62 protein-coding genes and 2 riboswitches (2 of these 64 only partly in view) are annotated in these 55,786 nt (G+C 45.7%); of the genes, 22 read left to right on the plus strand and 40 right to left on the minus strand.

Annotation, left to right across the window (positions count from 1 at the left end; all coding sequences use genetic code 11):
- The 8 genes from AOC20_RS09240 to AOC20_RS09275 all read right to left on the minus strand — a co-directional run.
- Positions 1 to 123, minus strand: partial view of an efflux RND transporter permease subunit gene (locus tag AOC20_RS09240; protein WP_215360508.1) — the 5' portion only. The gene continues 2,913 nt to the left of window position 1, outside the view; the window shows 123 of its 3,036 coding nt (coding positions 1–123); it begins with the start codon at positions 121 to 123; the stop codon falls past the left edge of the window.
- Positions 124 to 130: 7 nt separating this feature from the next.
- Complete coding sequence (locus tag AOC20_RS09245) at positions 131 to 1,270, minus strand: efflux RND transporter periplasmic adaptor subunit (RefSeq protein WP_251373195.1); 1,140 nt, start codon at positions 1,268 to 1,270, stop codon at positions 131 to 133.
- A gap of 142 nt (positions 1,271 to 1,412) precedes the next feature.
- Entirely contained in the window at positions 1,413 to 2,963 is a 1,551-nt protein-coding gene (locus AOC20_RS09250) for an efflux transporter outer membrane subunit (RefSeq protein ID WP_251373095.1), read from the minus strand.
- 116 nt (positions 2,964 to 3,079) lie between these two features.
- Positions 3,080 to 4,912, minus strand: a complete 1,833-nt coding sequence (gene glmS, locus AOC20_RS09255; protein WP_215360509.1) for a glutamine--fructose-6-phosphate transaminase (isomerizing) — start codon at positions 4,910 to 4,912, stop codon at positions 3,080 to 3,082.
- Positions 4,912 to 6,456, minus strand: coding sequence for a bifunctional UDP-N-acetylglucosamine diphosphorylase/glucosamine-1-phosphate N-acetyltransferase GlmU (glmU, locus tag AOC20_RS09260; RefSeq protein ID WP_215360510.1), 1,545 nt, complete (start codon positions 6,454 to 6,456; stop codon positions 4,912 to 4,914). Before glmU ends, glmS begins: the two co-directional genes overlap by 1 nt.
- A complete protein-coding gene (gene ttcA, locus AOC20_RS09265) occupies positions 6,453 to 7,361 on the minus strand; it encodes a tRNA 2-thiocytidine(32) synthetase TtcA (protein WP_215360511.1) in 909 nt (302 codons plus the stop codon). Before ttcA ends, glmU begins: the two co-directional genes overlap by 4 nt.
- 23 nt (positions 7,362 to 7,384) lie before the next feature.
- Entirely contained in the window at positions 7,385 to 7,780 is a 396-nt protein-coding gene (locus tag AOC20_RS09270; protein WP_215360512.1) for a dihydroneopterin aldolase, read from the minus strand.
- A gap of 23 nt (positions 7,781 to 7,803) precedes the next feature.
- Positions 7,804 to 8,625, minus strand: a complete 822-nt coding sequence (locus AOC20_RS09275; protein ID WP_215360513.1) for an SDR family oxidoreductase — start codon at positions 8,623 to 8,625, stop codon at positions 7,804 to 7,806.
- A 25-nt stretch (positions 8,626 to 8,650) separates the two neighbouring features.
- On the opposite strand from AOC20_RS09275, the gene AOC20_RS09280 reads away from it, so the two are divergent.
- Positions 8,651 to 9,838, plus strand: coding sequence for a class I SAM-dependent methyltransferase (locus tag AOC20_RS09280; protein ID WP_215360514.1), 1,188 nt, complete (start codon positions 8,651 to 8,653; stop codon positions 9,836 to 9,838).
- Here the strand turns inward: AOC20_RS09280 and AOC20_RS09810 are convergent.
- From AOC20_RS09810 to AOC20_RS09295, 3 genes are read right to left on the minus strand one after another with little or no spacing between them, the layout of a single operon-like run.
- Entirely contained in the window at positions 9,835 to 10,971 is a 1,137-nt protein-coding gene (locus tag AOC20_RS09810; RefSeq protein WP_215360515.1) for a tRNA nucleotidyltransferase/poly(A) polymerase-related protein, read from the minus strand. The genes AOC20_RS09280 and AOC20_RS09810 overlap by 4 nt on opposite strands.
- Positions 10,971 to 11,879, minus strand: coding sequence for a complex I NDUFA9 subunit family protein (locus AOC20_RS09290; protein ID WP_215360516.1), 909 nt, complete (start codon positions 11,877 to 11,879; stop codon positions 10,971 to 10,973). Before AOC20_RS09290 ends, AOC20_RS09810 begins: the two co-directional genes overlap by 1 nt.
- Positions 11,880 to 11,915: 36 nt before the next feature.
- Complete coding sequence (locus tag AOC20_RS09295; RefSeq protein WP_215360517.1) at positions 11,916 to 13,874, minus strand: lytic transglycosylase domain-containing protein; 1,959 nt, start codon at positions 13,872 to 13,874, stop codon at positions 11,916 to 11,918.
- Between the two features lie 83 nt (positions 13,875 to 13,957).
- Between AOC20_RS09295 and AOC20_RS09300 the strand changes: the two genes are divergently transcribed.
- Entirely contained in the window at positions 13,958 to 14,584 is a 627-nt protein-coding gene (locus AOC20_RS09300) for a 5-formyltetrahydrofolate cyclo-ligase (RefSeq protein ID WP_215360518.1), read from the plus strand.
- A gap of 8 nt (positions 14,585 to 14,592) precedes the next feature.
- Here the strand turns inward: AOC20_RS09300 and metF are convergent, their stop codons facing one another.
- The 3 genes from metF to metK all read right to left on the minus strand — a co-directional run bounded on the left by metF (position 14,593) and on the right by metK (position 18,319).
- Positions 14,593 to 15,429: a methylenetetrahydrofolate reductase [NAD(P)H] gene (metF, locus tag AOC20_RS09305; RefSeq protein ID WP_215360519.1), complete on the minus strand. Its 837-nt coding sequence runs from the start codon at positions 15,427 to 15,429 to the stop codon at positions 14,593 to 14,595.
- A 37-nt stretch (positions 15,430 to 15,466) separates the two neighbouring features.
- Positions 15,467 to 16,912 (minus strand): adenosylhomocysteinase, encoded by a 1,446-nt coding sequence (gene ahcY, locus AOC20_RS09310; protein ID WP_215362304.1) that lies wholly within the window; start codon positions 16,910 to 16,912, stop codon positions 15,467 to 15,469.
- 61 nt (positions 16,913 to 16,973) lie between these two features.
- Positions 16,974 to 17,085: riboswitch (S-adenosyl-L-homocysteine riboswitch) on the minus strand.
- Between the two features lie 67 nt (positions 17,086 to 17,152).
- A complete protein-coding gene (gene metK, locus AOC20_RS09315) occupies positions 17,153 to 18,319 on the minus strand; it encodes a methionine adenosyltransferase (RefSeq protein ID WP_072582616.1) in 1,167 nt (388 codons plus the stop codon).
- 203 nt (positions 18,320 to 18,522) lie between these two features.
- Here metK and AOC20_RS09320 point away from each other — a divergent pair, with 203 nt between their 5' ends.
- Genes AOC20_RS09320 through dapF form a run of 3 tightly spaced genes read left to right on the plus strand, consistent with a single transcriptional unit; the run spans position 18,523 to position 21,220 of the window.
- Positions 18,523 to 19,383 carry a lysophospholipid acyltransferase family protein gene (locus AOC20_RS09320; RefSeq protein WP_251373096.1) on the plus strand — a complete coding sequence of 287 codons (861 nt, stop codon included), beginning with the start codon at positions 18,523 to 18,525 and terminating at the stop codon, positions 19,381 to 19,383.
- 23 nt (positions 19,384 to 19,406) lie between these two features.
- Positions 19,407 to 20,306: an LpxL/LpxP family acyltransferase gene (locus AOC20_RS09325; RefSeq protein ID WP_215360520.1), complete on the plus strand. Its 900-nt coding sequence runs from the start codon at positions 19,407 to 19,409 to the stop codon at positions 20,304 to 20,306.
- A gap of 59 nt (positions 20,307 to 20,365) precedes the next feature.
- A complete protein-coding gene (gene dapF, locus AOC20_RS09330; RefSeq protein WP_215362306.1) occupies positions 20,366 to 21,220 on the plus strand; it encodes a diaminopimelate epimerase in 855 nt (284 codons plus the stop codon).
- Between the two features lie 12 nt (positions 21,221 to 21,232).
- On the opposite strand, the gene pyrE is transcribed toward dapF, so the two are convergent.
- Positions 21,233 to 21,901 (minus strand): orotate phosphoribosyltransferase, encoded by a 669-nt coding sequence (gene pyrE / locus AOC20_RS09335; RefSeq protein ID WP_215360521.1) that lies wholly within the window; start codon positions 21,899 to 21,901, stop codon positions 21,233 to 21,235.
- A gap of 8 nt (positions 21,902 to 21,909) precedes the next feature.
- On the opposite strand from pyrE, the gene AOC20_RS09340 reads away from it, so the two are divergent.
- Entirely contained in the window at positions 21,910 to 22,692 is a 783-nt protein-coding gene (locus AOC20_RS09340; RefSeq protein WP_215360522.1) for an exodeoxyribonuclease III, read from the plus strand.
- A gap of 26 nt (positions 22,693 to 22,718) precedes the next feature.
- Here the strand turns inward: AOC20_RS09340 and AOC20_RS09345 are convergent, their stop codons facing one another.
- The 12 genes from AOC20_RS09345 to gatC form a co-directional block, all read right to left on the minus strand.
- A complete protein-coding gene (locus AOC20_RS09345; RefSeq protein WP_215360523.1) occupies positions 22,719 to 24,038 on the minus strand; it encodes an AmpG family muropeptide MFS transporter in 1,320 nt (439 codons plus the stop codon).
- A gap of 15 nt (positions 24,039 to 24,053) precedes the next feature.
- Positions 24,054 to 24,647: a methionine biosynthesis protein MetW gene (metW, locus tag AOC20_RS09350; RefSeq protein WP_215360524.1), complete on the minus strand. Its 594-nt coding sequence runs from the start codon at positions 24,645 to 24,647 to the stop codon at positions 24,054 to 24,056.
- 2 nt (positions 24,648 to 24,649) lie between these two features.
- Positions 24,650 to 25,783 (minus strand): homoserine O-succinyltransferase MetX, encoded by a 1,134-nt coding sequence (metX, locus tag AOC20_RS09355; protein ID WP_215360525.1) that lies wholly within the window; start codon positions 25,781 to 25,783, stop codon positions 24,650 to 24,652.
- On the minus strand, positions 25,780 to 26,430 hold the full coding sequence (slmA, locus tag AOC20_RS09360; protein ID WP_215360526.1) for a nucleoid occlusion factor SlmA: 651 nt from the start codon (positions 26,428 to 26,430) through the stop codon (positions 25,780 to 25,782). Before slmA ends, metX begins: the two co-directional genes overlap by 4 nt.
- Positions 26,431 to 26,440: 10 nt before the next feature.
- Positions 26,441 to 27,343, minus strand: a complete 903-nt coding sequence (gene argB / locus AOC20_RS09365; protein ID WP_215360527.1) for an acetylglutamate kinase — start codon at positions 27,341 to 27,343, stop codon at positions 26,441 to 26,443.
- A gap of 12 nt (positions 27,344 to 27,355) precedes the next feature.
- Positions 27,356 to 27,733, minus strand: a complete 378-nt coding sequence (gene dksA / locus AOC20_RS09370; RefSeq protein ID WP_088525877.1) for an RNA polymerase-binding protein DksA — start codon at positions 27,731 to 27,733, stop codon at positions 27,356 to 27,358.
- A 222-nt stretch (positions 27,734 to 27,955) separates the two neighbouring features.
- Positions 27,956 to 29,023, minus strand: a complete 1,068-nt coding sequence (locus AOC20_RS09375; RefSeq protein WP_215360528.1) for a CobW family GTP-binding protein — start codon at positions 29,021 to 29,023, stop codon at positions 27,956 to 27,958.
- Positions 29,024 to 29,092: 69 nt separating this feature from the next.
- The gene (locus tag AOC20_RS09380) at positions 29,093 to 30,094 is read right to left on the minus strand and encodes a tyrosine recombinase XerC (RefSeq protein ID WP_215360529.1); all 1,002 of its coding nucleotides are present in this window, start codon (positions 30,092 to 30,094) and stop codon (positions 29,093 to 29,095) included.
- Positions 30,075 to 30,749: a DUF484 family protein gene (locus AOC20_RS09385; RefSeq protein WP_215360530.1), complete on the minus strand. Its 675-nt coding sequence runs from the start codon at positions 30,747 to 30,749 to the stop codon at positions 30,075 to 30,077. Before AOC20_RS09385 ends, AOC20_RS09380 begins: the two co-directional genes overlap by 20 nt.
- Before the next feature lie 49 nt (positions 30,750 to 30,798).
- Positions 30,799 to 32,268 carry an Asp-tRNA(Asn)/Glu-tRNA(Gln) amidotransferase subunit GatB gene (gene gatB / locus AOC20_RS09390; protein WP_215362308.1) on the minus strand — a complete coding sequence of 490 codons (1,470 nt, stop codon included), beginning with the start codon at positions 32,266 to 32,268 and terminating at the stop codon, positions 30,799 to 30,801.
- Positions 32,268 to 33,785 carry an Asp-tRNA(Asn)/Glu-tRNA(Gln) amidotransferase subunit GatA gene (gene gatA, locus AOC20_RS09395; protein ID WP_215360531.1) on the minus strand — a complete coding sequence of 506 codons (1,518 nt, stop codon included), beginning with the start codon at positions 33,783 to 33,785 and terminating at the stop codon, positions 32,268 to 32,270. The genes gatB and gatA overlap by 1 nt, the downstream gene beginning before the upstream one ends.
- Positions 33,782 to 34,075, minus strand: coding sequence for an Asp-tRNA(Asn)/Glu-tRNA(Gln) amidotransferase subunit GatC (gatC, locus tag AOC20_RS09400; protein ID WP_215360532.1), 294 nt, complete (start codon positions 34,073 to 34,075; stop codon positions 33,782 to 33,784). The genes gatA and gatC overlap by 4 nt, the downstream gene beginning before the upstream one ends.
- 61 nt (positions 34,076 to 34,136) lie before the next feature.
- Here gatC and AOC20_RS09405 point away from each other — a divergent pair, with 61 nt between their 5' ends.
- From AOC20_RS09405 to rodA, 5 genes are read left to right on the plus strand one after another with little or no spacing between them, the layout of a single operon-like run.
- Positions 34,137 to 35,180: a rod shape-determining protein gene (locus AOC20_RS09405; RefSeq protein ID WP_068319852.1), complete on the plus strand. Its 1,044-nt coding sequence runs from the start codon at positions 34,137 to 34,139 to the stop codon at positions 35,178 to 35,180.
- A 24-nt stretch (positions 35,181 to 35,204) separates the two neighbouring features.
- Positions 35,205 to 36,140 (plus strand): rod shape-determining protein MreC, encoded by a 936-nt coding sequence (gene mreC, locus AOC20_RS09410; RefSeq protein ID WP_215360533.1) that lies wholly within the window; start codon positions 35,205 to 35,207, stop codon positions 36,138 to 36,140.
- Entirely contained in the window at positions 36,137 to 36,661 is a 525-nt protein-coding gene (mreD, locus tag AOC20_RS09415; RefSeq protein ID WP_215360534.1) for a rod shape-determining protein MreD, read from the plus strand. Before mreC ends, mreD begins: the two co-directional genes overlap by 4 nt.
- 8 nt (positions 36,662 to 36,669) lie before the next feature.
- Positions 36,670 to 38,577 carry a penicillin-binding protein 2 gene (gene mrdA, locus AOC20_RS09420; protein WP_215360535.1) on the plus strand — a complete coding sequence of 636 codons (1,908 nt, stop codon included), beginning with the start codon at positions 36,670 to 36,672 and terminating at the stop codon, positions 38,575 to 38,577.
- Positions 38,559 to 39,710 carry a rod shape-determining protein RodA gene (rodA, locus tag AOC20_RS09425; protein ID WP_215360536.1) on the plus strand — a complete coding sequence of 384 codons (1,152 nt, stop codon included), beginning with the start codon at positions 38,559 to 38,561 and terminating at the stop codon, positions 39,708 to 39,710. Before mrdA ends, rodA begins: the two co-directional genes overlap by 19 nt.
- An 86-nt stretch (positions 39,711 to 39,796) precedes the next feature.
- On the opposite strand, the gene AOC20_RS09430 is transcribed toward rodA, so the two are convergent.
- Together AOC20_RS09430 and AOC20_RS09435 are read right to left on the minus strand one after the other, a co-directional pair.
- Positions 39,797 to 40,081, minus strand: coding sequence for an HU family DNA-binding protein (locus tag AOC20_RS09430; protein WP_048812313.1), 285 nt, complete (start codon positions 40,079 to 40,081; stop codon positions 39,797 to 39,799).
- Between the two features lie 113 nt (positions 40,082 to 40,194).
- On the minus strand, positions 40,195 to 40,560 hold the full coding sequence (locus AOC20_RS09435; RefSeq protein WP_215360537.1) for a DUF8785 domain-containing protein: 366 nt from the start codon (positions 40,558 to 40,560) through the stop codon (positions 40,195 to 40,197).
- Positions 40,561 to 40,717: 157 nt separating this feature from the next.
- Between AOC20_RS09435 and AOC20_RS09440 the strand changes: the two genes are divergently transcribed.
- Entirely contained in the window at positions 40,718 to 41,614 is an 897-nt protein-coding gene (locus tag AOC20_RS09440; RefSeq protein WP_215362310.1) for an aspartyl/asparaginyl beta-hydroxylase domain-containing protein, read from the plus strand.
- A gap of 9 nt (positions 41,615 to 41,623) precedes the next feature.
- Here the strand turns inward: AOC20_RS09440 and AOC20_RS09805 are convergent, their stop codons facing one another.
- Positions 41,624 to 41,926 carry a DUF167 domain-containing protein gene (locus AOC20_RS09805; protein WP_215360538.1) on the minus strand — a complete coding sequence of 101 codons (303 nt, stop codon included), beginning with the start codon at positions 41,924 to 41,926 and terminating at the stop codon, positions 41,624 to 41,626.
- A 22-nt stretch (positions 41,927 to 41,948) separates the two neighbouring features.
- Here AOC20_RS09805 and can point away from each other — a divergent pair, with 22 nt between their 5' ends.
- The 6 genes from can to AOC20_RS09475 are packed head-to-tail and all read left to right on the plus strand — an operon-like array spanning position 41,949 to position 48,196.
- A complete protein-coding gene (gene can, locus AOC20_RS09450; protein WP_215360539.1) occupies positions 41,949 to 42,620 on the plus strand; it encodes a carbonate dehydratase in 672 nt (223 codons plus the stop codon).
- The gene (locus AOC20_RS09455) at positions 42,580 to 43,521 is read left to right on the plus strand and encodes an LpxL/LpxP family acyltransferase (protein ID WP_251373097.1); all 942 of its coding nucleotides are present in this window, start codon (positions 42,580 to 42,582) and stop codon (positions 43,519 to 43,521) included. Before can ends, AOC20_RS09455 begins: the two co-directional genes overlap by 41 nt.
- A gap of 25 nt (positions 43,522 to 43,546) precedes the next feature.
- On the plus strand, positions 43,547 to 44,299 hold the full coding sequence (locus tag AOC20_RS09460; protein WP_215360540.1) for a metallophosphoesterase family protein: 753 nt from the start codon (positions 43,547 to 43,549) through the stop codon (positions 44,297 to 44,299).
- A 5-nt stretch (positions 44,300 to 44,304) separates the two neighbouring features.
- Positions 44,305 to 45,723 carry a protein kinase domain-containing protein gene (locus AOC20_RS09465; RefSeq protein WP_215360541.1) on the plus strand — a complete coding sequence of 473 codons (1,419 nt, stop codon included), beginning with the start codon at positions 44,305 to 44,307 and terminating at the stop codon, positions 45,721 to 45,723.
- 49 nt (positions 45,724 to 45,772) lie between these two features.
- Positions 45,773 to 46,510 (plus strand): pseudouridine synthase, encoded by a 738-nt coding sequence (locus AOC20_RS09470; RefSeq protein WP_215360542.1) that lies wholly within the window; start codon positions 45,773 to 45,775, stop codon positions 46,508 to 46,510.
- Between the two features lie 57 nt (positions 46,511 to 46,567).
- The gene (locus AOC20_RS09475; RefSeq protein ID WP_215362314.1) at positions 46,568 to 48,196 is read left to right on the plus strand and encodes a peptide chain release factor 3; all 1,629 of its coding nucleotides are present in this window, start codon (positions 46,568 to 46,570) and stop codon (positions 48,194 to 48,196) included.
- 19 nt (positions 48,197 to 48,215) lie between these two features.
- On the opposite strand, the gene AOC20_RS09480 is transcribed toward AOC20_RS09475, so the two are convergent.
- Together AOC20_RS09480 and AOC20_RS09485 are read right to left on the minus strand one after the other, a co-directional pair.
- A complete protein-coding gene (locus tag AOC20_RS09480) occupies positions 48,216 to 48,461 on the minus strand; it encodes a hypothetical protein (protein WP_215360543.1) in 246 nt (81 codons plus the stop codon).
- 20 nt (positions 48,462 to 48,481) lie between these two features.
- Positions 48,482 to 48,718, minus strand: a complete 237-nt coding sequence (locus AOC20_RS09485) for a DUF2798 domain-containing protein (protein ID WP_215360544.1) — start codon at positions 48,716 to 48,718, stop codon at positions 48,482 to 48,484.
- Positions 48,719 to 48,845: 127 nt separating this feature from the next.
- Between AOC20_RS09485 and AOC20_RS09490 the strand changes: the two genes are divergently transcribed.
- Complete coding sequence (locus tag AOC20_RS09490; RefSeq protein WP_215360545.1) at positions 48,846 to 49,028, plus strand: hypothetical protein; 183 nt, start codon at positions 48,846 to 48,848, stop codon at positions 49,026 to 49,028.
- Positions 49,029 to 49,088: 60 nt separating this feature from the next.
- Here AOC20_RS09490 and AOC20_RS09495 read toward each other — a convergent pair whose 3' ends face one another.
- Positions 49,089 to 49,964, minus strand: coding sequence for a DMT family transporter (locus tag AOC20_RS09495; RefSeq protein ID WP_251373098.1), 876 nt, complete (start codon positions 49,962 to 49,964; stop codon positions 49,089 to 49,091).
- A gap of 59 nt (positions 49,965 to 50,023) precedes the next feature.
- Between AOC20_RS09495 and AOC20_RS09500 the strand changes: the two genes are divergently transcribed.
- From AOC20_RS09500 to AOC20_RS09510, 3 genes are read left to right on the plus strand one after another with little or no spacing between them, the layout of a single operon-like run.
- Entirely contained in the window at positions 50,024 to 50,545 is a 522-nt protein-coding gene (locus AOC20_RS09500) for an MOSC domain-containing protein (RefSeq protein ID WP_251373099.1), read from the plus strand.
- Positions 50,538 to 50,936, plus strand: coding sequence for a GNAT family N-acetyltransferase (locus tag AOC20_RS09505; RefSeq protein ID WP_215360546.1), 399 nt, complete (start codon positions 50,538 to 50,540; stop codon positions 50,934 to 50,936). Before AOC20_RS09500 ends, AOC20_RS09505 begins: the two co-directional genes overlap by 8 nt.
- 17 nt (positions 50,937 to 50,953) lie before the next feature.
- Entirely contained in the window at positions 50,954 to 51,598 is a 645-nt protein-coding gene (locus AOC20_RS09510; protein ID WP_215360547.1) for a histidine phosphatase family protein, read from the plus strand.
- Positions 51,599 to 51,681: 83 nt separating this feature from the next.
- Here the strand turns inward: AOC20_RS09510 and AOC20_RS09515 are convergent, their stop codons facing one another.
- The 7 genes from AOC20_RS09515 to AOC20_RS09545 all read right to left on the minus strand — a co-directional run.
- Complete coding sequence (locus AOC20_RS09515; RefSeq protein ID WP_215360548.1) at positions 51,682 to 51,858, minus strand: hypothetical protein; 177 nt, start codon at positions 51,856 to 51,858, stop codon at positions 51,682 to 51,684.
- A gap of 177 nt (positions 51,859 to 52,035) precedes the next feature.
- A riboswitch (glycine riboswitch) is annotated at positions 52,036 to 52,139 on the minus strand.
- 127 nt (positions 52,140 to 52,266) lie between these two features.
- Positions 52,267 to 53,370 (minus strand): patatin-like phospholipase family protein, encoded by a 1,104-nt coding sequence (locus tag AOC20_RS09520; protein ID WP_215362320.1) that lies wholly within the window; start codon positions 53,368 to 53,370, stop codon positions 52,267 to 52,269.
- 87 nt (positions 53,371 to 53,457) lie between these two features.
- On the minus strand, positions 53,458 to 54,096 hold the full coding sequence (locus tag AOC20_RS09525) for a cytochrome b/b6 domain-containing protein (RefSeq protein WP_215360549.1): 639 nt from the start codon (positions 54,094 to 54,096) through the stop codon (positions 53,458 to 53,460).
- Positions 54,093 to 54,551: a diheme cytochrome c gene (locus tag AOC20_RS09530; protein WP_251373100.1), complete on the minus strand. Its 459-nt coding sequence runs from the start codon at positions 54,549 to 54,551 to the stop codon at positions 54,093 to 54,095. The genes AOC20_RS09525 and AOC20_RS09530 overlap by 4 nt, the downstream gene beginning before the upstream one ends.
- A 7-nt stretch (positions 54,552 to 54,558) precedes the next feature.
- The gene (locus tag AOC20_RS09535; RefSeq protein WP_251373101.1) at positions 54,559 to 54,942 is read right to left on the minus strand and encodes a DUF1924 domain-containing protein; all 384 of its coding nucleotides are present in this window, start codon (positions 54,940 to 54,942) and stop codon (positions 54,559 to 54,561) included.
- Positions 54,943 to 55,152: 210 nt separating this feature from the next.
- Positions 55,153 to 55,551 (minus strand): MAPEG family protein, encoded by a 399-nt coding sequence (locus AOC20_RS09540; RefSeq protein ID WP_215360550.1) that lies wholly within the window; start codon positions 55,549 to 55,551, stop codon positions 55,153 to 55,155.
- 10 nt (positions 55,552 to 55,561) lie between these two features.
- Positions 55,562 to 55,786, minus strand: partial view of a haloacid dehalogenase type II gene (locus AOC20_RS09545; protein ID WP_215360551.1) — the 3' portion only. Its footprint extends 459 nt past the window's final position; 225 of the gene's 684 nt are visible here — the last part of the coding sequence; its start codon lies beyond the right edge, outside the window; the stop codon is at positions 55,562 to 55,564.

Here is a 55,786-nt window from a genome sequence, read left to right on the forward strand (position 1 = left end):
TTGCGTTTGTGGATATTGGTTTACTGGTAAAGAGCCAATTGCCTTCAAACCAAAAATCAACACGAGAGCGCTCACCACTATGGAGAGCACTGGCCTACGGATGAATATGTCAGTCCAATTCATCTGCTATTTATTCCTGCGGCTTTGGATCTGGTGAGTTAGCTGGCTGCACCTTGTTATTAATAATCAATGGTGTGCCATTCTTAAGCTTCAGCTGACCACTAGTCACAACTGTTGCACCTTCGTCCACACCCTTCAAAATGGCAACCTGATCACCACGAGTCAAACCAGTGGTGACAAATACTTGTTGCGCCTCAAGAGCTGGATTACCTTGCTTATCTTTCTTACCAGTAGGTTTAGCAATAAATACTGTTGAGCCATAGGGGTTGTATGTCACTGCGGTCTGAGGCAAGGTTAAGTATTTCACTTGATCGCCCAGCTTGATATTCACATTAGCAAACATACCCGGCAGAATTTTCTTATCCGGATTAGCAAGCTTGGCTTCTACTTGAATATTACGGGTGTTGGTATCTACCTTCGGGCTAACAGCGGTAATCTTGCCAGTAAAGCTGGCGTCCTTAAATGCATCAGTTGTCACAACCACTTCTTGCCCTACCTGGACTTGCTCAGCATTGTTTTGAGGCAAATTAAAATCAACAAAAATGGGGTCCAAGGTTTGTAATGTTAATAACTTATCACCAGGGTTTACATACTGCCCTGGATTAATCGACACAATGCCTACGCGCCCCGCAAATGGTGCCTTCAGATTCTTCTTTGCTACTAAAGCTGTTTGCTGCTCAACCTGCGCTTGTTTGGATTTCGCATCAGCAGCGCTGGTATCAAATACATTCTTACTAATCGCTTGAATTGCCAGCTGCTGCCTATCACGCTCGTTGATTACTTTAGCCAAATCTGCCATTGCTTTTAAAGAATTCAATTGGGCTACATCGGAAGCGTCATTCAACTTAATGAGAAGCTCGCCTTCCTTAACATCTTGACCCGACTTAATGGGTACTGTTTGCACCAGGCCGCCAAGCTCGGTGCTGAGTTCAACACCTCTAAATGCGCGTACATTACCAACGCTAGATAATTTTGGCTGCCATTCGGAAGTGGCGATGACTAAGGTAGATACTGTTGCTGGAGGCAAGCCCATACCTGCAATGAAATGCTTAATCATGAAAGTCTTCAACTGATTGAAAGCAAAAATCAGACCCAACAACAAGAACACGCCACACAGCATGACGGTCATACGACGCTGCAAAGGCTCCATAGCCATCAGCTTTTGGTGGGCTTTTGTACCGCGCCATTTTTGACCCATACGTACCCAAAAGGCTTTTGCTTTTTGCCAAAGCGCTATTGCCTTGGGTTGTGTCCATGCCCATAAGGCAAGCACTAAAGCGATGAGCTTGTTCTTAATTTGTTCCAGAAGTTTCATTTTGATCTTTGTTCGCTATGTCTTTTGGTTTAAAAGCCGGGCCTTCACGATTCCACCAGCCACCGCCAAGTGCAGCAAATAATGCGGCCGTATCTGAGAAGCGAGTAGCTTGCGCTGAAACGGATTTCACTTTTGCTTGTTGATACTGATTTTGGTAATACAGCACTGCTAAATAACTTGCTGTACCTAACTTGTATTGTTGTTGGACCAAGTCCAAGGTCTCATAGGCGTAGCGCTCAGCATCTGATGCTGCCTTTAAGGCTTGAGCACCAGTCTCTAACGCACGTAATGCATTGGCCACTTCTTGAAATGCATTTAAGACGGTTGCTTGATACTGAAAGGCTGCTTGCTCGTAGTTAGCAATTGCGCCACGGCGTTGCGCCAATAGCTGTCCACCCTGAAACAAAGGCTGCAAGATGCCACCGCCCAGAGTCCATAAGGCGGAGTTTGGTCCAAATAATCCATTGGAAGTTAGGGCAGCTGCACCAATGGATCCAGTGATATTAAATTGAGGCAACAGATTGGCTGTTGCTACACCTACGAATGCGTTCTGCGCTTTGAGTTGGGCTTCAGCAGCACGCACATCAGGACGCTGGCGCACCAAGCTAGATGGCACTGATAAAGGTAACTTCTCAGGTAAATGCAAGTTAGCCAGATCAAACTTTGCAATGCTTGCATTGCTTGGAATCTCTCCCACCAGAACTGCTAATTGATTGCGTGCAAATGCGAGGCTTCTCTCGTAATTAAAAAGATCTACCTGTGAATTAGAAACCAATGTGCGCTGCGAAGTAACGTCCACCTTAGAAACTGTACCGATCGTCAACTGCTTCTCAGTCACTTCAGCAAGGTTTGTTTGAGCCTTCAGAATTTCTTCTGTGGCTTGCATCTGCGCACGCAGTGCAGCCTCCTTAACAGCGCCAGTCACTACGTTAGCAGTGAGTGAAAGATAGGCACCCTCTAGCTGAAACTGCGCAACCTCTGCTTGTGCACGTGCACCCTCAACCGCTCTACGCGCCCCACCAAACACATCTAACTTATAAGTCACATTGACTGAAGTGTTGTAAAGGTTATAGGTATCTGATCCATAACTAATGCCATAAACGGCTGATGGCTGTTTCTGCCTTGTGGCATTTGCACCAACACCAATCGACGGAAAATATTGACCGCCAATTTGCGCATTGACATTTTCCTGGGCAGCACGCAATGCTGCATCTGCTGCACCAAGATTAGGATTTTGCTGAAGTGCTTTTTTAATCAGAATGTCTAGTTCTGGGGATTTATAAAGTTCCCACCACTGCGCTTCAATATCAGCGCCTTCAATAAACTCTTGATCGGTGCCTCCCGGAACTCCAGGAGCAGAAGCAAGTTTTTTGGCTAACGGAGTTTCTGTATAGGTAGAAGTCTTGGGCGCCTCTGGCTGCTTAAAGTCAGGCCCTACAGCACAAGCAGATAACGCACCTACGCAAATAAGCGAAAGCAAATTCAAACGTGAGAGCGCTGGCATCGACAGAAACATGGCTTGCAACAAATATCCTTTTTTACAAGAGTTATTTGAACACAGAAATACAATCAGGTCTGTGTAAAGCCCTGATTTATCTACTGAAATTTGTTCACAACTATCGATGGATGTCAAACAAGAAAAAATTATTCGACTGTGACGCTCTTTGCTAAGTTTCTTGGCTTGTCGACATCAGTACCGCGTGCGCAGGCTGTGTGATAGGCCAATAACTGCAGTGGAACAACGTGCAATATTGGCGAAAGGTAGCCATAATGCTCGGGCAGCTTGATTACATTGATGCCTTCACTACTTGCGATATGGGTATCTTGATCAGCAAAGACATAAAGCTTGCCACCGCGCGCTTTGACTTCCTGCATATTGGACTTTAGCTTTTCCAACAAAACATCGTTAGGCGCGACCGTAACTACTGGCATTTTGTCCGTAACCAATGCCAGCGGGCCGTGCTTTAGCTCACCAGCTGGATAGGCTTCGGCATGAATATAAGAAATCTCTTTAAGCTTTAATGCGCCCTCAAGTGCAATCGGGTAGTGCATTCCACGGCCAAGGAATAGAGCATTCTCACACTTAGCGAAAGCATCGCTCCAGGCAATGATTTGCGGCTCAAGCGCTAACACTGCATGGAGTGCTTTTGGTAGGTGACGCAATTCACGCAATAAATCTTTTTCTTTTTCCAGAGAAATTCTGCCATCGCGTTTAGCAATGGAAACTGCTAAAAGATAAAGCGCTAAAAGCTGAGTAGTAAATGCTTTGGTTGATGCAACACCAATTTCAGCGCCAGCTTTAGTCAAGAAATGCCAATCCGTTTCGCGAACCATAGCACTACTTGCCACGTTGCAGATGGCTAAGGTGAACTGATGGCCGAGGCTCTTGGCATGACGCAATGCCGCCAAGGTATCAGCCGTCTCACCTGATTGTGAAACAACCACAATCAGTGTTTTTGGATTAGGTACGGTAGTGCGATAGCGATACTCACTCGCAATTTCAACTTGCGTCGGAATACCAGCAATGTCTTCCAGCCAATATTTGGCAACACAGGCAGAGTAGTAACTGGTGCCACAGGCCAAGATCAATATTTGATCAAATGCTTTCCAGTCTTCTGGTTTGGCTTCAAATAACTCCGGACCAAATGCAGCAATATTGGCAAGCGTGTCACCAATGGCTCTAGGCTGCTCAAAAATTTCTTTTTGCATATAGTGCTGATAAGGGCCAAGATCCACCGAGTCAGCCTGTGCTGGCATCGGCTTAAGCTCTCTTTGAACAGTCTGACCTGCTTGATCAATCACCTCAAGCTTATCGGCTCTTAGAACGGCTATATCACCCTCTTCCAAGTACAACATGGAATGTGCGCGCCCAGCTAAAGCTAAGGCATCAGATGCTAAGAAGTGTTCGTGATCACCAATGGCAACCACTAAAGGAGATCCAACTCGAGCCCCTACTAAAGTAGTCGGATTATCCTGTGCAATAACGCCAATAGCGTAAGCACCATGCAATTTCGGTAACACCGCCCTCACTGACTGCGCAATATCTTTTTGGCCACCAGCCACATATTGCTGATGAATCAAATGCGCAATCACTTCGGTATCTGTTTCAGATGTAAATACATATCCAGCAGCTTTTAAATCTGAACGTAAAACTTCATAGTTCTCAATAATGCCGTTATGTACTACTGCAATTAAGTCATTTGAAGTATGTGGATGCGCGTTTTGCGTATCTGGCTTGCCATGAGTCGCCCAACGCGTATGAGCAATTCCTAATGTTCCAACAAAGTCTTTGCCTTGCTCGCCTAGCTCTGAAACACGTGCAGTTGTACGAGCTCTTTCAATAGGGTGTTTTACATCATCGCCGTTAATCACTGCAAAACCACAAGAGTCATACCCACGGTACTCCAAGCGGCGTAATCCCTCAACCAAAACATCGACAACGTTTTTATGGGAGGCTGCGCCAACAATACCGCACATTATTTTTTACCCTTTACAGTTTTTTTGACTGCCTTCTTAACAACTGTTTTAGTAATTGTTTTTTTAGGTGCCGCTTTTTTTGCGACTACCTTCTTGACTGGGGCCTTCTTTACCGGCATCTTTTTTGGGGCGCTCTTTTTTTCTTGCTTCACAGGGCGCTGCCATTGCAAAGATATTTGCTTTGCTCTTGATACGGTCAGTTGATTTGCTGGTGCATCCTTAGTAAGCGTTGTACCTGCACCTAAGGTAGCGCCTCGTCCAACGCGCACTGGCGCAACCAGTTGGGTATCAGAACCAATGAAGACATCATCTTCAATAATCGTTTGGTGTTTATTCACACCATCGTAGTTGCAAGTAATCGTGCCAGCGCCAATGTTGACGCGTGAACCCACAATCGAGTCTCCAACATAGGCCAGATGATTGGCTTTGCTGTTAGCAGCAATCTTGCTGTTCTTTACCTCTACGAAGTTGCCAATATGTACATCATTTGATAAGTCTGCGCCAGGACGTAAACGTGCGTAAGGGCCAATAACAGATTGATTGCCTACCTTTGCACCATCCACATGGCTGTATGCATGAATAGCAACACCTTTACCAATCACGCTATTGCGAATCACGCAATAAGGACCAATCTTGGTACCAGCGTCTAAGGTAATGCAACCCTCAAAGACGCATCCCACGTCAATTGATACATCTGTGCCGCACTCTAAAGTGCCCCGTACATCTATGCGTGCAGGGTCTGCAAGTGATACGCCAGCATCCATTAATTGATGGGCAACATTGAGTTGATGCAAACGCTCAAGCGCAGCCAGCTGATCCCGACTGTTCACACCAACAGTCTCAAACTCATCATCGGCATGGGTTGTACGAATGGGCACACCATCTTTGACAGCCATGGCAATCACGTCGGTCAAGTAATACTCACCCTGTGCATTGCTGGCACGTAAAGCCTTAAGCCATTTTTTCAATGAGTTAGTTGGCAATACCATGATACCGGTATTAATTTCTTGAATTGCTTTTTGTGCTGGGCTTGCGTCTTTCTCTTCAACAATCTCTTTTACGGAGCCATCAGCATCACGCACAATACGACCATAGCCAGTTGGGTTGCTGAGGTTCTGAGTTAACAATGCCAGCGCACAATCTTGGCCTCTGACGCCATCAGCCAATTTTGCTAATTTACTGAGTGTCTTTTTAGTGGTGAGAGGTACGTCGCCATACAAAACTAAAGTTGGTTCTTGAACATCTAATTTAGGTAGGGCTTGTAAAAGTGCGTGACCGGTACCCTTTTGCTCAGCCTGTAGTGCAGTCACTACTTTGCTAAAGCTAGCATCTTCTTTGCTGGCATTTGCCAAGAATATTTTTACGTCTGCCGCTCCATGACCAACGACAACTACAGGTCCATTTTTAGTCTGCTTACTCTGCAGTGAAAGCGCTGTACTGAGAACATGTTGAAGTAGGGGTTTGCCTGCTAAAGTTTGCAGGACCTTGGGCAGAGCGGATTTCATCCGCTTTCCTTGCCCAGCAGCCAAAATGACGATATTCATAAAGGGGGATTATAAGTCCCCTGAATGATGGTTCCACAGGCTAATTCGTCTAGTTCAGCCTCATCAATTGCCTTATCGCCTGAAGATCTAGCAGCAATGCCCGATAACTCGGTAGAAATCTCAAGATTTTTGAAATCAAAGGCTTCGCTATCCATCAAATGGGACGGAACAATGTGATGCATTGATCGGAAAAGGTTCTCTACGCGGCCTGGATGTTTTTTCTCCCAATCGCGCAGCATTTCTTTCATGACCTGACGCTGCAAATTAGGCTGACTGCCACACAAATGACATGGAATGATGGGGAAGTTCATATCTGCTGCATAACGCTCCAGCAACTTTTCAGGAACATAGGCCAAGGGGCGAATCACAATATGCTTGCCATCATCAGAGCGTAGCTTTGGAGGCATACCTTTGAGTTTTCCCGCATAAAACATATTGAGCATCAGCGTTTCTAGAATGTCGTCGCGGTGATGACCTAATGCAATTTTTGTCGCCCCTAATTCATCAGCCACACGATACAAAATTCCGCGACGCAAACGTGAGCACAATCCGCAGGTAGTTTTACCTTCCGGAATCACACGCTTCACAATGCTGTATGTATCTTGCTCTTCGATATGATATTGAACGCCTAAACTTTTCAAATAATTAGGCAATATTTCCGCAGGAAAATTAGGCTGCTTCTGGTCCAAGTTGACTGCGATGATTTCAAAATGAATGGGTGCACGTTCGCGCAACTTCATCAAGATATCGAGCATGGCATAACTATCTTTACCGCCTGATACACACACCATTACTTTGTCGCCATCTTCAATCATGCCAAAGTCACCAATAGCCTGACCTACCAAGCGGCAGAGTTTTTTCTCTAGCTTGTTTTCTTCGAAGACAACTTTACGAATATCGCCCATAAAAGTTCTTTTCTAAATTCTTTTTAAGAAGCCTTAATGCGAAATACTTCTACACCTACTGAATGACAATCTGGATAGACATCAGGCTTAGACGTACTGACACATGCAGCCAATACTTTAGGGTGCACTAACATTGCTGCCACGATGTCATCGCAGAAGGTTTCTTGCAAATGAATATGACCCTTAGAGGCTCTAGCCTTAATGGTCTCGCGCATGAAGTCGTAATCTACCACCTCATCTAATTGATCATTTGTTGGCGTATTCATAGCCATTGGAATATAGAGATCAACATTCAAAATAACGCGTTGCTCTGCTTTTTTCTCAAAGTCATGAACGCCGATGTTGATATAGATCTCATAGTCACGTAAAAATAAACGACGACAGTCAATAAGGGCTGGATGAGAAAGAATAGCGTGCATGAATAGGTGCTTTTTAAAAATGCTTAATTGGTTTTAAACATCACATCACGTGATGAAGGTAGTAGATGTTGCCCACCATCTACATATAAAGTGGTGCCAGTAATAGCGCCAGATTCTGCTAAAAATACTGCTGCTTTTGCAATATCAGCAGGCGTTGAGGATTTTCCTAAGGGCGTCATTTGATGTGCTTTAGAAAAACCATCAATCGTCTGGTCGCCTGATGGCAAAGAAATGCCAGGAGCCAATCCAACTACTCGCAAATAGGGTGCAAAATCCATCGCTAATAATTCCACAGAAGTGAGTAACGCAGCCTTAGATAATGTGTATGACAAATAATCTGGGTTGAGATTGATCAACTTTTGATCTAGCAATTGAATAACTGCTGGAATAACAGTCGACATTATTCCAGATGTGATTGCTTTATTTTTTTGATGCTCGAACATCAATTGAGATAACAAAATTGGCGCGGTCAAATTGACCTGCATATGTTCTTGCAAACTTTTTCCACTCAATGGAGTATTTGAGTTGGCGCGATCATATTCAAAAAGGGATGCACTGTTTACTAAACAATCTAGATTGGGGAAAGCATTACTAACAGCCAAGAAAAGGTCCTTGGTAGCGGCTTCACTGGTCAAGTCCGCCTGAAAGGCCCGCACTTTCACCCCGAATGCCCCAATTTCCTCAACAGTTGCAGTAGCCTCTTGAGCTGATCGCCCATAATGGACGGCAACATCCCAGCCTTGACGGGCAAACTGCAAGGCAATTTCTCGACCGAGACGCTTTGCGGCGCCAGTCACTAAAACTGCTTTTACTTGCTGGGATGGGGGCTTTGAACTAGGGTTCAATTAAATTCTCTTAGACTAGCGAGCTATGGATATTACCTTGACCAGCCTTGAAACGGAGCATAGTGCTCTTTTAAAGGCCAAAATAGCCTCTCAAATCGCCTCTAAAGGCGGCTGGCTCCCTTTCTCTCGCTATATGGAGATGGCCCTCTATGAGCCCGGCATGGGCTATTACAGCGCAGGTGCCCACAAACTGGGGGCTGGAGGTGATTTCACTACCGCCCCTGAACTGAGCCCGCTGTTTGGCGCTGCTATTTGCTCGACCCTCTTGCCGGTACTGGAGGCCTTACAGAAAAAAGGTTTGCCTACCCACATTCTGGAATTTGGTGCTGGCACAGGCAAGTTGGCAGTATCCATACTGACTCGACTCAATGATCTTGGTTTTACTCTGGATCATTACGACATCATTGAGATTTCACCAGACTTAGCGCAGCGTCAACAAGAAAGCATTAGTGATGCTGTTCAACAACTCAGTCTCAAGACACAATGCAGCTGGCTCACGCAATTGCCAGAAAATTTCAAGGGCATCATTCTTGCCAATGAAGTGATAGATGCCATTCCCTGTGATGTCATCATTTTTCAAAATGGATTTTGGTATTGGTATGGCGTTACTTTTGAGAGTGACAAACTGATCTGGAAGACAGGTTCTCCAGTAGAACAAAAATTGCTTCCTGAAAGTCTGCTGACTGGCAACTTCTCTGAAGGTTATGTCACCGAACTTCACTCGCCGGCAAATGCCTGGATGCAGCAAATTGCCAAGCATTTAGATGTCGGATTATTTCTCACGTTTGACTATGGCTTTCCTGAAAGTGAGTACTACCACCCCCAAAGACTTGAGGGTACACTCATGGCACACCATCGCCATCATGCCATTCAAGATCCATTTCATCTACCTGGTCTTTGCGACATAACTACACACGTTGAGTGGTCGCAAATTGCTCGCAGCGCATTGGCCGAAAATGTAGATGATGTATATCTCTCGAATCAGGCCGCCTACTTGCTCGATGCAGGCATTGGTGATATTGCCTTAGAGATTGGTGACCCTAGCGACCCAGAAACATTTCTACCAATCTCCAACTCTTTGCAAAAACTATTATCTGAAGCTGAGATGGGCGAACTCTTTAAAGTCTTTGCATTCTCTAAGAAATTAGAAAGTCTGCTACCAGGTCATGTACTTGAAGATTTGCCAGGTCTACGCGGCAGGAATCGACTTTAGCCGAGAGCTTCAAGCGCTGAAGTGACAGCAGCTAATCTAGCGAACTCAAATGCGCTACCAATCCGCTCGCCATTTGACCGATCTTCTGCAGGAACACCGGTAATAATTTCTGCAGTATTGATAGCAAGTGCCTTACGCATAGCATTGATTAAAACCGAAACGTTCATTCCTAATTTTTCGGCAAGATTCAAAATCGCTTGGGCACGATCTGGCTTGCGCCAAACATCTGCACGATTAAACCAATTTAAAACATCCACCGCCTGATAAGATGTATCGAGATACTTGCTTACCAAAACATGGAGATCGCTGAATATTTCACTGAAGTCACGAACTTCGATTGGCATACGAACACAATCAGCCCATGAACGAATTTCACTGGCCGGCAAATCCATCAAGGTAGTTGCACAACGCTCTTCCAAACTATTTCCCGCCAAAGAAAAATGGGCGATGAATGTTTCACGAAAAGACTCTTCGGCTAATTGTGCCGTTAACTTAGATGGCAATATGGCACTGGCTGCACCTGTATTTAGTAAGACCTGAAATAGATGCATTGGTTTAGTAGCAACCAAGCCTCTAGCCAACTCCTGCCAAATACGCTCAGCCGATAAAGCATTTAGCTCGCCTGACTGAACAATCGCTTTTAAGGCGAGCAATGTTTCATCTGCGACAGTAAATTCTGGGAAACGTGCAGCAAAGCGAGCAATACGTAGCAAACGCAATGGATCTTCTGCAAATGCATCAGATACATGGCGAAATATTTTGGCAGCTAAATCCTCTTGGCCGTTAAAGGGATCAATGATTGGTCCAAATGGCTTGCCATCAGAGCCGATCTCTTGAGCCATTGCATTGATCGTTAAGTCACGACGCTCTAAATCTTGCTCCAGCGTAACAGTAGGGTCTGCATAAAAATGAAAGCCTTTGTAACCCTTTCCAGTCTTACGTTCAGTACGTGCCAGCGCATACTCAGCTTGCGTCTCTGGATGCAAAAATACTGGGAAATCTTTACCAACAGGACGAAAGCCCTTAGCAACCATCTCTTCTACACTAGAACCTACCACCACATAATCAATGTCGTGCACAGGTAAACCCATAAGGGTATCTCTGATGGCACCGCCCACTGCATAGATTTTCATTACTGCATACCCTCTAGGGTACGACGACTCATTTTGAATACTTCTGACAGTGCATCAGTGCCATTGACTGGCAAGATATTAGGTAATTGCATTGAAGCTATGTTGTCACGAGACATCAAGGTTGGACCGGGTAGAAATTCAAATGCCAACGCCTGAAGGTGGCCTACAAAAGCGGGAACAGGAATAATGGCGCATGTGGTCTTGGCTTTACGTGCTGCAAACTCGACGATCTCTTTCATGGTGTAAACCGTTGGGCCTACCAGATCATAAGACTGACGAATAGTTTGTGGCATCGACAACGATTTAACAAATGCCGTTGCAACATCATCTACGCTTACTGGCTGAAACTGCGCTTGATGGTTAGCTAATGGCATTGCCGGGAACAATTTAGTTAATTTAGAAAACAAGTTAATAAATTGATCCTGCGCCCCAAAGATGACTGATGGCCTGAAGATAGTCCAGTCTAAATTGCTTGCCTTCACTGCAGCCTCACCATCACCCTTGCTGCGCTGATACATAGATGGGCCTTGAGAATCTGCCCCTAAAGCGCTCATGTGCAAGTAGCGCTTTAAGCCATGTAACTGCATCGCAGTAATAATATTTTTAGGCAACTCAACATGCGCTGCTTTAAATACTTTTCCATAAGGTTGAGCAGGCTTATCGTGCAGCACGCCAACTAAATTAATTACAGCGCCATTAGGTTTAATGCGCTCACAAAGACTCTGTAGTTCATCAAACTCATGAACATCTGCTTCTTCAACATGTATTTTAGGCAACATACGTAATTCACGGGCAGCGCCCAAATGACTGGTTGGTACTAATACGGAATAGCCCGCTAATTGAAGTTGTGCAGCGATAACACGCCCAACAAATCCATTACCGCCGATGAGAAGAATGTCGTATTTCATAGGAAGCTTTCTTGGCTTAGCGCAGTGATGAGGGGTTTAAGGAAGCTCAGATTGAGTTGCAGCCTTAGGAGCGATAACACCTAAGCGCTGTTTTAAAGAATGTGTTTGGCCATTCATTACAGATGAATAGTAATTCGCATTCGAGAGCACATTTTTCACATAGACACGCGTCTCAGTAAACGGAATAGTTTCAGCAAAAATAGCACCCTCAGTGGGACCAGATAATTTTTCACGCCAAGCCTTTGAGCGAGAAGGACCTGCGTTGTAAGCTGCGGAAGCTAAAACCCAAGAACCATCCAAATCAACTAAGACCATATTTAAATAATTACTACCTAAGGTCAAATTGGTATTGGTATCACTTAATTTGTCATTGGTGTAATTCGTCATCCCAATTTTCTTGGCTACATACTTTGCAGTATTTGGCATTACCTGCATTAATCCCGATGCACCAACAGAAGAAGAGGCATTCATAATGAAGCGTGATTCTTGACGGATCAAGCCATAAGCCCAAGCAAGATTCAAATCAATCTGTCTTGCAATAGGAGATAGCTCTTCTTTGAATGGGGTCGGATAGCGCAAACTAAAGTCGTGCTCTTGCTTAGTCCGATCGGCAGTATTCACCACGCGGTCATATAAATGGATACGCTTTGCATATTCTGCTGCGGCCAGTAACTGCTTGTCGGTCATATTGCGCAGCTCCCAATTCCACTCGCGATTACCTTCAAAGCGTAAATTCATGGCATACAAACGCTCGCCCCGAACAAAGCCTTTGCGACTTGCCATTGCATCAATCTCTTGCTCAGTCACTTTTGTTTTAGCAGGTGCATGATTGGATTTACCCAACTCTTCGCGAGCAAGTTGGCCATAAAAATTGTATTGCTCAGCAATTAGCTCAAAACTCTCTTTAGCTTTTGCTTCCTGACCTTCCGCCTTCAATGCGCGGCCATACCAATAAGTCCATGCAGGATCTTTACTGCGCACAGCAGGGTTCATACCATCAATCGCATTTTTTACTAAGGACCAATCTTTAGCGCGCAAGCCTGCGCGCACTTTCCACTCTTGTGACTCAACGGAAAGAAGTTCGTTATAGCCTAGCTCTTGCTGTAGGCGATACGCATCATCTGCGTTTGGATCTAACTTCTTAGCTAAAAATTGTCCGATGACGCCCCATGCAACCGCTTGATTTTCCTTGCTATAACGAGAGGCATTTTGAGAAAAATCGCGATATGTTTTAGCAGGATCTGCTTTAGCCGCTTTAACAATATCGCCAATAGGATCTTCACCACCTAAGCGACGGGCCATGGTGTCAAAACCCCTCTCACTTGCAGCGCGACCAATCGCCTTAGCCTCGCTCGGAGTCATACCACCAGCAGCAACTAGTGATGGCACTAACTCCTGACATGCTTGACCAAAGTAACTTGGGTCTAACAATACAGAACGTGAATCCATTGCCAACTTCGTAGGATTTTCGCCCTGGGACAATTTAGACAATAAGGAGTAACACTTCACTTGTGTATCGTCATCTAATACAAACTTGGCATACTCGGCATCAAAGCGTGCCCAGTCCTTACGTTTACCTAAAACCAATAGCCAATCATTACGCATACGATCAGCCAAGGCTGTACCTTGATATTGATTTAAGAAAGCAACTACCTGAGCATCAGCACTATAGTCACCACGCGCCCCACCAGCGCCATCAAATAATTGTGGCTTGATGCGGAAGTAAGCGACATAGTCGTCAAATGGGTAGTTTGCTAAATTGGATGAAAGTTGCTGAGTACGAAATACATCATTCTTTTTTGCCGCTTCACGCAAGTCAATAAACATCCGATCGGTGTCGGTAATTTCGGCAGGGGCAGCCTTACTTTCATAAGACTTAGGCAAGCTTGGCTTTTTCAGCTTTTCTGCATAGCTATTGGACGCGCCTAGAAGGCAGCCCAAAACCAGAATCTTGGCCCATGAAAGGTATTTGCTGTTTACTGTTGCAGACTTCATTCTGACGATCTAACCCTATCTTTCATTGCAAGGCTTAAGCTTTGCAATACTTGATTACTATATCTTCTAATTTTCGCCTGATAATGGTCGATATGCACGGTAATTCACCAAAAACTCTTCGCCAGGATTTATTAAAACAACGCAAAGAATTTGCTGCGGGCAAAAGCTATGCATCAGCCAAGGCAGATCTCATTGCAAGGCTTAATGGTTTTTTGCTTAAAGCAGGGCAATCTGTCGGATCTATAGCGCTTTATTGGCCCATTCAGGATGAGGTGGATCTACGCCCAACTTTAATCAGCTGGATGAAGAGCGATGCCCATCGCCGACTAGCCCTACCTTTTGCGCGCCCAGATAAGCATCTTGACTTTTTTGAGTGGCAAGAAGGGGATCTCTTAATCCCAAGCGCGCATGGTGTTCCCGAGCCCAATCCAAACAATACTGCTAGACCTCAACTAATCCCTGATTTGATCCTTATTCCTTGCGTAGGATGGTCCTGCTCCGAGATAGATGGCGCAAACCATTATTGGCGACTTGGCTATGGTGGCGGCTATTTTGACCGTACCCTGGCGCAACTACGAAAAGATAATCCAAACCTCATTTGCATGGGGATTGGATTTGGTTGGCAAAAGCTAGACGATTCTCAGTGGGCAGCTCAAACACATGATGAGCCCTTAGACATGCTCCTGACGGAGTCTGATTTATTTTGCTAGATTACTGCTTAAGCTTGCTTTGTCAGGCCTAAGTTATCTGCAATTGCTAAAACTGCATCCGCCTGATTCAGTGAATAGAAATGAATTCCGGGGGCGCCAACAGCTAGCAGTTGATCACACAAGTCGGTGACAACCTCTTCGCCGAATGCACGGATAGAAGCAATGTCATCGCCATAAGACTGGAGACGTAAACGAATCCAGCGTGGAATTTCTGCGCCGCAAGCGTCAGAGAATCTTAACAACTGACTGCTATTGGTGATCGGCATAATGCCGGCAATGATGGGTTGGGTGACACCGAGATCATAGGCCTCATCCACAAAGCGGAAGTAAGCATCGCTGTTATAAAAATACTGGGTGACGGCAGAGTTTGCGCCCGCCTTCATTTTTTGCACAAAGAAATCCACATCACTAGCAGGTGACTTTGCCTGTGGATGCATTTCTGGATATGCGGCTACATCGATGTGAAACCAATCGCCTGTTTCTGCACGAATAAATTCCACCAATTCATTAGCGTGATGAAACTCGCCATACTGGCCCATGCCAGATGGCAAGTCGCCACGTAAGGCCACAATACGCTTCACACCTAATGCCTGATATTGCTTGAGCATCTCGCGCACGCTTTCACGTGAGCTGCCAACACAAGATAGGTGAGGAGCGACCGCTGCACCAGCAGCATGAATGTCACTCACCACTTTTAAAGTGCCAGACTGAGTAGAGCCACCGGCACCAAAGGTCACGGAATAAAACGAAGGCTTAAGCGTTTCAGAAAAACGCTCGCGCACTAGATGCAACTTACTCTCACCTTCAGGTGTTTTTGGAGGAAAGAATTCAATGCTTAATTCCATGATTTTGGGCCTAGGTATCTATTGAACAGTGATTGGATTAATAACGATAGTGGTCAGCCTTGTATGGGCCTTCCTTCGTTACGCCAATGTAAGAAGCTTGCTGATCCGACAACACAGTTAACTCGGCATTCAGAGTCTTCAGCTGTAAACGCGCAACCTTCTCATCCAAATGCTTAGGCAACGTGTAAACACCAACTGGGTATTTATCTGTACCGACAGCATTCCACAATTCGATTTGAGCAATCACTTGGTTCGCAAATGAAGAGCTCATCACATAAGAAGGGTGTCCTGTACCGCAACCGAGGTTTACCAAGCGACCCTTAGCCAAAATGATGATGCGCTTTTCAGGTTTGCCATTTGCCGCTGGGAAAATCACATGGTCAACTTGTGGCTTGATCTCTTCCCACTTGTATTTTTCAATACCAGCAACATCGATCTCATTATCAAAGTGACCAATGTTACAAACGATGGCTTGATTCTTCATCTTCGCCATATGGTCATGTGTAATCACATGGTAGTTACCAGTTGCAGAAACAAAAATATCCGCCTTATCAGCAGCGTAATCCATTGTTACAACGCGGTAGCCTTCCATGGCTGCTTGTAATGCACAGATTGGATCTACTTCGGTAACCCAAACTTGAGCAGACAAGGCGCGCAGTGCCTGGGCAGAACCTTTACCCACATCGCCGTAGCCACAAACAACTGCAACCTTACCTGCCACCATCACGTCAGTAGCACGCTTGATTGCATCAACCAAAGACTCACGGCAACCATAGAGGTTATCGAATTTGCTCTTAGTAACGGAGTCGTTTACGTTAATCGCCGGGAACTTCAAATCGCCCTTAGCAAACATTTGATACAAGCGGTGTACACCGGTAGTAGTTTCTTCAGTTACACCCTTTACTTTTTCTAAGCGTGTTGAATACCAAGTTGGATCTTGTGCCAATTTTTTCTTAATCGCAGAAAATAAAATGGTCTCTTCTTCGCTAGTAGGGTGATTCAAGCAAGCTTGATCTTTTTCAGCACGTGCGCCGAGGTGCAATAGCAAAGTAGCATCGCCACCATCATCCAAAATCATATTGGTGAAGCCGCCATCAGCCCACTCAAAAATACGATGGGTGAAATCCCAATACTGCTCCAGGGTTTCACCCTTAATAGCAAACACAGGTGTGCCATTAGCAGCGATTGCAGCAGCAGCGTGATCTTGGGTAGAGAAAATATTACATGAGGCCCATTGCACCTCAGCGCCAAGCGCTTCGAGTGTCTCAATCAACACTGCCGTTTGAATGGTCATATGTAATGAACCAGTAATGCGCGCACCACGCAATGGCTGCTGTGCGGCAAATTCATCACGGATGGCGATCAAGCCGGGCATCTCAGTTTCAGCAATCGCAATTTCTTTACGGCCGAAGTCAGCCAAAGTAATGTCGGCAATTGCGCAACGAGTTGCAACAAAGTTATTTAAATCAGAAACGGTATTCATTAATGCTCCAGCTAAATACGATCCAATGCTGGAGTAGAAACTCGCTAGCCATTGAATCATGGGTTAGCGAGCGCGGTTGCAATTAGCAAACTCCGGGGTTACCTAGGAATCCACTCCCTTCAAGCCTGGGGAAGTGCTGGGTCTCAGCATTCCTTGCAACGCTCCTTGAAGGTATGCCGTAATTGTAAACAATTACGGCATATTTCGCCTCAATACACCTACAAACTGCGTATTTCCTGCTTACAGACCAGCTGCTGCACGTAATGCAGCCGCTTTATCTGTTTGCTCCCAAGTAAATTCTGGCTCCTCACGACCAAAGTGGCCATAAGCAGCAGTCTTCTTATAAATTGGGCGTAAGAGATTCAGCATCTTCACAATGCCTTTTGGACGCAAGTCAAAGTGTTCAGAAACCAATTGGGCGATCTTCTCATCAGAAATTTTGCCTGTACCGAATGTACTCACCATTACTGAAGTTGGCTTAGCAACACCAATTGCATAAGAGATCTGAATCAAACACTTACTTGCCAAACCAGCAGCAACCACATTCTTTGCAACGTAACGACCAGCGTATGCAGCAGAACGGTCGACTTTAGATGGATCTTTGCCAGAGAAAGCGCCGCCGCCGTGAGGGGCTGCACCACCGTAGGTATCCACGATAATTTTACGACCGGTTAAACCACAATCGCCTTGTGGGCCGCCGATAACGAAACGACCTGTTGGGTTTACCAAAAAGTTAATCGCACCTTTGATTAAGTGCTTAGGCAATACTGGTTTGATGATTTCTTCGATCACTGCTTCACGTAATTTTTCGAGAGAAATTTCTTCATCATGCTGAGTAGAGAGCACAACAGTATCGATCGAGTCAGGCTTGCCATCTACATAGCGCAAGGTCACTTGTGACTTCGCATCAGGGCGCAACCAGTTCAAGCGGCCATCACGGCGCAATTGTGATTGACGCTCGACCAAGCGGTGTGACAAGTGAATTGGCAAAGGCATGAGCTCTGCGGTCTCGTCACAAGCGTAACCAAACATCAAGCCTTGATCGCCAGCGCCTTGATCTAAGCCATCATCATGGGCCTTATCAACACCTTGAGCGATATCAGGACTTTGCTTGTCATAGGCAACTAATACTGCACAACCTTTGTAGTCGATTCCGTAGTCAGTGTTGTCGTAACCAATTTCGCGCAAGGTATTGCGTGCTACTTGGATGTAATCAACGTTTGCATTGGTAGTAATTTCACCCGCTAGAACCACTAAGCCGGTATTACATAAAGTTTCTGCTGCAACACGTGCAGTTGGATCTTGGGCCAAGATGGCATCAAGAATCGAATCAGAAATTTGGTCTGCTACTTTATCGGGGTGACCTTCAGAAACGGATTCTGAGGTAAAGAAGTAATCGTTTGCCATTGCATATTCCTTTAAAAATTAACACGATCATTGGGACAACTCGACGTGCCAGGAACCACAACGGCGACGCTTTAGCAGAATTTATGAATCGCCCTGCAAGTTGCCTTAACTCAGCGATATTCAAATTTTATCCGAAAATTGCCTAATTCGGCAAGGCAAGTGGAAATCCACACACTGAGAGCGGCATTGAATATCATTGGGGGGTGCGAAAAATCCTTCTAAAGCTCTGCCTAAATACGATTGCCCTGCTTCCCCTTGCCCTCGTGCAAGTGATTGGCGCTGCTTTAGGCATGCTGGCTTATGTTGGCTCCAAACAATATCGCTCGCTCTTTCGCCCGCAATACGAAGCTGTAGTGAACTCTCGTGGTTTGCCATTCAAACTATGGGAGGCAGTTCGAGCTTCCGGAATGCTGTTCTCCGATAGCCTGTGGATTTGGCGTAATCCAGCGAAAGCGCTCAGCCTAGTAGAAGTAAAAAATTGGGATTTAGTCGAAGCCGCTATTAGCGAAGGGCATGGCTTAGTCATGCTTACCCCGCACCTAGGTGGCTTTGAAATTATTCCCCGCGTGCTGGCCCAACATTTTCCGGCGACGATTCTGTATCGCCCTTCGCGTCAAGAGTGGCTCAATGAAGTAGTGGAAGAGGGTCGCGCCTATCCCAATATGCATTTTGTTCCCACCAACCTCAATGGTGTGCGCCAGATGACCAGAGCACTCACTCGAGGCGAAGCTATTGGCATTCTCCCGGATCAAGTCCCTAGCGGCGGTGAAGGCGTATGGGTACCTTTTTTTGGACGCCCTGCTTACACAACACCATTGCCAGCCCGACTTGCCAATCGTAACAACACACCGGTAGTAATGTTTACCGCCAAGCGCAAATCTATTGGCAAAGGCTGGCTCATGCAAGCAACTCGTCTTACGCCATTGTCAGAGGATGCCAATATTGCCGCTGCAGAGCTCAATATTGCGATTGAAAATGCAGTACTCATCGCACCAGAACAATTCATTTGGTCTTACAACCGCTATAAGCATCCAGCCGGTGCAGAATTACCGCCAAGCAATTAAATAAATTCGTTATCATTTTTGAAATGACCTGGTTACAAAACCTCTTCAATTTTTTAGCGCTTAGTCTTTTGCGCCTCTTTGCCTTCCTGCCTTACACGATTACAGTCCATGCAGGATATGGTGTAGGCTGGCTTGCAGCCCATATTCCGAATAGTCGAACCAATGTAGTCAAAACCAATTTACGCCTGTGCTTTCCCAATCTCAGCGAAAAGGAAATTAATGATCTCGCAATTGAGCACTGGAAACTATTTGGCCGTAGCGTATTGGAACGAAGTCGTATCTGGCTTGGCAGTGGTAAACAAATTACCGATATCGTCACAATCAAATCAGCCATCACCCTGGGAGATCGTAAGCCACGCCTACTCATCAACCCACATTTTGTCGGGCTTGAAGGTGGCTTTATGGCGCTCTCCGTATTAGCCAACCAACATGACTGGCCACGCGGCGCAGGTCTTTATCAAAATATGAAAAATCCCTTCTTCAATCAAAAGATGATTGAATGGAGAAATCGCTTTGGTGGAAAATCGATCGAGCGACAAAGCCGCTTACGCGATCTCATTCGAGAAATTCAAACGGGTAACTTTATTTTTATTGCGCCCGATATTGATTTAGGTCCGCGTGACTCTGTATTTGTGCCTTTTTTTGGCATCCAAACTAACACCATTACTTCCGTCTCCCGCCTAGCAAGGCTCAGCGGGGCTGAAGTGTGTCTCATGACAACCACGCTAAATAAAGACCGCAAAGGGTATACCTGCCATATCAGCGAACCTTTGCCAAACTTTCCAAGTGATGATGTTGAAAAAGATACCGCACGCTTAAATCAATATATTGAAGAGCTTGTTCGCGAAAGACCGGCAGAGTACTATTGGGTACATAAACGCTTTAAACATAGACCCGAAGGCGAACCTAGTCTTTACGATTAAACGGAAATATTGTGAGTACCAACACCAGCAATTCAAGACGCAAACTGCGCTTCACCAAAATGCACGGTGCTGGCAATGATTTCATTGTTCTCAATGGCATCGATCAAGATCTCAGCAACATTAGCAAAGAGCAATGGCGGAGCTTAGCGCATCGTCAATTTGGCATCGGCGCAGATCAGATTCTCTTGGTTGAAAAAGCCACGCGCCCAGATGCAGATTTTCGGTACCGTATTTTTAATGCCGATGGTGGTGAAGTAGAGCAATGTGGTAATGGCTCTCGTTGCTTTGTGCGCTTTGTTTTAGATCAAGGTCTTTCTGACAAGAATCCTCTACGCGTGGAAGTTGCCCACACCGTCCTTACTCTCAAGTCCCATGCTGATGGTCAAGTAGAGGTGGATATGGGCGCGCCTATTTTTGAGCATAGCCAAATCCCATTTAATGCCAATGGTTTAGCAAGCGTTCAAGAGTTTCAAGAAACCTTATATGCACTTCCACTAAAAAACCCTGCAACGCACGACAGTTTGGTTGGTGTTCTATCAATGGGCAATCCACACGCCGTGCAAGTGGTTGGTGATGTTGATAGTGCACCCGTCCTTGAAGAAGGCTCCGAGATTGAGAAATTTGCAGCATTCCCCAAAAGGGTAAATGCAGGTTATCTACAAGTGATTCATCGTAATGAAATCAAATTACGCGTCTTTGAACGTGGTGCTGGAGAAACTCTGGCCTGTGGGACCGGAGCTTGTGCAGCCGTCGTGTCAGGCATTCGTAGAGGTCTACTAGACTCGCCTGTAACAGTACACACCCGTGGAGGAGATCTACAAATCGCCTGGGGTGGGGTACTGAATGGCGTTGCTCAAGCAGTCATCATGACTGGTCCAGCGGTTACTGTCTTCGAGGGCGAAACAACAATCTAAAAGTGATTGCTTTTAGATTCCATATTTTTCGCGATAGGCTTTTACAGCAGACAAATAATTGGTTAGCTGCGCATCGCTGGAAGAAGTTAAGAAGGACATGAGACCAGCTAGGTTTGCAATTGCAATCACTGGTAAACCAAACTCTTGCTCAACAGCTTGCACTGCGGATTGATCTCCGATTTCTACTGCATTACCAGAACGCTCCATACGATCAAGAGCAATGAGGACGGCAGCTGGTTCTGCACCAGCATTGCGAATGAGATCCACCGACTCTCTGACGGAGGTCCCTGCTGAAATCACATCATCAATAATGACTACCTTGCCTTTAACGGGGGCGCCGACAAGCATGCCACCTTCACCATGGTCTTTTGCTTCTTTGCGGTTATAGGCATAAGGCACATTAATACCGCTGTCAGCCAAAGCAATGGCTGTAGCAGCCGCTAGAGTGATGCCTTTATAGGCCGGGCCATATAGCATGTCGTATTGAACACCCGACTCTTGCAAAGCCTTGGCGTAATAACGACCCAAGGCACTAAGGCGAGCACCATCATTAAATTCACCGGCATTAAAGAAATAAGGCGAAAGTCTTCCCGCTTTAGTTTTAAACTCCCCGAAGGACAAAACCTTTGCCTCTAAAGCAAAGCGAATAAAGTTATCTTGATTTGAATTATTTGAGCTCATAGGCCTACATGTTACGCATCATTTCCGCGAACCTCAACGGTATCCGTTCCGCAGTCAAAAAAGGCTTTCTGCCATGGGCAGTTAAGCAAAAAGCAGATTTCATTTGCATGCAAGAGCTCAAGGCTCAACGCGATGACCTAGAGGACGCCATTCTGAATCCAGATGGCATACATGCCTTTTTCCATCATGCCGAGAAAAAAGGCTATAGCGGCTGTGGCATCTATACCCCGCATAAGCCCGATGAGGTCTTATACGGCTACGGCAATGAGGAGTTTGATGCTGAGGGGCGCTATGTAGAGGCTCGCTTTAAAGCGCTTTCAGTGATTTCGGTCTATATGCCCTCGGGCTCAAGCTCGCCCGAGCGACAAGAGGCGAAATACCGCTACCTCGATAGCTTCCTGCCACACCTTCTAGCCCTCAAGAAGTCTGGTCGTGAAATTGTCCTTTGTGGAGACGTGAATATCGCCCATCAAGAAATTGATCTGAAAAACTGGAAAGGCAATCTCAAAAATTCTGGATTCTTACCGGAAGAGCGCGCATGGCTCACCAATCTTTTTAGCCAAGTAGGTTACGTCGATGTCTATCGTCAACTAGAGCCAGAGGCAACCGAAACTTGCTACACCTGGTGGAGCAATCGTGGCCAAGCGTATGCAAAAAATGTAGGCTGGCGCATTGACTATCACATCACCACACCAGGAATTGCAGCTACAGCCAAGAAAACCACCGTATACAAAGATGAGAAATTTTCAGATCACGCACCATTGACAGTGGACTACGACTGGAAGATTTAAACAACAAGAGGGGAAATTACTGCCCTCTACTCCCCTTCTTTTTTAATCTGAACAATCTTGAAATGAATCGTCGCCCAAATTAAGAGCAAGACAGGGGCGCCAATAATGGCGGTGCCATAGAAAAATGTTTGGTATCCAAAGTTGTCGACAAACACTCCGGAGAAGCCCGCCAGCCATTTGGGTAGGAGCAGCATCATCGAGCTAAATAATGCGTATTGAGTTGCTGAGTAGCGGATATTGGTCAGTGACGATAAGAAGGCAATAAAGGCTGCACTGGCAATGCCTGAACTTAAGTTATCGGCAGAGATTACCCAAATCAATCCATGTAAATCATGACCTTGTGTTGCAAGCCACGCAAACAATAAATTACTGACTGCCGAAAGAACTGCGCCTACAAACAGAATTCTTAACACTCCAAAGCGCAGGGTAAGTACTCCACCAACAAAGGCACCTACCAAAGTCATCACCACACCAAATACCTTGCTCACCGCCGCAACTTCGTCCTTGGTGTAACCCATGTCAACATAAAATGGATTGGCCATAATGCCCATCACTACATCGCTAATGCGATAGACAGCAATCAAAGACAAAATCAAAACAGCATGCCAGCGATAGCGGGTAATAAATTCTGCAAACGGCTCTACCAAGGTTTGATATAGCCACGCCTTGGCAGTGCGTACCTTTGCCAACTCATACTTCACTGGCTCTTTACTTAACAAGGTTGTAATAACGCCAACGCCTATAGAAGCTGCCATACAGAGATACGCAAATTGCCATGCACTGGCATCGTAACCGCTGCCTGTTTCAGCACGAGCAGCAAGCCAGAGAACACCTGCGCCAGCCCATATCAGAGCTAGTCGATAGCCAGTTTGATAAGTGGCAGCCAAGGCCGCTTGATGATCGCTATTGGCTGATTCAATCCGAAAAGCATCCAATGCAATATCTTGAGTGGCAGATCCAAACGCTACCAATAGCGCACACCAAACAATAGAGTTGAGTGCGAGCTTGGGGTCTAAGGTCGACATACCGACAAGTCCCAAAATGATGAGCGCTTGCGCAAAAAGTAACCAACTACGACGGCGACCAAATAATTTAGTCAGCAAGGGAATTTGCAAGCGGTCTACGAGGGGCGCCCAAACCCACTTAAAGGCATAGATCAAACCAACCCAAGTTAAGTAACCGATAGTACTGCGATCAATCCCGGCTTCGCGCAACCAAAAGCTGAGGGTGCCCAGAATGAGTAACAAAGGCAACCCTGCAGAGAAGCCCAAGAAGAGCATCCGTAAACAAGGCCACTCGAGGTAAACCCGAAAGTCTTTTAACCAAGATTGGACTGCAGTTAACACCTTTGAATTTTTATTCTAAGCACGACGAATGCGGAATAAAGCGAGGCTGCCAAATAGATTTGGCATCAAGGTAACCTGGCGGCCCTCATGCAAGATGCATTGATCGATCACCTTTAAGCCAAGACTTGAGGCTAACTTCTCAAAGTCAGCAACAGTCAGCACGCGTACGTTCGGCGTGTTGTACCACTGGTAAGGAAGGCTTTTAGAAACTGGCATACGACCTAAGCCAACAGCCAAGCGATGTGACCAGTGCCCAAAATTTGGAAAGGAAATAACAGATTCTTTTCCTACGCGCACTACTTCGCGCAAGATCTTTTCAGTCTGATGAATGGTTTGTAAGGTTTGTGAAAGCACAACGGTATCAAAACTATTGTCTTCAAAAAGCGCTAAGCCGCCCTCTAAATCTTGCTGGATAACATTCAACCCTTTTTGCACGCAAGAGAGTACCCGTGAATCATCAATCTCAACTCCATAAGCATGCACGGGTTTTTGCTTCTGTAAAAACTCCAAGAAGCTACCGTCACCACAACCGAGGTCTAACACTTGAGTGTTCGGTGCAATCCAATTGGCTATGGCAGCAAAGTCGGCGCGCTTGTTGAAGTTGCTCATATTTAAGCCTCGCGCATTTGCATAAAGTAAGCCCGCACTAGATTGTGATAGCGCTCATCATCTAACAAGAACGCATCATGGCCATGCGGCGCATCAATCTCTGCATACGTGACTTCACTCTTATTACTAAGCAATGACTGCACAATCTCACGGCTACGATTGGGCGGAAAGCGCCAATCCGTTGAGAAGCTGACTACCAAAAACTTCGCCTGCACCTCTGCCAGAGCACGATCTAGACTACCATCGTAACGGCGTGAAGGGTCAAAGTAATCAAGTGCGCGAGTAATGAGCAAATACGTGTTTGCATCAAAGTAGGTTGAAAACTTATCGCCCTGATGACGTAAATAACTCTCAACCTCAAACTCAACATCAAAGCTAAAGCGGTAGTCATTAGACTCACCGTTAGGACGTTGTAATTCACGTCCAAATTTTTCGGCCATGTCATCGTCAGATAAATAAGTGATATGACCAACCATACGAGCTAAACGTAAACCGCGTTTTGGTACAACGCCATGCTCGTAGTAGTTGCCTCCATGAAAATCAGGGTCCGACAAAATAGCATTACGCGCCACTTCATTAAAGGCAATATTTTGCGCGCTGAGTTTTGGGGTTGATGCGACAACAACGCAATGATCTAAGCGCTTAGGAAACTGAATAGCCCAAGCCATAGCCTGCATACCACCTAAGCTACCACCCATCACCGCGGCAAATTTGCGAATGCCTAACTTATCTGCCAAGCGAGCTTGCGTATTGACCCAATCCTCAACCGTGACAACCGGAAAATCAGCGCCGTAGGGCTTACCAGTTTCTGGATTAATACTCATCGGCCCAGTGGAGCCAAAGCAAGAGCCCAAGTTATTTACGCCAATGACAAAGAAGTGGTTGGTATCTACCGGCTTACCTGGGCCAATCATGTTGTCCCACCAGCCGATATCTTGCGGATCTTCTGGGCTTGGACCAGCTACGTGATGAGATGCATTAAGGGCATGACAGACCAATACCGCATTGCTTTTATCGGCGTTTAGCTTGCCGTAAGTCTCAATAACTAAATCGTAGCCAGAGAGCATGGCGCCACTCTGCAAAGGCAGGGGCTCGGCAAAATGAATAGTATTTCTAGAGAGGTGTAGCTCGCTCATTCTGACAGGAGAAGGCGCAAACTAACATCGGAGGCTTCGGTTGGCAGCTTCTTAAATCCGCTACGGGCAAAGCGATGCCAACGACCTAAAACAAAACTCATCAGCATGGCAGCGCGAATACTCACCTCTTCTTGCCCTAGCTGTGCCCAGTTACCGCCTTGGGTTTGAGCAATGCGTAGGGCTTGCTTCAAGGATGCCTCGACACGATCCAATACTTGGGTAATGCGCTCTTGCAAACGATCATCTTCTTGCAGTAAAGCGTCGCCCAATAAAACACGAGTCATACCAGGATTCTTTTCCGCAAAAAACAAGAGCATCTGCAAAATACCGCGTGCTTGAGCAAGACCAGACTCTTCCTTTTGATTGATTTGATTAATCAGTCCGAAAACGGTTTGCTCAATGAAAGAAATCAGGCCCTCAAACATTTGCGCTTTGCTGGCGAAATGACGATAGAGAGCTGCTTCTGAAACTTCAATCTTTGCCGCTAAGGCTGCAGTAGTAACGCGCTCACCTTTTGGGTTTTGCAACATCTCGGCAAGCACTTGCAGAATCTGCAAACGACGCTCGCCTGGGCGTGGGCGCTTACGAGCCTTACCAGCGTCAGCATTGCTGTCGTTGATGTCTGTCGGCTCTAATGATTCACGCATACTTATCAGCTTATCTGGAACGGATCATCGTTCCGAAGGCCTGCTCGGTCAGAATTTCTAGCAATAAAGAATGTTCAATACGACCATCAATGATGTGTACTGAATTCACGCCACTCTTAGCGGCATCCAATGCAGAGGAAATCTTAGGTAGCATTCCACCAGAGATCGTGCCATCAGCAAACAATCCATCGATTTCACGAGCGGTTAAATCTGTGAGCAAATTACCGCCCTTATCCATTACGCCTGGAATATTGGTCATCATGACCAGCTTTTCTGCGTGCAGAATTTCAGCCATCTTGCCAGCCACTAAGTCAGCGTTAATGTTGTAGGCCTGGCCTTCTTCACTAAAACCAATCGGAGATATCACCGGAATAAACGCATCGTCTTGCAAGGCCTTAACAACTGCCGGATTAATCGTTTCAATTTCACCAACAAATCCAATATCAATAGTGCTTCCAACCATTTGTTCATTAGGAACGAGCATCTTTTTCGCCCGAATGAGCCCGCCATCTTTTCCAGTCAAGCCAACTGCCTGACCACCGAAATGGTTGATCAACATCACGATGTCTTGCTGTACTTCGCCCCCGAGAACCCATTCAACCACTTCCATGGTCTCTTCATCGGTTACGCGCATACCCTGAATAAAGGTACCAGTCTTACCGATTTTCTTAAGGGCTTCATCAATCTGTGGTCCACCACCGTGAACCACTACTGGATTCATGCCCACTAATTTCAATAAGATCACATCGCGCGCAAAGCTTTCTTTGAGGCGCTCTTCGACCATGGCGTTTCCACCGTACTTAATCACAATAGTCTTGCCGTGATAGGCGCGAATGTAAGGCAGCGCTTCAGCAAGAATCTCCGCCTTTAATAAAGGCGAGATATCACTCAGAGTAGGCAAATGCTTAGTCATTACAAACCTAATTTATTCGCCAAATAATTTTTGACGGAGTTCGCGACGCTCTTGAGCCTCAAGAGATAAATTGGCTGTAGGCCTTGCAATTAAACGATTCAAGCCGATTGGCTCACCTGTTTCCTCACACCAACCATAGTCACCAGATTCGATGCGTGCTAAGGCTTGCTCTACTTTTTTGAGTAACTTGCGTTCGCGGTCACGCGTGCGCAATTCCAATGCATGCTCTTCTTCAATCGTTGCACGATCTGCAGGATCTGGGACCAAAATATTTTCACGCAAATGCTCCGTGGTCTCGGATGCGTTTTTCAGAATGTCGTCTTTGAGGGTGAGTAATTTTTGACGGAAAAAATCTAACTGCGCAGCACTCATGTAGTCCTTGTCGGACATTTTGAGCAATTCCACCTCAGTCAGTGGAGCACCCTTTACAGCTTTCGTGCTCGCAGCCTTAGCGCTGGTTTTTGCAGCAGTCGCTGGTTTTGTTGCTGTTTTTACCGTCATCTCATTCTTTCCTGGTTTGAAGCATTATTGCCTCATTCTGCCAAACTTTTATTACCACTGAATCAATATTCATCAATATTGACCGTGGCGGCGGATTGTACCCGAATCTTTCTAGGCCAAACACCCCTCGAGCCCAGCCAATAGGGTGTCCTTAGGCAAATCAATGCCTATGAAGACCATACGGGTTTGCTTAGGCTCGGTACCCCAGGGACCAGCTAAATCGCTGCCCATCATCTGATGAACCCCCTGGAACACCACTTTTCGGTTACTTCCCTTCACATAAAGCACGCCTTTATAGCGCAGCATCTTCTCCCCAAAGACCTCCAGAATGCCTCCCAGGAAGTCTTCCAGTTTTTTATGATCAAAGGGTTTATCACTACGAAAAACAAAGGATTGGATGCGGTCTGTATGGCCTGCATGGCCATGGTGGTGCTCATGGTCATGACTATGATCGTGCCCGCAGGTGCTGTGGTCATGATCATGGCTATGATCGTGCCCGCAATTAGCGTGATCGTGGTCGTCCTGCTCCAAGAAATGCGGATCGATGTCCAGTTTGGCGTTCAGATTGAAGCCCTTGAGATCCAAAACTGCATTTAGAGGTACTACGCCTTTAGAAATACCTGCAATAGGTGCTCTTGGGTTCATGTGCATCAAACGATTACGTAAGGCATCCACTTCGGCAGAAGTCACTAAATCTGTTTTAGTAATGAAGATTTGATCGGCAAAACCAACTTGACGCTGAGCCTCTTCATGCTCATTAAGCTGCTGCTGACCATGTTTGGCATCAACCAATGTCACGACAGCATCTAAAACGTAGTGGTCGGCAACATCATCATCCATAAAGAATGTCTGGGCTACAGGGCCCGGATTAGCTACGCCAGTGGTTTCAATGACCACACGATCAAAGCTAATCTTCTTATCTTTACGCTGCTCCCAAAGTTCATTTAAGGCATCGACAAGATCACCGCGAATGGTGCAGCAGATGCAGCCATTGCTCATTTGCACAATATTCTCTTGGTTGTCTTGAACCAAGATGTCGTTATCAATATTTTCTTCGCCGAACTCATTCTCAATCACGGCAATTTTTTTACCGTGCTCCTCAGTCAGAATATGTTTAAGCAAAGTGGTTTTGCCGCTTCCTAAGAAGCCCGTCAAAATCGTTACCGGGATTAATGCCATGAATGATCCAATCAAAATCTAAACGCCATCGTTTCCCAAAGCGGGAAACCTTCTATCTTACCGAGTTCCTCAGCCTTTGCCAGCCTTTGCGCGTGGATGCGCTTTATCGTATGCCTGAGCGAGGTGCTGAAAGTCTAGGGAGGTGTAAATCTGAGTGCTGGCGATACTCGCATGCCCCAACATTTCCTGAACGGCACGTAAGTCCTGCGAGGATTGCAGTACGTGACTTGCAAAACTATGGCGCATCATATGTGGGTGCACATGGGTCGGTAAACCAGCGCGCATGGCCAAAGTACGCAAACGCGCCTGAACAGTGCGAGGAGATAAGCGCTTACCAGTAGCCGACAAAAACAATGCAATGGATTCTTCTGAATAACTGCCTGCGTCACGCAGCTCTCGCCATGCAGTAAGCGATCTCATTGCTGGAATACCAACCGGAACTGAGCGACGTTTGCCGCCCTTACCCAAAACGGTCACTTCGGCAGCGTCCCAATCTAACCAACCGGCAGATTCATGCTGGCGGTCCTTGCTTTGCATCACATCAATTCCCAAAAGCTCTGAAAGACGCAAACCTGAGGAATAAAGTAAATCAATAATGGCTGCATCACGAATTGATTCCAAGTCTTTCTTTTCTTCAGCCTCTTTAACGGCTTGATGGACTAAGGCAAGCGCCTGCTCAACTGATAGCGCCTTTGGCAATGACTTCAAACGTTTCGGCGCTTTCACGTCATCAACTGGATTAGCGACTAAGTTGCTAGTTACTTTGCCAGCACGAGCATCGCGCCTCGCGTCCTTCTCGGTAAGCCAGTCATACCAACCACGCCATGCAGAAAGCGCTCTTGCAATACTTCTTGAGGATTTACCTTTGGCGTGTAGACGCCCAGCCCAACGACGCACATGGCCATTGCTGACTTTTAATAATTCGATGGAATCTTCTAGTGCAAAATTTTGGAGATCGCTCAGATCCATGCCATACGCTTTGAGCGTATGCGGCGACAGTTGACGCAAGACATGCAGCTCATGCAAATACTCCTGCATGAGGGGATGAAGATCAGTCGCCTTTAATTTCATAAGCCTGGATACGATCCAAAGCTGCTGCAGTTAATTCAGCGATCTGGCGTAAATAGAAAGCGCCCATATCGGCAGTAAAACGAGACTCATCTTTGCTAGCCAACAGCAATACTGCTGGCGATTGAGTTGTGCCAACACTTTTTCCTAGCGGCAATCCAATGGCAACCATACTTTGCCATTCAGGATCAATGGTTGTTTGGCTTGCCAGTAAATCTACGCTAGCAGCAGCCAACTCTTTAGCCGAGCCACATAAAGGGGTGTCTACCCAAGGGCCAAATGCAGCGTTAGGCGATAGTAATTGTGCGGACTCCACTTCAAATACTTCTGCCAAGCCGGCGGTAATTGCTGCTTCCACATCAGATTTGTTATTTGCTTTCATCAAACGCAATAACCAGGCAACTAAACTTTGTTGGGTTTTATCGTTGCGACTGCCAAAGTGCAACATCTCACTTAAGCGGCGATTGAGCTCTTGATTTTGCGTGCGCAATACCGTCATCTGACGCTCTTGTAAAGAGATCGCTCGATCCTCGTGTGGGTGCTTAATCCGAATTTCATTAAATAAATCAGCATAGCGCTCAAAGAAGCCTGGGGTTGCACGCAACCACTCAGCAACTAACTCTTCTTGCTCGGCTTGCTTTGGATCTATTGCACTCATGGATTTCTTTCTCAAATTTCTTTTTTATTAAGCAATTTTATAAACTTAGTTAGCTTAGCTTTTTACGTAAGAGTTCATTTACCTGGCCTGGATTAGCCTTACCTTGTGAGGCCTTCATAATCTGGCCCACTAGGGCATTAAAAGCCTTCTCTTTGCCAGAGCGGAACTCTTCAACAGACTTCTGATTAGCTGCCAGAACTTGATCAATGATTGTTTCGAGTGCGCCACTGTCACTAATTTGCTTCAAGCCTTTGGCATCAATGACTTGATCAACCGTGCTAATGGCTTTACCCGTAATTGCCTCTTCCCAAAGAATGGCAAAGATATCTTTAGCAATCTTATTGGAGATGGTGCCGTCTGCTACGCGAGTCAGCAATGGCGCTAAATGCTCTGCCTTTAATGGCGCATCTGCTGCGGCAATACCTGCGCGGTTTAATGACGATGCAAGTTCACCAGCAATTAAATTAGCGGCTGCTTTTGCCAATGGCTTACCAACGATAGCCAAGAGGTCTTCAAATACTTTGGCAGTATCACGATCTTGCGTGAGCAACTGGGCATCGTAAGCGCTCAAACCAAACTCGCTTTGCCACTGTTCGCGCAATTGCGCGGGGAGCGCGGGCATTTTGCTACGTACATCCGCAATCCATGCGTCATCAATGACTACTGGCAATAAATCAGGATCCGGGAAATAGCGATAGTCGTTGGCATCTTCTTTACTGCGCATGCTGCGCGTTTCACCACGATCAGGATCATATAAACGCGTTTCTTGAACAACAGTGCCACCATCTTCAATCAGCTCAATTTGACGACGAACTTCGTATTGAATGGCTTCTTCCAAAAAGCGGAAAGAGTTCAAATTTTTAATTTCACAACGAGTACCAAACTCAACCTGACCCTTAGGGCGAACGGATACGTTGGCGTCGCAACGGAAAGAGCCCTCTTGCATATTGCCGTCGCAAACTCCGAGCCAAACGACTAGGCCATGCAAAGCCTTGGCATAGGCAACTGCTTCAGCTGCACTGCGCATGACTGGCTCAGTCACGATCTCTAGCAGGGGTGTGCCAGCACGATTTAAGTCGATACCGCTAGAAGGCTCGCCATGGGGGCCAGTAAAGCCCTCCTCGTGAACTGATTTGCCCGCATCTTCTTCCATATGGGCACGAGTGAGCTCAACTACTTTTACCTCATCGCCTACCAACATTTCAAGATGTCCGCCAACAACAACCGGAATATCCATCTGACTAATTTGATAGCCCTTTGGCAAATCAGGATAGAAATAATTCTTACGCGCAAAAATACTTGCCGGTGAAATCTTCGCATTCACAGCCAAACCAAAACGAATAGCATGTTCAACAGCTTGACGATTTAGCACTGGTAAAACACCAGGCAATGCCAGATCAACTGCACATGCTTGTGTATTTGGTTCTGCACCAAAGCGTGTACTTGCGCCACTAAAAATCTTGGACTGCGTTTGTAGCTGTGCGTGGGTCTCTAGACCAATAACGACTTCCCATTGCATCATGCCACCTCGCTTGCTGGTCGCAAATGCCAATCACTGGCTTGCTGATATTGATGAGCTACCTGCAACAAGCGTGCTTCAGAAAAATAATTGCCAATCAACTGCATACCAATAGGTAGGTTGTTTGCATTAAATCCACAAGGAACGCTCATCGCTGGCAAGCCTGCTAAGTTCGTAGAAAGCGTATAAATATCTTCTAAGTACATTTGTACAGGGTCTTTTGACTTCTCACCCAAGCGCCAGGCTACATCAGGAGCTACAGGCCCAAGGATGACATCGCACTGATTAAATGCAGCCTGGAAATCTGCCGCAATAATGCGACGAATTTTTTGCGCTTGAAGATAGTAAGCGTCGTAGTAGCCGTGGCAAAGAACATACGTTCCAATCATGATGCGGCGCTTTACTTCTGAGCCAAAACCTTCGGTGCGTGACTTCGCATACATATCATTAAGATCACGATATTCGTTAGCGCGATGTCCATAACGAACACCATCAAAGCGACTCAAATTACTGGATGCTTCAGCTGGAGCTAAAACGTAATACACCGGAATGGATAACTTTGTCTTAGGCAAACTCACTTCAATTAATGTGGCGCCTAGGTTTTCTAAAAGCTTAGCTGCTTCATTAACAGATTTCGCAACATCACTTGCTAAACCTTCTGCAAAGAATTCTTTTGGCAAACCAACGCGTAGACCTTCTAGTGGTTTTGCAACATTTGCATTACCTTCTTTCCAAACCTGATTGAGGTAACGGCCATAGTCTTCACCAGAATCCGCCAATGAAGTGGAGTCACGCGGATCATGCGAGGACATTGCTGAGAGCAGCAAAGCACAATCTTCCGCTGTCTTGCCCATCGGGCCAGCTTGATCTAGTGAGGATGCGTAAGCGATCATGCCGTAGCGTGATACTCGCCCATAGCTAGGCTTAATTCCAGTCAAGCCACAAAATGCAGCAGGCTGACGAATCGAGCCGCCGGTATCGGTACCGGTCGCAATCGGAGCCAAGCCAGCAGCAACAGCTGCAGCTGAGCCCCCAGATGAGCCTCCAGCTACGTGGGCAGAATTCCAAGGATTTAAAACTGGTCCAAAGGCGGAGTTTTCATTAGAGGAACCCATCGCAAACTCATCCATATTGGTTTTACCCAAACAAACCATACCAGCGGCATGGGGATTGTTTTCGTCTGGCATTCCCAGATTAGCAACCACAGTGGCATCAAAAGGGCTCTGATACCCAGACAAGATTTTGGAGGCCGCAGTAGTCTTCCAGCCCCGGGTAACGAAGACATCTTTATGTGCCACTGGGATACCAGTCAATTTTCTGGCTTTACCAGAAGAAATGAGCTGATCTGCTTTATTTGCTTGCTCTAAACTTAAGTGAGCATTCACATCAAGATAAGCATTCCATTGTTTTCCAGCCTCAATACGTTCTAAAAAGTACTGGGTTAACTCGGTGCTGGAGACCTCTTTTGCTGCCAGTGCTTTTGCCATTAAAGCGATAGGGGTGTTGTGCCAACTCATTCGATCACCCTTGGCACTAAGAAATAGCCATCATGCTGCGCAGGGGCTGATTTCATATTTTCTGCGCGATGATCTGACTCAGTCACCTGATCAACCCTCAGGGGCTGGGCCAAATCACGTAAAAAGAGGATTGGGTGAGCTAAAGGCTCAAGACCGGTTGTATCAACAGCCTGCATTTCTTCCACCAAGGAAAAAATAGCCTGCAATTGAGGCAAAACTGCCTCAGCTTCTGCCTGATTTAACTCAAGCCTCGAAAGGTGCGCAATGCGCTGGACATCATCAAGTTTCATGGGGCGCTAGAGTATCATTCCTATATATTTTCATTAACACTTTCTATTTTCCCACTACATCATGTTTGGTTTTTTCCGCAGCTACTTTTCCAATGACCTAGCCATCGACCTAGGAACCGCTAACACCTTAATTTATATGCGTGAGCGGGGTATTGTCCTCGATGAACCCTCTGTTGTGGCAATTCGCCAAGAGGGTGGTCCAAATGGCAAAAAGACCATTTTGGCCGTTGGTAAAGAGGCAAAAGCCATGTTGGGACGTGTTCCAGGCAACATTGAGGCGATTCGTCCAATGAAAGATGGCGTTATTGCCGATTTCACCATTACCGAACAAATGCTCAAGCAATTTATCAAGCTTGTGCATGAAAGCAAATTATTAAAGCCAAGCCCACGCATCATCATTTGTGTTCCTTGTGGATCTACTCAAGTTGAACGTCGCGCAATTCGTGAGTCTGCATTAGGTGCTGGTGCATCACAAGTATTTTTGATTGAAGAACCAATGGCTGCTGCGATTGGCTCTGGCTTGCCAGTTTCCGAAGCTGCTGGTTCGATGGTTGTCGACATTGGTGGCGGCACAACTGAAGTTGGCGTGATGTCATTAGGTGGCATGGTTTACAAAGGTTCTGTGCGCGTTGGTGGCGACAAGTTTGATGAAGCCATTACCAATTACATCCGTCGTAACTACGGCATGTTGATTGGTGAACAAACTGCTGAGCTGATCAAGAAAACAATTGGCTCTGCATTCCCTGGCGCAGAAGTGCGCGAGATGGAAGTAAAGGGTCGCAATCTTTCTGAAGGCATTCCACGTAGCTTCACTGTTACTAGCAATGAAATTTTGGAAGCATTAACAGATCCATTGAATCAAATTGTCACTGCAGTTAAAGCTGCTCTTGAGCAGATTCCACCTGAGTTGGCGTCTGATATTGCCGAGCGCGGCATGATGCTGACCGGCGGCGGAGCCTTACTACGCGACCTGGATCGCCTCTTGCTTGAAGAAACTGGCTTGCCAATTCATGTTGCAGAAGATCCATTAACTTGCGTGGCTCGTGGTTGCGGTATTGCACTCGAGCGCATGGATAAGTTAGGCGGAGTGTTCTCGCACGAGTAAGCGACATACACGTCGAATAGGGAATTGCAACATAGCGCTCCACCACTTTTCAGACAGGGCATTCCGGCCTTACTTAAACTGATTGTCTGTCTGTCGATCAGCATCGCTCTGATGCTGATCGATTTTCGCTTTAAAGCACTCGACCCCATCCGCAATAACGTCAATTGGATTTTGCGACCACTTGAATATGTGATGATGATGCCGCGCAATGCGCTTGAAGCAACATCAGAGTATTTCACAACAAGATCGACTCTTGATCAAGAAAACCAAGTGATGAAAGTGCGTCAAGCAGAACTTTCCTTGCTGGCAAATCAATCTGAATTTTTGATGGTGGAAAACCAAAACTTGCGCGAGCTGATGGCTTTGCAAAAACAAGTGCCGTTCAAAACATTGCCAGTTGAAATTCTATTTAATCCACCTAACCCAATTTCTCAGCGCATTGTCATTAATCGTGGCAGCAATGATGGCCTCAAGCTGGGCAACCCAATCGCCAATGATTCCGGCATATTGGGTCAAGTGGTGCGCCTTTATGAGCGTTCTGCAGAGGTTTCGCTACTCGAGGACCGAGATTTTGCGGTTCCTGTGCAAGTGGCGCGTAACGGACTGCGTGCGGCCGTTTTTGGGGCTGGACGCGGCAACCCTTTAGAACTGCGCTATTTACCAGTTGCCAGCGACCTTGAAGTTGGAGACATTTTGCTTACTTCGGGAATTGACGGCATTTACCCTCCTGGCTTTGCTGTAGCAGTAATTAGCAAAATTGAGCGCAATGCCGATAAGAATTCTTCAAATGTATTTTGCGTACCAGTTGCCGCAGTTAATCGCTATCGCCAAGCTCTTGCACTTTTGTATGACCCGCAATTTGATGCAAAGGCTCCCGCTATTAACAACAAATCTGCAACTGGCGCACCTTTAACCAATACGCCAGGCAGACGTCAAACTCGCGCGCGAGGAATGCAATGATCGATTTCCAGAGCGGCTATATTCTGCGCCCGGTAAATCCGGTCTTCATTTATTTCAGCTTATTTTGTGCACTGTTATTAAACCTGTTGCCTATTGGCAATTATGGTTGGGTGCCCGACTGGCTAATTCTGAGTATCGTGTTTTGGAATATTCATCAGCATCGTTATGTCAGCGTGATTACCGCTTTCATTTTAGGTCTGATGATGGATGTTCATAACTCAGATCTATTGGGCTTACATGCCTTTAGTTATTCGCTCGTAGCCTATGTGGCCATCTCATGGCATCGACGCATTGTGGCTCTGAGCGTTCTCTCGCAAGCCTTACACCTATTGCCTATTTTCCTATTGGTGTCACTATTTCCAGTGCTGGCACATTGGCTGCTGAGCGGTGAGCTCTACTGGTGGGCTCTGACTGGCGCTATTCAGGCGCTAATTGAAGCAATGCTTTGGCCATTAGCAACCCGCATCTTGCTAGCACCGCAGCGTCGCCCTATAGATGTTGATCACAATCGACCTCTCTAAGAATTGACATGGTTTCTTTTAAAAAACCGGATCTCGATTCATTTCAAGAGCGCATTCACATTGCGACTCTCTTTGTCACATTTTGTTTTTTACTACTCATCACGCGTCTAGTTTGGCTGCAGCTTGTTAGCCATGGAAAATATGCGCTGCTGGCAGAGAGCAATCGCATTGCATTAGTGCCCGCGCCCGCCAACCGCGGTCTTTTAATTGATCGTAATGGCATCGTCATTGGGCGTAACTATTCTGCATTAACCCTGGATGTGAATGCAGAAGAGGTCAAAGGCAACGTAGATCAATTAATCAATGATCTTTCTGAAATCATTGATATTTCGCCTCGAGATCGCCGCAATTTCAAGCGTTCTCTAGAGGATTCCCGCAATATGGGAACTTTTCCCCTACGATCGATGCTGAACGAGACTGAAACAGCCCGTTTTATGGCTAATCGCTATCGCTTCCCTGGGGTAGAAATCCGCGCCAGAAGCTTTCGGGAGTACCCATATAACGAATTAGCCTCCCATCTTATTGGCTATATTGGGCGCGTTTCCCAAAAAGATAAGGAGCGCATGCAGGCTGAAATTGAGGGTGCCAAAGCTGATGACCCCGATGCACTGCAAGCCTCTTTTTTGCCGGGCATTCAGTACGTCGGCAAGATTGGCCTAGAGCAAAGCTATGAAAACGTTTTGCGTGGTGTGCCTGGATACGATCAAGTTGAAATTACTGCGGGCGGTAAACCAGTTCGCACACTTTCAAGCTCGCCATCGGTGCCCGGTAAAAATGTTGTGCTCTCTGTTGATATCAAGTTGCAATATTTAGTTGAACAACTCTATGGCAATTTCCGTGGTGCGTTTGTTGCCATTGAACCAGAGACGGGCGACGTGTTGGCATTTGTATCTAAACCCAACTTCAATCCAAATGACTTTGTTGAGGGGATTGATTCCGTTACCTGGAAAGAGCTCAATGATTCTCCGCAGAAGCCACTCTATAACCGTCCGCTAAAGGGCATCTACCCACCAGGATCAACTTATAAACCTTTTATGGCGCTTGCTGCTTTAGAGAATAAAAAGCGCACGCCATCACAAACGATTTCTGATCCTGGTTACTTCGACTTTGGTAATCACACCTTCCGCGATGATAAAAAAGGTGGTCACGGCATTGTTGATATGCAAAAGTCAATCGTGGAGTCTTGTGATACTTATTACTATCTGCTTGCACGCGATATGGGTGTGAATATGATGCATGACTTTATGAAGCCTCTCGGCTTTGGTCAAATCACTGGCATTGATTTGCAAGGTGAATCAAAAGGCGTATTACCATCTACAGAGTGGAAGAAAAATACCTTCAAAAAACCAGAGCAACAAAAATGGTACGAGGGTGAAACTATTTCTTTAGGCATTGGTCAAGGCTATAACGCGTTCACCATTTTGCAATTGGCTCATGCCATGGCAAACGTTGCTAATAACGGCATCGTCATGAAGCCTCACCTAGTTAAAGCAATTGAAGATCCCTTTACTCGCAATCGGGTGTTAACGACACCAAAAGAAAGTTATCGCATCGATCTGAATGCTGAAAATATTGAGGTGATTAAAAAAGCGATGCTAGAGGTAAACATTACTGGTACTTCTGCGGCAGCATTTAAAGGCACCGGATATCAAGTGGGCGGAAAAACTGGTACCGCTCAAGTATTTAGCTTGAACTCAAAAGAATATAAGCACAGCGCCACTGCAGAATTTTTACGTGATCACGCTTTATATATCGCATTTGCTCCAGTCGATAAGCCAACGATTGTTATAGCAATGGTGGTTGAAAATGCAGGCTTTGGTGCGCAACATGCTGCACCAATTGCGCGTAAGGCACTGGACTACTACATAGAGGGCAAGTGGCCTAAGGAGATTCCTGAATGGAAAAGAGCCCCTTAATTAAAGTTAAAGGATTTTTCTTAGGAATCTTTGCAGGCTTAGACCGTCAGCTAGGCCTTATTCTGCTTGGCTTAGCGGCTGCTGGCTTTTTTACCTTCCTGTCTGCTAGTCAAAATACACCTGTTCAAATCGCAGATGAATTACGCAATCTCGCATTGTCATTTGTGGTGATGTGGGTTGTCTCACGCATCCCACCAAAATGGCTGGAGATGGGTGCGGTTTGGATTTATGGATTCGGTGTGGCACTTTTAGTCGCAGTGGCTGTATTTGGATTAATTAAAAAAGGTGCGCGTCGTTGGCTCAATATTGGATTTGTTATTCAGCCATCTGAAATCATGAAGATCGCAATGCCACTAATGCTTGCTTGGTACTTTCAAAAGCGTGAGGGCATTCAAAAATCGTGGGACTATGGTGTTGCTGCCATCATCTTGGCGATCCCTGTTTTTTTAATTGCTCGCCAACCAGATTTAGGAACTGCTCTCTTGGTTTTTGCAGCAGGTTTATACGTCATCATTCTGGCTGGCCTGCCCTGGAAATGGATTCTGCCTTTCGTAGGACTCGGTGTTCTGGGAATTTTGTTGATCATTATTTTCGGCAGCACTATATGTGCTCATGATGTGGTTTGGCCGCTGGTACACAATTATCAAAAACACCGCATCTGTACTTTGCTAGATCCAACAAGTGATCCATTAGGAAAAGGTTTTCACACAATTCAATCGATGATTGCGATTGGCTCTGGCGGATTCTTTGGTAAAGGCTGGTTCCAGGGAACGCAAGCCCACTTAGAGTTCATTCCAGAAAAACATACTGACTTCGTATTTGCCGTTTTCTCGGAAGAGTTTGGTCTGTTAGGCAATCTTGTTTTGCTCGGACTTTTCTTTGCATTAATTAAGAGGGGCCTAGCCATCTCTGCCAGTGCGCCAAATTTATTTACGCGATTACTTGGTGCAGCAGTAACCTTAATCTTCTTTACCTACGCATTCGTGAATATCGGAATGGTAAGTGGTTTATTACCGGTGGTTGGGGTGCCGCTGCCATTTATAAGTTATGGCGGTACAGCACTTGTAACGCTAGGATTTGGGGCAGGAATACTCATGAGCATTCATCGTCATCGACGCTTAGTGCAAAGCTAACCCAATTGGATGCAGCCCTTTTCCTCTGTATCTGAAGGAAATAAAAAAGCCCGGCGTACCGGGCTTTTTTATTAACAAAGGAAGAATTACTTCTTACGCTTGTTAACTGAATCTTTAAATGCTTTACCAGCAGAAAACTTAACAGTTTTTGCAGCAGCAATTTTGAGTGGCTCGCCAGTTTTTGGGTTACGACCCATACGTGCAGCGCGCTTACCAGATGCAAAAGTACCAAAGCCGATCAGTTGTACTGAGTCACCTTTAGTAACAGCTTTGATGATTGTGTCGATTGCAGAATTCAATGCGAATTCAGCTTTGGCTTTAGAAATCTCCGCGTCGTCAGCAATCGCTGCGATTAGTTCGGCTTTGTTCAAGTGAAGCTCCTTATAGATATTGATGTCAGCGCACATTACGCTTACATGATTTTAACCACAAAAAATTACAAAAATAAAGTTGCGTTACAGCAATTTTTTACTACGACTACAAATTACTCTTCCAAAACAGTAATATCAGAAACAAAATACTCGGTATCGCCAAAACAGGTAGTTGGCAAACCAATGTGTTGCTCATACTTTAGGGCAACCTTTTTGCCTAAATTAGCATTGATTTTTTGCGCCACAGCATCTTCACGCACCGTAAAGAGGAATTTTTCTGACATCGTACCTGGCATGGAAACCATGGCCAATTCACCTTCCCAGGTTTTGCAAATATAGCCGCGATTAGAGAATTTCTGCACATACCCTGCGCGCTCACCGCTTCCATAACTCCAAGTGAGCATACCCCATGTGTAGACAGAAATACCCACTAACCCTATTAAAACAAGGCTTAAGAGCCACTTTGTAAAGCTATTCATCAGAATTTCCTTGGTAAATCTCCACACAAACCCTTAGCAGGTCCTTATATCTTCTATACACAGTATATGAGCTTCCCTGCGGAAGAAATAGTCTATTTAGCTGCAACATACAAATTAAAATACTAACAATTACCTCACTTAGATAAAACCCATGGAAATTCGCCACATCATCTTTTTTATTTTTGTAGCATCTGCGGTCTTCGTTTATTTCAGAGGAAAAGTTCGCTTTGGGGTTGTCAGATCCCTTACTGACTACCAAGTACTTTTGGCGCCAGTAAATACTCTTTTATATTTATTTTCAAAAGTGAAGGCAGGTGCCTTTATTCCAGTTAGTCAATTTCCTGAGATGAAACCCATCCAAGATAACTGGGAAACCATACGCCAAGAAGCACTTTCTTTGCAGGAGGTTGGATCGATCGCAGCAGCGACTGGATATAACGATATTGGCTTTAATTCTTTCTTTCGTACCGGCTGGAAGCGTTTTCATCTCTGTTGGTACGGGAAAGAGGTGCCATCCGCCCTAGAAAAATGCCCCAAAACTGTGGCACTTCTGAAATCCATCCCCTCGGTCAAGGCCGCCATGTTCGCCTCTCTGCCCCCGGGGGCAACGCTGGTGCGCCATCGCGACCCATATGCAGGCTCCTTACGCTATCACATTGGCTTAGTCACGCCGAATGATCCCAAATGCTTTATTGATGTAGATGGTGAGCGTTATTTCTGGAAAGATGGTGAAGCGGTCATGTTTGATGAAACCTATATTCATTTCGCCGCCAATGAAACAGATCAGCAAAGAATCATCTTATTTTGCGATGTTGAGCGCCCTGTTTACACTAAAGTAGTGGAGCTATTTAATCGCTGGTTTGGGCGCCACGTAATGAGTGCCGCCTCGTCCCAAAATGTGGAGGGTGAAAAAATAGGCTTTGTAAATGTTCTCTTTACCTATTTCTATCATCTCCGCGCGCAAGCCAAAAAGTTGAAAGCAAAACATCGATCTGTTTACTACGTAGGCAAGTGGGTACTCATTCTCGGAATTTTGTGGGCTATTTTTTGGTAAACGTCGGCCCTAGTTTTTTGGGCTCAATAATTGAACAATTTGCTCGGGACTAATAGGGCCCCAAATTTCCACTCTTTTCTTACGGCTATTCTGACCCGAAACAAATTGAATCTGTTTTTGAGGTACTCTTAACTGCTTAGAAAGCCAGGCCAATAAAAGCTCATTAGCCTTATTTTCTAAGGCTGGAGCCTGAAGCGAGATTTTTAAGCAGCCGTCATGAAGGCCAACGACTTTAGTCTGCTTTGCCCCGGGTTGGCAATGCAAATTTAACGTAATTCCGGCGGGGGTTTGTTTTAACCAAATAGGTGTCATTAAAGTACTTTAAACTTAAAACATGCCATACAAAAATTCCCAAGCTCTAGAACATCTCTTTACAAGCAACCGAGAGTGGGCTGAAGGCATGATTGCTAAAGATCCTGACTTCTTCAAGCGCTTGGTTAATCAGCAGGCGCCACAATATCTTTGGATCGGCTGCGCAGACAGTCGAGTGCCTGCAAATGAAATCGTAGACCTATTGCCGGGTGAGCTATTTGTCCATCGAAATGTTGCTAACGTAGTAGTTCATACCGATCTCAATTGTTTGTCTGTTATTCAGTTTGCGATTGACTTACTCAAGGTCAAACATATTCTGGTGGTGGGTCACTACGGATGCGCCGGTGTTCATGCAGCACTTAGCGATCGTCGCGTTGGTCTTGCTGATAATTGGTTGCGTCACGTGAAGGATGTGCACCAAAAACACGAGCGTTATTTGGGTGAATTGCTACCAACAGCTAAGCGTCAAGATCGCCTATGCGAATTAAATGTTATCGAACAAGTGGTAAATGTCTGTGAAACCACAATTGTTCAAGATGCCTGGGCACGTGGACAAGAACTTACTGTCCACGGCTGGGCATATCGTCTTGACACAGGCTTAGTCAATGATTTGGGTATGTCAATCAGCTCTACAGAAGAAATGCTAGAGCGCTATGCCAAATCGGTTAAGCGCTACGAAACAGAGCAAAACTAATTTGCTCAAATCCATTTCTAATGAAGTAGGCGTCATCCTACTCAGGCTTCTTGCCCTTTTACCTTATAGCTTACTAGTCGCTATTGGTTATGGTCTTGGATATATTGCCGCTCGTATTCCGAGCGATAGAAATAGAGTAGTAAAAACAAATCTCCACTTGTGCTTTCCAAAACTAAGCCCCACCGAAGTCGATGAACTTGCCAAAGAACATTGGAAATTACTTGGACGCAGCCTGGTAGAGAAAAGTATTATCTGGTGCGGAAGTTCAAGACAGCTGAGTAATATGATTGAGGTGAAATCTGCAGTAGACCTATCCAGCAAAAAACCGCGAATTTTAGTAAATATGCACTTCACAGGCATTGAGGGCAGCATTATTTTGAGCGCACTCTCCAAAGAAAAACATTGGCCACGTACCTCTGGATTTTTTCAAAGAATGAAAAATCCATTCTTCAACAAAAAAATCGTGGATTGGCGTAATCGTTTTGGTGGAAACTCCATCGATCGACAAGGCAATGCCAAAGCAATCATTCGAGAAATTCGCAATGGGGACTTCATCATCATTGCACCCGATATTGATCTAGGACTTAAGGATTCTGAATTCGTGCCTTTTTTTGGCATTCAAACAAATACCATCACCACCATTTCCCGCTTAGCAAAAATTACTGGCGCCGATGTATGCCTGATGACTACTACTCTAAAGGCTGATAAATCAGGCTATCTTTGCGAAATTAGAGAGCCTTTAGAAAACTTTCCAGGCACAGATCCGAAGTCAGACACTGCGCGCCTTAATCAATATTTTGAAGATGAGATTCGTCTTCGTCCAGCTGAGTACTACTGGGTACATAAGCGCTTTAAAAACTCTCCAGATAGCGGTCAAAGCCCCTATAACCCTTCTAAATAAAGGTCACTTGCCCTATCATTGAGGCATGACAGAGCGAATTGGGCTATTTGCCGATCTCCACAGCAATCTAGAAGCTTTTGAAGCCTGCATGGCTCGTGCCCAAGAGCTCGGCGTTACCCGCATGGTTTTTTTAGGTGACCTCGTGGGCTATAACGCTGACCCAATTGCCCTGATTGATCGCATTGCCGATCTTGTAGAAAGCCAAAAGGCGATCGCCATTCTTGGCAATCATGATGAAGCTGTTTTCAAGGATAGTCGCGAGCAGATGAATGCCAGCGCTAACGCTGCTATTGAATGGACCAAATCTCAACTCAGCAATAGTCATATTGAGTTTCTTAAAAATCTACCGCTCATTGTTCAAGAAGAGAAAATCTGTTTTGTGCATGCATCCGCACACAATCCTGCTGACTGGAATTACATTACGGACAGCATGAGTGCGTGGCGTTGTGTACAAAACTCTGGAAAAAATTACACCTTTGTTGGACATGCACATGAGCAAGCACTCTTTTATCAAAGTGCGGTTGGGAAATTGATTCGCTTTGCACCACATCCTGGTGATGAAATTCCAGTACTGCATCATCGCCAATGGGTAGGTGTTGTGGGCTCTCTTGGTCAACCCAGAGATGGAAATCCTGAGGCCTGCTTTGCTGTCTTTGAACCCGAAGCTGAAATTCTTACATTTCATCGCGTGGCCTACGATCACTTTACTGCTGCAGATAAAGTACGTCGCGCTGGGCTACCAGAAGACTTGGCAAATCGCCTTATTACCGGCAAATAAAATCAATGCCAATCAACACCGATATTGAAGCAGTAGACGATATATTTCAGGAAGGCAAAGTAGTGGATGGCTTTGTCTTGGGCAAGGAAGTCCATCGCGGCGGAATGGCGAGCCTCTTTTCGGCAACTAAAGAAGGCATAGATGAGCCTATTCTGCTGAAGATACCGCGGGTAGGTAAAGATCAGCCTGTAGAAAGCTTGATTGGCTTTGAAACTGAGCTCACTATCTTGCGCTCGCTGAAGAGTCCTTATGTTCCAAAGTATTTAGGGTCTGGCAATATGGCCACGCGCCCTTATATTGCGATGGAAAGAGTTGAAGGTCGTCCACTAGAGGACTACATCAAGGAAGGCAAAGTATTTACGATTGATGAGGTAGTGCGCATTGGCGCAGATCTAGCGCAAGCAGTTCAATCACTACATTCTCAAGATGCCATTCACTTAGATATCAAGCCAGATAATATTTTGGTAGATGATAAGGGCAAGCTAACCCTCATTGATTTTGGTTTATCGCATCACGCTCGCTTCCCAGATTTGCTCGCTGAAGAGATGCGTAAAGGTGTTGGGTCTGCGCCGTATATTTCTCCAGAGCAAGTGGCTGGGATTCGCTCTGATTCGCGCAGCGATATTTTCTCTATCGGCGCAATCATGTATGAGCTCCTGACTGGAGAGCTACCATTTGGTAACCCCCAAACAATGAGTGGTCTGCGCAGAAGGATGTGGGCTGAACCATTTCCGCCACGCGCTATTCGAAGAGAAATTCCACGCTGGTTACAAGAGGTAGTGCTTAGGTGTCTTGAGCCACGTGCTGCAGATCGCTATCAAAGTGCTGCGCGCCTGCGTCAAGTGTTGCGCGACCCCGAGGGAGTTACTCTCACTGAACGCGCTGACCGAGTAGAGCCGCCTAGCTTTTGGCAAAACCTGAAGGGCATGTTTAGGGCTGCAGGCTATGAACCCTCTCCAAGTCTGCGTCCTAGTATGGGCAACTTTGATGCCCCGCTTATGCTTGCTGCAATCGATACACGTCAGTCTGACGAAGACTTGCGTGAGCGCATGCAAATCACAGCAAAGAATTTATTGCACGCCTATCCTGAAAGCCGATTGATTTGTTTGAGCACTATTAGTGGCACCCCTACATTCGAAGGCAATCAAGAAAAGGAATCGGCTAGCGGAATTGTGCGCGGCCATTTAGTGCAGCTGATGGATTGGGCCAAACCATTAAAGCTACCACCAGAAAGAATTTCATATCACGTACTAGAAGCCATGGATCCCGCCTCACGTATTGTGGAGTTTGCCAAAGACAATGATGCGTCCCTTATTCTGATTGGAGCATCACATAAGTTGCCCAATAAGGTAGCGCCCTGGAGAACCTCTATGACCAAGATCGTCGAAGAGGCCCCCTGTAGTGTTCATATTGTGAGGACCTAAGCAATGAATGACGTCTCCCCAGGGCTAGTAATTGACGGATAATGCGGGGATGGAAGAAAAAGTACGCGTCTCAAAATTACTCTCTGAGCTTGGCCTTTGCTCACGTCGAGAAGCAGACTCTTATATTGAGCAAGGATTAGTGACTGTAGATGGTGAGGTTGTTAATGAGCTCGGTACACGAGCATTTCGCCATCAAAAAATTGAGTTGCAATCAGGCGCCAAGGCGCAACAAGCATCTCGCATTACCGTCATCCTAAATAAACCGGTTGGCTATATCTCTCACTATGATGATGAGCAAGAATATCAGCCAGCAGCTTCATTAATCACCCCTGAAAATTACTTTGCTAGCCCGCTAGATAAAGGTAGAAGCCCACGCTTTAACACTAAAGGCTTGGCACCAGCTGGACGGTTAGACATTGACTCTACTGGAATGCTCGTCTTAACCCAAGATGGCCGCATTGCTAAATTATTGATTGGTGAAAATAGCCCCATCGAAAAAGAATATTTAGTGCGCGTTGAGGGCTTACTTTCTTTCGAGGATTTGGATCGCCTAAAGCATGGTCTATCGCTAGATGGCGTGGAACTTAAGCCTGCACAAGTAAGTTGGCAAAATGAAGATCAGCTGCGCTTTGTATTGCGTGAAGGTCGTAAGCGCCAAATTCGTCGGATGTGTGAAATGGTCGGGCTCAAAGTGATTGGTCTCAAACGCGTCAGAATGGGTCGCATCTCCTTGGGCCCGCTACCTCCAGGTCAATGGCGCTATGTCAGGCCTGAAGAGCAGTTCTGACAAGCCTCACACGCTTATAATTGCGTTCGAACCTAGATTAATCAACGCAGAATTACCATCGAAACTCCTACCTCCAGCACTCCAGGCGCAGAAGTACTAAGACGTCGCAGCTTTGCCATCATCTCTCACCCGGATGCAGGTAAAACCACGCTTACTGAAAAATTATTGCTTTACGCAGGCGCTATTCAAATTGCGGGAAGCGTTAAAGCACGCAAAGCAAGTCGTCATGCAACATCTGACTGGATGGAGATTGAAAAGCAGCGGGGCATCTCGGTAGCCAGCTCAGTGATGCAAATGGAATATCGTGATTGCATCATTAATTTATTGGATACGCCTGGCCACCAAGACTTCTCTGAAGATACCTATCGAGTTCTGACTGCCGTTGACTCGGCACTCATGGTCATCGATGCTGCTAACGGCGTTGAATCTCAAACACTTCGCTTGCTCGAAGTTTGTCGTGCGCGCAATACACCTATCGTGACCTTCATTAATAAGATGGATCGCGAGGTAAAACCTCCGATGGAGTTAATGGACGAGATTGAAACGGCGCTCGGCATCGAGGTAGTTCCATTTACCTGGCCTGTTGGTATGGGTAAATCGTTTGCGGGTGTGATCGATATTGCGAACTCTCGTATGCGCATGTTCAAGGCAGGTGAAGATCGCGTAACCGAAGACTCTCATGCGGTGGTAGATATTAATGATCCAGCCCTAAAAGAGCGTCTTGGTACTGACTTAGAAAATGCCTTGGCTGAAGTCGAGCTCATAAAAGAAGCAATGCCGGCTTTTGATCTTGAAGCCTTCTTGGCAGGGCGTCAGTCACCCGTCTTCTTTGGCTCAGCCATTAATAACTTTGGTGTACGTGAGATTCTGAATACATTGGTTGAGCTTGCACCATCTCCAGGGTCACGCAAAGCATTGCAGCGAGAGGTGAGCCCAGCTGAAAATAAATTCTCTGCAGTAGTGTTCAAGATTCAGGCAAATATGGATCCAGCACATCGTGACCGCGTTGCATTTTTGCGCATCTGCTCTGGTCACTTTCAGCGTGGTATGAAATTAAAAATTTGTCGAAACGGTAAAGAGGTACGCACCAACAATGCGCTCTCATTCTTATCGCAACGACGTGATATTTTGGATGAGGCTTTTCCGGGTGACATCATTGGCTTGCCCAATCATGGTCTCCTGCGCCTTGGTGACACTCTCACTGAAGGTGAGCAGTTGCAATTTACTGGTTTGCCATTCTTCGCTCCAGAAATTTTCCGCATGGTTGAGTCTGCCGATCCTTTACGTTCAAAACAATTACGTACTGGGCTAATGCAATTGGGTGAAGAGGGTGCCATTCAAGTCTTTAGGCCTATGGCTGGCGGCATTATGCTGCTTGGCGCCTTTGGTCAGCTGCAATTTGAAGTGGTAAGCCATCGTCTGCAGACTGAATATGGCGCAGAAGTGCGCCTTCTACCAGCACGCTACAGCCTAGCTCGTTGGGTTAGCTCAGATGATCCTGTGGCCCTGAAAAAATTCACCCAAGAAAACATCCACCGTATGGCGGAAGACGTTGTAGGTGCCTCGGTTTTCTTGGCATCTCATAAATCAGAGTTAGATGTTGCTCAACAACGCTGGGAATCGATTCAATTCCATGCCCTCAGAGAGCACGCCGGTTTAATTTATCAATCAGACCTAGCGGGCTGAAAACCAAACTGCTGTTGATTTAACGCGTTGCCTTGCAATCAAATACGGCGACCAACTGAGTATCGCTACTTCTGAATGAGGCAACCTTGCCATACTGCGCACAGTAGGCGCCCGCTTTCTGGGTTAATTGCTCAATCGATTCGCCACTGCTATTGAGAAAAGTAACATGGTTTGAGTCCGATGCATCGGTATACACCGCAGCACAAGCACCCAACATAGTCATGCAATATATGCCCAAAATGGATGACTTTATCAATGCATTCATTTAAAAATCCTTCCTATGATTTAGGGTTTATTCAGAGCTAATTTTGCCAAAACTTTTGTAGTGATCTTGCTCGCAAGCGGTCGATAAATCAGAATGCAAGCAATAGCTACTGGATAAGCGACTAACCACACCTCAAGCCATACCCAACAAAAATTTTCTGCAAGGCCGACTCGAACAAATGTAGTAGCAAGCGTAATACTTAAAGACATCAAGAGGCCCATTACTAAGGCAAATACAAGGCTTGGTAGATTTATCATGACTACATCATAGCGCCCATACTAGTTAACTGTTATTCTGAACTGTGATCACTATTGTGCGCCCTAGAAAGGGGAATCTCTTACGCAAGCCTCGGAGATTCATCATGCCATAACTCTAGGAAAATTCATGGCTGTAGGCCAAAATCAAAGAACCAGAAAAAATGACTCCATGCTCACCAAAACAGGAAAAGCGCGCTTAGGACCCCTTAATGTAGCTCAGCTGACAAAGCTACTAGAAGCAAGCACCAAGCCAAAAGAAAAGGGCAAAATATTACGAGCCCTTAGTAAACATACAGTTGTTGCCGCATAATTAAAAAGCCCCCCTCAAATGGGGCTTTTTAATTGCATCATTTCACAAAACTCTATTCCTCTAAGTTCGTATTACCAACATTCTTTTTCCAAGGATGACGGTTGATACAACCAATACAGCAAAGATTAAATTCATCATAGTAAGTGAATCTCCCAGCAAAACACTAGCAGCTACTAGCGTACAAAAAGGTTGCATCAGCTGCACTTGACTCACTCTCGCAATGCCTCCAATCGCAAGTCCTTCATACCAAAAGAAGAAGCCAAGAAACATGGGGAATAAGCTGAGGTAAATAAAACTTGTCCAGGCAACCGCTCCAGCATCTATATACCCTGGACTATAAGTTAGCCATGTCATGACAATATTGAGTGGCAATGAGATCACTAAAGCCCATGAAATGACGGCGCGAGGATTCATTTTTCTAGAGAGCTCACCGCCCTCTACATAGCCAATACATGCACTAATTCCGCCAAGAACAAGAAGGCCATCAATATAAGTAAAACTTCCAGAACTCTTGAGTAAGGCATACAGAACAACTAAGCCGGCTCCCAATAGAGATACAAGCCAAAATCCTAAAGAGGGTCTTTCTTTGAAGCGCACTACTCCAATCACGGTGGTAGCAAGCGGCATCATTCCCAAGATCACTGCGCCATGGGACGATGAACCATGAGCCATTGCTACAGTAGTAAAGATGGGGAATCCAAACACTACACCAAACGCAATAATTACAAACTTAACAAAATCAACTTTTGTAGGAGTGGGTTCTTTTTTGTAGGCAAGATAAGCTAGTGCTACCAAGCCCGCTAGGAGAGCTCTGCCGAAAGCAATGAAGTAAGGATTAAAGCTAAGAACAGCAATCTTGCTAACTGGTAAGGTTAGGCTAAAAATAAGGATGCCAATAAAGCCAATTAGCATTCCTTTGCTTTCTTTATTCACCATTGCCCTTTATTCAATATTGAATCGATTGTATTAACAATACTGATTAAGTGGGCTGTAATATGTCAGCATTCCTTATGAAATTGAACATCCATATTCAAGCCATCTATCTTGCACCCTCCGCTGGTGCGCAGATGCAATCTGTCAGCCATATTAGCGTCAAGGCGGGCGCTGGTATTGAGGGCGACCGTTATGCGCTGGGCACAGGAGCATATTCCACTGTTGAGCCAATAAAAGTACGTCACATTAGCCTGATTGCCTCATCTGGTATTGAGACGGCAAATGACTGGTTAAAAGCGGGTGATGAGCCTACTTTTATTGGGGCTGAAACACGTCGCAACATTGTGCTCGAAGGAGTTACCGCCAGCGATCTGAATGATCTAGTCGGTCAGCAATTCCAGCTAGGTAGCCTCCAATTGCTAGGCACGGAACTATGCACCCCTTGTGAAAGACCAGCACAACTACTTAGTAGGCCAAGCTTCATGGAAGCTTTCGAAGGACGAGGAGGCATTCGGGCTGAGGTGCTTAATTCGGGAACTCTGTGTGTTGGCGACAAACTATTGAACGAGAAATTGCATGATTGAATACCGTGATAACGCAAACATAACGGCTGAGCAAGCCATTGATCTTTATAAGCGCTCAACCCTTGGTGAGCGTCGCCCGGTTCACAATGAGCAAACCTTTGAGGCAATGCTCAAGAATGCGAATCTCACCATTACCGCTTGGGACGGTCAAAAGCTAGTAGGCATTTCTCGCTCGCTCACTGACTTTGCTTATGTGGCTTATCTAGCAGATTTAGCAGTTGACCAAAAATACCAACGCTCCGGCATTGGTAAACAACTAATAGAAGAAACTAAAGCGCATCTCGGTTCCGAATGCATGATTGTCCTTTTAGCCGCGCCTAAGGCAAACGAATACTACGAACACATTGGCTTTGAGCACAATCCGCGCGCCTGGACTCTCAAAAATAATTAAGTCTTTATTATTGCCGCATGACTATTACTCGATTTTGTTTAGTTCGCCACGGCGAGACCGACTGGAATGCTGCGCGTCGCCTGCAAGGCCATACGGATATTGACCTGAATGCCAGAGGCCTAGCGCAGGCTAAACAAATGGCAGCTGCACTCAAAAATATTAATCTGCACTTTGATGTTTTGTACACGAGCGATCTTCAGCGCGCAGCAAAGACCGCAAAAGCTATCGAAGAATTATTTAAGACAAGCGCAATAAGTAATGCAATATTACGAGAGCGTCACCTTGGCGCTTTACAAGGACTGACCATCGATGAAGCTCCAATGCGAGAACCGGAGCTCTGGAAATCTCATCTCAGCAGAAATATTGAAGAGAATTTACGCGACGGTGAAAGCATTCAACAATTTGCAGACCGCATCAGAACTGCGCTTGAACAAATCAAAATGCAGCATTTAGGCCAAACTATTTTGTTGATCAGTCATGGTGGCGCATTGGATATGATGTACAGAATTGCAAGCAATCAGCCATTAGATGCGGAAAAAGCTGTTGCTGTACCTAACGCCTCGCTCAACTGGATTAGTCATGATGGACTAACTTGGAAAGTTGAGCGCTGGGCAGACACCAGTCATCTAGAAGATTTAGCACTAGATAATTTAGATCTGTAGCACTCCTATTAGAAACAATCTAATAGGCAATAAATAAGCCGCCCGCAGGCGGCTTATTTTCTTTGCAATTACCTAGCAAAATGTCATTTATTTTGGTCTGATTTGCAAAAATTGACGATCACATCAGCAAAGCTTAAGTAACGGGAATTGCTTTTTCTAAAGAGATCAATCTCTGCAGCCAGGGGTGAGGCTGCGCCTTTAAAGCTGGCGTCTTCATAGCCTGGATGATATGGAGCTTCTTCAACAAATTTGTTTGTCATACATTTGCCTTAATAAGTTAATGCCTAAAATGAATTCGTTTTGGGGAATGTCAATGAGTCAATGGATTAAAGCTGCTGTGGCAGCACGACGAAGTTCGTCAAACTATTCGATCAGAATTTGCATGAGACTCTCCCAAAGCAGCCCATCGCAGACATAGACAAGCTATGCCGATGGATGCCGCTCCCCCTGTCCTTGATACCTGAGAGATTCACCCTAAGCCTAGCTTAGGATTTGCTCCTTCGGTGCACCATAAAGATGGTGACTCTCCAGACGGCTATTTAGGATAAGCAGTACCTTCCTGGTGGATACCTGAGCGTTCATGGGAGTTTGCGCCTTCGGTGGAGGGAAACCCCTCGCTCTCCTGCTATTAAAAATTATAACCTGATGGCACTTTTGCCAGATTGGCGTTAAGACCAGAACGCCTTCATCATCGCTACATCCGCTATTCCCCTGTCATTGCCATACTTGAGATAGGGGGCAATCCATTTTGGATCCATCAGATTTTCTACCTTAGATAGACCGGGAGGAAGACCAACAACGATATGTTTTGTTCTGGTGCCACCAGCCTCCAAATCTTTTACCTCTTGATTAACGGTATTTGGCAGAGACGATAAGCGTAGTCCTTGTTTCTGCTCATTGATCGTTCCATCACCTAAGGAAATAATAATTGCTCGCTTAACTCCTGCAATCACATCGCTATGGGTGCTGCTTTGAGACATACCGCCGTCCATACATAAGCGATCTTTTACGAAGGTTGGCCCTACTTGCCCCGGCGCAGAAGCGCTTGCCGCACAAGCAACATTAATGGGAATATTGCTTTCTTTGGAAATAACAAGACGTTGCCCTGTATAGCAATCAATTGTTGTAGTGAACATTCCATCAGATGGCCATGATGCAGTTGTGAGCAACTTCTTCATTACCTTGTTGTACTTAGCTATGCCATCCGGATTTAATGAAGCCATGGCTGCTTTACCAATACGCTGAATAGATGCAGCCGATCCATCACGAACTGTTAGTTCCGCGCGTTGCGCTCTTAATTGAGAGGAATTAAATTGCAGTGCGGGCATCATTTCTGCGAGCAATTTAGGAAAATCTGAGAAAAGATCCATCTCACTCAAAAGACGCCAAAAATGTCCGGAGGTCAGCATTGCTCCAAATATAGATCCCGCAGAAGTACCAACTGCAACATCTGCTGCACCTAAATCTATACCCGCTTTCTTAAGCGCATTGCAGTACCCCGCGTACCAAGCAATCAATGGTGTTCCACCGCCACCCAAGGCTAAACCTCGCTCTTTACCTTGCGCAAATAAATTCTTATATGGAGCAGGATGAACCAAGCCGTCATTCCAATTAGCCGTTGTATCCGCATCTCGTTTTGCCTCAAAGGCCTCAACCTCAGCAATTGTCTTTTGAGATAAGTTTGTGTTTTGAGCCAAAACATTTGTAGTAGAAAATGTAGCGGCACCAATAGCAGAAGTTTTTAAGAAATTGCGGCGGCTTGATTGGGTCATATTTGCTCCAGGAGTGATGCCTAATTTATAGCAGATCTCTCAATAAAAAAACCACCCGCAGGCGGTATTTTTATTACTCAAGGCTCCTTATTGCGTCAGGCTCGGCAAGGCGCCAGTCAGGACCGCATAAAAGCAGTACGCCCAACCCAAGACCAAGAGGAGCCCAATAAAATATTGTGGGAACCGAATTGCTTGCTCGGGTAACCCTTGCTTCTTACCGGTCACCATTGCTCTTACAAGGTTTTCTTTTTGCAAAAGACTCATCAGAGCTGCTGCGGCAATATGAATAATCACCAATGCCAAAGCTAGGCTGGCAATTACTTCATGCGCTTCGCTCATCCAGTCTCCAAGAAACTCTTTCACACTCCAGTAGCCTGTTAAACCAATTAATAAAATGATGGCCATCAGCCCAAGCATGACGATGCCACCAGCGGGGTTGTGCCCCGGTGATGCCTCCTGATAGCTGCCCAACATACCCTTAAAGTGGCTAATAATTTCTCGGGGGCCCTTTATGAATTGGGAGAATCGAGCGTATTTGGTTCCCATCAAACCCCATACCAATCTAAACAAGACAAGCGCACAAGCAGAGTAACCAAATGCGTAATGAATCATTTGCAGTCGCTCACTCTCAGAAGTAAGCCAAGCACCTGCAAAACAAATGACCAACAACCAATGAAAAATACGAGTTGGCACATCCCAGACCAAGATAGGTTGTTTATGAATCATTTGGCCGGCACCTTCAGACCTTTCTCGCTAAAAATACCCTCTGCTGCAGTGGTATGACAGGCACCGCAATTTGCTGGACTCTTAATGCTTGGCCTTTTCCATACATCGGCCTTAATCTCCTCATGCTCACGAATAAACCATGACGTTTTTGTAATGCGATTTTCTGGAGCTAACTCACTGTATTTTTGTTTGGTAGCAGCATTCCGCTTTAGCCAATTGGTGATTTCGATTTTGTCTTTTTCATCAATGCTTGCATCAGTACCAAAGTGTTTCGTAAGTCCACTCATGACGTTCTGCCAACTCTTTTCACTTAGCAATCCTGGTGGATAAGCCATATGACAGCTCGCGCATTCAGCTTCATAAGATTTAGGCATATCTGATGGCATGGGCATTTTTGCAGCCATTACTGAGCTAACTGCGAATGCAGTTGATAAGAAAATCAATAGTTTTTTCATTGTTACCTTACTTAACGCTCATTAACCAAACGAGAACATCTGCTTTCTCTTGCGCAGTGCAGTCACGACCGAGCACATCATTGCAATTGCGCTTAAACCATTTGTCGACTTTGGCATCATCTGTAAATCGAGTTGGGTTAGCGGACGGGGCTAAAGGCTTAATTACTTTGCCAGTAACGATATGCTTCGTATCATGATTAGGGGGATTCTCATGGCATGAAGCACAACTCCACTCTTTACCATGTTTGGCATTAAAAAATTGCTCGCCTCTGCTGGCTGATGCTTTGCCTGATTGCGCTTCATAGGTTTTTAATAATTCTTGTGGACTAGTAGCATTTGCCAATCCACAAATGCCCAAAGACAACATAAACAACACAAGCTTCATACTCATAAATCCTCCATATACTTGATTAGTATGCGCCTAAGATATGTCAGCAAAAACTAATACATCACTAAATTACTGGGGATTAAGGAAGCGCTTAAAGTTGCACGGGCAAATCTCCATAAAGGCAAAACCACCCGAAGGTGGTTTTAGTGATTCTTGGGGGCATTTATCAATCACATTTTTTGGATTGGTAGGCCGCTTTAATCTTATTGATTATCAGTTAAGCAATTGATATAAAGACCAGCCCAAATTGAGGGCTGCCAAACTCAGGAGGGTTACAAAAGTAAATTTCATTCCCAAAACACGTTTATTGAAATTGGGTGGAGGCTCATTTATACCAACCGCATGGATCAGGCGCCCTATGATTAAAGTAATGCCAGGAATAGCAACCAGCCACCAAGGAGCCCCATTTAACTCAAGGCAAGCAATCAAGATAATGCCAAATGGAACATACTCTGCAAAGTTTCCCTGTGCGCGGATAGCCCTCTCCAAATCTTCATGACCACCACTTCCTATGCCAACCTGATTTTTTCTTCTTAAGCCAATCACAGCGAAAGAGAGTCTGACAAAGATGATGGTTAAAACAGCCGCAATGATAGAGGTGACTGGTAGCATTAATTTCTCCTTAAATGATTTCCAACACCTTGCTTAGTGATGCGCCTTCATAGTTTGGTTTTTCACCAATTTCTTCAAAGGGGTGTCCAAGACGATTGACCCAGAACACATCAAAACCATACCACTTGGCCGCTAGAGCATCCCAAGCGTTGCTGGAGACAAAGAGAATTTCTTCTTTCTTGACGGGGAATGCCTTTAATAAAAGCGCATAGGCCTGAGGATCTGTTTTAAATAA

The organism is Polynucleobacter ibericus (genome assembly GCF_018687955.1).
Taxonomy (GTDB): Bacteria; Pseudomonadota; Gammaproteobacteria; order Burkholderiales; family Burkholderiaceae; genus Polynucleobacter; species Polynucleobacter ibericus.

Excerpts from the sequence above, each read along its gene's own strand:
- AOC20_RS09435 (WP_215360537.1), bottom strand. The coding sequence starts at position 40,560 with ATGAATAGCTTTACAAAGTGGCTCTTAAGCCTTGTTTTAATAGGGTTA.
- metW (WP_215360524.1), bottom strand. The coding sequence starts at position 24,647 with ATGAGCAACTTCAACAAGCGCGCCGACTTTGCTGCCATAGCCAATTGG.
- AOC20_RS09245 (WP_251373195.1), bottom strand. The coding sequence starts at position 1,270 with ATGGAGCCTTTGCAGCGTCGTATGACCGTCATGCTGTGTGGCGTGTTC.
- AOC20_RS09535 (WP_251373101.1), bottom strand. The coding sequence starts at position 54,942 with ATGAGTATGAAGCTTGTGTTGTTTATGTTGTCTTTGGGCATTTGTGGA.
- mreD (WP_215360534.1), top strand. The coding sequence starts at position 36,137 with ATGATCGATTTCCAGAGCGGCTATATTCTGCGCCCGGTAAATCCGGTC.
- AOC20_RS09515 (WP_215360548.1), bottom strand. The coding sequence starts at position 51,858 with ATGACAAACAAATTTGTTGAAGAAGCTCCATATCATCCAGGCTATGAA.
- AOC20_RS09300 (WP_215360518.1), top strand. The coding sequence starts at position 13,958 with ATGGTCGATATGCACGGTAATTCACCAAAAACTCTTCGCCAGGATTTA.
- metX (WP_215360525.1), bottom strand. The coding sequence starts at position 25,783 with ATGAGCGAGCTACACCTCTCTAGAAATACTATTCATTTTGCCGAGCCC.
- gatC (WP_215360532.1), bottom strand. The coding sequence starts at position 34,075 with ATGAAACTTGATGATGTCCAGCGCATTGCGCACCTTTCGAGGCTTGAG.
- AOC20_RS09495 (WP_251373098.1), bottom strand. The coding sequence starts at position 49,964 with ATGGTGAATAAAGAAAGCAAAGGAATGCTAATTGGCTTTATTGGCATC.
- AOC20_RS09325 (WP_215360520.1), top strand. The coding sequence starts at position 19,407 with ATGACCTGGTTACAAAACCTCTTCAATTTTTTAGCGCTTAGTCTTTTG.
- AOC20_RS09805 (WP_215360538.1), bottom strand. The coding sequence starts at position 41,926 with ATGACACCTATTTGGTTAAAACAAACCCCCGCCGGAATTACGTTAAAT.
- dksA (WP_088525877.1), bottom strand. The coding sequence starts at position 27,733 with ATGTCCGACAAGGACTACATGAGTGCTGCGCAGTTAGATTTTTTCCGT.
- AOC20_RS09530 (WP_251373100.1), bottom strand. The coding sequence starts at position 54,551 with ATGAAAAAACTATTGATTTTCTTATCAACTGCATTCGCAGTTAGCTCA.
- ahcY (WP_215362304.1), bottom strand. The coding sequence starts at position 16,912 with ATGAATACCGTTTCTGATTTAAATAACTTTGTTGCAACTCGTTGCGCA.
- AOC20_RS09480 (WP_215360543.1), bottom strand. The coding sequence starts at position 48,461 with ATGAATGCATTGATAAAGTCATCCATTTTGGGCATATATTGCATGACT.
- AOC20_RS09810 (WP_215360515.1), bottom strand. The coding sequence starts at position 10,971 with ATGAAAATCTATGCAGTGGGCGGTGCCATCAGAGATACCCTTATGGGT.
- AOC20_RS09485 (WP_215360544.1), bottom strand. The coding sequence starts at position 48,718 with ATGATAAATCTACCAAGCCTTGTATTTGCCTTAGTAATGGGCCTCTTG.
- glmU (WP_215360510.1), bottom strand. The coding sequence starts at position 6,456 with ATGAATATCGTCATTTTGGCTGCTGGGCAAGGAAAGCGGATGAAATCC.
- AOC20_RS09490 (WP_215360545.1), top strand. The coding sequence starts at position 48,846 with ATGGCTGTAGGCCAAAATCAAAGAACCAGAAAAAATGACTCCATGCTC.
- AOC20_RS09295 (WP_215360517.1), bottom strand. The coding sequence starts at position 13,874 with ATGAAGTCTGCAACAGTAAACAGCAAATACCTTTCATGGGCCAAGATT.
- AOC20_RS09375 (WP_215360528.1), bottom strand. The coding sequence starts at position 29,023 with ATGGCATTAATCCCGGTAACGATTTTGACGGGCTTCTTAGGAAGCGGC.
- AOC20_RS09460 (WP_215360540.1), top strand. The coding sequence starts at position 43,547 with ATGACAGAGCGAATTGGGCTATTTGCCGATCTCCACAGCAATCTAGAA.
- AOC20_RS09405 (WP_068319852.1), top strand. The coding sequence starts at position 34,137 with ATGTTTGGTTTTTTCCGCAGCTACTTTTCCAATGACCTAGCCATCGAC.
- AOC20_RS09510 (WP_215360547.1), top strand. The coding sequence starts at position 50,954 with ATGACTATTACTCGATTTTGTTTAGTTCGCCACGGCGAGACCGACTGG.
- AOC20_RS09470 (WP_215360542.1), top strand. The coding sequence starts at position 45,773 with ATGGAAGAAAAAGTACGCGTCTCAAAATTACTCTCTGAGCTTGGCCTT.
- AOC20_RS09465 (WP_215360541.1), top strand. The coding sequence starts at position 44,305 with ATGCCAATCAACACCGATATTGAAGCAGTAGACGATATATTTCAGGAA.
- AOC20_RS09290 (WP_215360516.1), bottom strand. The coding sequence starts at position 11,879 with ATGAAATACGACATTCTTCTCATCGGCGGTAATGGATTTGTTGGGCGT.
- AOC20_RS09505 (WP_215360546.1), top strand. The coding sequence starts at position 50,538 with ATGATTGAATACCGTGATAACGCAAACATAACGGCTGAGCAAGCCATT.
- gatB (WP_215362308.1), bottom strand. The coding sequence starts at position 32,268 with ATGCAATGGGAAGTCGTTATTGGTCTAGAGACCCACGCACAGCTACAA.
- AOC20_RS09500 (WP_251373099.1), top strand. The coding sequence starts at position 50,024 with ATGTCAGCATTCCTTATGAAATTGAACATCCATATTCAAGCCATCTAT.
- metK (WP_072582616.1), bottom strand. The coding sequence starts at position 18,319 with ATGGCAAACGATTACTTCTTTACCTCAGAATCCGTTTCTGAAGGTCAC.
- ttcA (WP_215360511.1), bottom strand. The coding sequence starts at position 7,361 with ATGGGCGATATTCGTAAAGTTGTCTTCGAAGAAAACAAGCTAGAGAAA.
- AOC20_RS09270 (WP_215360512.1), bottom strand. The coding sequence starts at position 7,780 with ATGCACGCTATTCTTTCTCATCCAGCCCTTATTGACTGTCGTCGTTTA.
- dapF (WP_215362306.1), top strand. The coding sequence starts at position 20,366 with ATGCACGGTGCTGGCAATGATTTCATTGTTCTCAATGGCATCGATCAA.
- AOC20_RS09380 (WP_215360529.1), bottom strand. The coding sequence starts at position 30,094 with ATGAAATTAAAGGCGACTGATCTTCATCCCCTCATGCAGGAGTATTTG.
- AOC20_RS09280 (WP_215360514.1), top strand. The coding sequence starts at position 8,651 with ATGGATATTACCTTGACCAGCCTTGAAACGGAGCATAGTGCTCTTTTA.
- glmS (WP_215360509.1), bottom strand. The coding sequence starts at position 4,912 with ATGTGCGGTATTGTTGGCGCAGCCTCCCATAAAAACGTTGTCGATGTT.
- AOC20_RS09455 (WP_251373097.1), top strand. The coding sequence starts at position 42,580 with ATGCCAAATCGGTTAAGCGCTACGAAACAGAGCAAAACTAATTTGCTC.
- mrdA (WP_215360535.1), top strand. The coding sequence starts at position 36,670 with ATGGTTTCTTTTAAAAAACCGGATCTCGATTCATTTCAAGAGCGCATT.
- can (WP_215360539.1), top strand. The coding sequence starts at position 41,949 with ATGCCATACAAAAATTCCCAAGCTCTAGAACATCTCTTTACAAGCAAC.
- AOC20_RS09525 (WP_215360549.1), bottom strand. The coding sequence starts at position 54,096 with ATGATTCATAAACAACCTATCTTGGTCTGGGATGTGCCAACTCGTATT.
- rodA (WP_215360536.1), top strand. The coding sequence starts at position 38,559 with ATGGAAAAGAGCCCCTTAATTAAAGTTAAAGGATTTTTCTTAGGAATC.
- pyrE (WP_215360521.1), bottom strand. The coding sequence starts at position 21,901 with ATGAGCTCAAATAATTCAAATCAAGATAACTTTATTCGCTTTGCTTTA.
- AOC20_RS09385 (WP_215360530.1), bottom strand. The coding sequence starts at position 30,749 with ATGAGTGCAATAGATCCAAAGCAAGCCGAGCAAGAAGAGTTAGTTGCT.
- gatA (WP_215360531.1), bottom strand. The coding sequence starts at position 33,785 with ATGAGTTGGCACAACACCCCTATCGCTTTAATGGCAAAAGCACTGGCA.
- argB (WP_215360527.1), bottom strand. The coding sequence starts at position 27,343 with ATGACTAAGCATTTGCCTACTCTGAGTGATATCTCGCCTTTATTAAAG.
- AOC20_RS09340 (WP_215360522.1), top strand. The coding sequence starts at position 21,910 with ATGTTACGCATCATTTCCGCGAACCTCAACGGTATCCGTTCCGCAGTC.
- AOC20_RS09540 (WP_215360550.1), bottom strand. The coding sequence starts at position 55,551 with ATGCTACCAGTCACCTCTATCATTGCGGCTGTTTTAACCATCATCTTT.
- AOC20_RS09520 (WP_215362320.1), bottom strand. The coding sequence starts at position 53,370 with ATGACCCAATCAAGCCGCCGCAATTTCTTAAAAACTTCTGCTATTGGT.
- slmA (WP_215360526.1), bottom strand. The coding sequence starts at position 26,430 with ATGCGTGAATCATTAGAGCCGACAGACATCAACGACAGCAATGCTGAC.
- metF (WP_215360519.1), bottom strand. The coding sequence starts at position 15,429 with ATGGAATTAAGCATTGAATTCTTTCCTCCAAAAACACCTGAAGGTGAG.